This is a genomic window from Bradyrhizobium genosp. P, assembly GCF_049949265.1.
GTDB lineage: Bacteria > Pseudomonadota > Alphaproteobacteria > Rhizobiales > Xanthobacteraceae > Bradyrhizobium.
The window spans coordinates 1,296,548-1,354,218 of sequence record NZ_CP188195.1; the positions used below are offsets into that span (position 1 = coordinate 1,296,548).

The 57,671-nt window shown below is 59.7% G+C and carries 47 protein-coding genes, 1 tRNA gene and 3 pseudogenes (2 of these 51 running past the window's edge); 28 read left to right on the plus strand and 23 right to left on the minus strand.

Features of this window, described 5'->3' with window-relative positions; translation table 11 throughout:
* Positions 1-81 carry the 3' end of an ABC transporter permease gene (locus tag ACP2YO_RS06245; RefSeq protein ID WP_426440052.1) on the plus strand. 834 nt of this gene lie to the left of the window's left edge, so the window shows 81 of its 915 coding nt (coding positions 835-915); the start codon falls outside the window, past its left edge; its stop codon occupies positions 79-81.
* Positions 81-896: an ABC transporter permease gene (locus tag ACP2YO_RS06250; RefSeq protein WP_426440054.1), complete on the plus strand. Its 816-nt coding sequence runs from the start codon at positions 81-83 to the stop codon at positions 894-896. The genes ACP2YO_RS06245 and ACP2YO_RS06250 overlap by 1 nt, the downstream gene beginning before the upstream one ends.
* Positions 897-900: 4 nt before the next feature.
* On the opposite strand, the gene ACP2YO_RS06255 is transcribed toward ACP2YO_RS06250, so the two are convergent.
* The 4 genes from ACP2YO_RS06255 to ACP2YO_RS06270 all read right to left on the minus strand — a co-directional run bounded on the left by ACP2YO_RS06255 (position 901) and on the right by ACP2YO_RS06270 (position 6,319).
* A complete protein-coding gene (locus tag ACP2YO_RS06255; RefSeq protein ID WP_426440056.1) occupies positions 901-1,752 on the minus strand; it encodes a carbohydrate ABC transporter permease in 852 nt (283 codons plus the stop codon).
* Positions 1,749-2,618, minus strand: a complete 870-nt coding sequence (locus ACP2YO_RS06260) for a carbohydrate ABC transporter permease (protein ID WP_426440058.1) — start codon at positions 2,616-2,618, stop codon at positions 1,749-1,751. The genes ACP2YO_RS06255 and ACP2YO_RS06260 overlap by 4 nt, the downstream gene beginning before the upstream one ends.
* 196 nt (positions 2,619-2,814) lie before the next feature.
* The gene (locus ACP2YO_RS06265) at positions 2,815-4,200 is read right to left on the minus strand and encodes an ABC transporter substrate-binding protein (RefSeq protein WP_426440060.1); all 1,386 of its coding nucleotides are present in this window, start codon (positions 4,198-4,200) and stop codon (positions 2,815-2,817) included.
* A 160-nt stretch (positions 4,201-4,360) separates the two neighbouring features.
* Positions 4,361-6,319 carry an AsmA family protein gene (locus ACP2YO_RS06270; RefSeq protein ID WP_426440062.1) on the minus strand — a complete coding sequence of 653 codons (1,959 nt, stop codon included), beginning with the start codon at positions 6,317-6,319 and terminating at the stop codon, positions 4,361-4,363.
* A gap of 242 nt (positions 6,320-6,561) precedes the next feature.
* Between ACP2YO_RS06270 and ACP2YO_RS06275 the strand changes: the two genes are divergently transcribed.
* Genes ACP2YO_RS06275 through ACP2YO_RS06285 form a run of 3 tightly spaced genes read left to right on the plus strand, consistent with a single transcriptional unit; the run spans position 6,562 to position 8,590 of the window.
* Positions 6,562-7,269: a CoA transferase subunit A gene (locus ACP2YO_RS06275; RefSeq protein ID WP_426440064.1), complete on the plus strand. Its 708-nt coding sequence runs from the start codon at positions 6,562-6,564 to the stop codon at positions 7,267-7,269.
* A 24-nt stretch (positions 7,270-7,293) separates the two neighbouring features.
* Complete coding sequence (locus tag ACP2YO_RS06280; protein WP_426440066.1) at positions 7,294-7,944, plus strand: 3-oxoacid CoA-transferase subunit B; 651 nt, start codon at positions 7,294-7,296, stop codon at positions 7,942-7,944.
* 1 nt (position 7,945) lies between these two features.
* The gene (locus ACP2YO_RS06285) at positions 7,946-8,590 is read left to right on the plus strand and encodes a GNAT family N-acetyltransferase (RefSeq protein WP_426440068.1); all 645 of its coding nucleotides are present in this window, start codon (positions 7,946-7,948) and stop codon (positions 8,588-8,590) included.
* Between the two features lie 491 nt (positions 8,591-9,081).
* Here the strand turns inward: ACP2YO_RS06285 and ACP2YO_RS06290 are convergent, their stop codons facing one another.
* On the minus strand, positions 9,082-10,056 hold the full coding sequence (locus ACP2YO_RS06290) for a threonine/serine dehydratase (protein ID WP_426440070.1): 975 nt from the start codon (positions 10,054-10,056) through the stop codon (positions 9,082-9,084).
* Between the two features lie 27 nt (positions 10,057-10,083).
* On the opposite strand from ACP2YO_RS06290, the gene ACP2YO_RS06295 reads away from it, so the two are divergent.
* Together ACP2YO_RS06295 and ACP2YO_RS06300 are read left to right on the plus strand one after the other, a co-directional pair.
* The gene (locus ACP2YO_RS06295; protein WP_426440072.1) at positions 10,084-10,401 is read left to right on the plus strand and encodes an ArsR/SmtB family transcription factor; all 318 of its coding nucleotides are present in this window, start codon (positions 10,084-10,086) and stop codon (positions 10,399-10,401) included.
* 84 nt (positions 10,402-10,485) lie between these two features.
* On the plus strand, positions 10,486-10,971 hold the full coding sequence (locus tag ACP2YO_RS06300; RefSeq protein WP_426440074.1) for a Crp/Fnr family transcriptional regulator: 486 nt from the start codon (positions 10,486-10,488) through the stop codon (positions 10,969-10,971).
* On the opposite strand, the gene ACP2YO_RS06305 is transcribed toward ACP2YO_RS06300, so the two are convergent.
* Together ACP2YO_RS06305 and ACP2YO_RS06310 are read right to left on the minus strand one after the other, a co-directional pair.
* Positions 10,910-11,737, minus strand: coding sequence for a metallophosphoesterase family protein (locus ACP2YO_RS06305; RefSeq protein WP_426443086.1), 828 nt, complete (start codon positions 11,735-11,737; stop codon positions 10,910-10,912). The two genes, ACP2YO_RS06300 and ACP2YO_RS06305, sit on opposite strands and share 62 nt — an antisense overlap.
* A 384-nt stretch (positions 11,738-12,121) precedes the next feature.
* Complete coding sequence (locus tag ACP2YO_RS06310; protein WP_426440076.1) at positions 12,122-15,808, minus strand: PAS domain-containing protein; 3,687 nt, start codon at positions 15,806-15,808, stop codon at positions 12,122-12,124.
* A 241-nt stretch (positions 15,809-16,049) separates the two neighbouring features.
* On the opposite strand from ACP2YO_RS06310, the gene ACP2YO_RS06315 reads away from it, so the two are divergent.
* From ACP2YO_RS06315 to ACP2YO_RS06325, 3 genes are all read left to right on the plus strand, one after another.
* Positions 16,050-16,433, plus strand: a complete 384-nt coding sequence (locus ACP2YO_RS06315) for a phasin family protein (RefSeq protein ID WP_426440078.1) — start codon at positions 16,050-16,052, stop codon at positions 16,431-16,433.
* Between the two features lie 293 nt (positions 16,434-16,726).
* The gene (locus tag ACP2YO_RS06320) at positions 16,727-17,164 is read left to right on the plus strand and encodes a phasin (protein WP_426440080.1); all 438 of its coding nucleotides are present in this window, start codon (positions 16,727-16,729) and stop codon (positions 17,162-17,164) included.
* 244 nt (positions 17,165-17,408) lie between these two features.
* Positions 17,409-17,485, plus strand: a tRNA-His gene (locus ACP2YO_RS06325).
* Positions 17,486-17,645: 160 nt separating this feature from the next.
* Here ACP2YO_RS06325 and ACP2YO_RS06330 read toward each other — a convergent pair.
* Positions 17,646-17,792: a helix-turn-helix domain-containing protein gene (locus tag ACP2YO_RS06330; protein WP_426443087.1), complete on the minus strand. Its 147-nt coding sequence runs from the start codon at positions 17,790-17,792 to the stop codon at positions 17,646-17,648.
* Between the two features lie 232 nt (positions 17,793-18,024).
* Here ACP2YO_RS06330 and ACP2YO_RS06335 point away from each other — a divergent pair, with 232 nt between their 5' ends.
* Positions 18,025-18,894 (plus strand): hypothetical protein, encoded by an 870-nt coding sequence (locus tag ACP2YO_RS06335; RefSeq protein WP_426440082.1) that lies wholly within the window; start codon positions 18,025-18,027, stop codon positions 18,892-18,894.
* 135 nt (positions 18,895-19,029) lie between these two features.
* Entirely contained in the window at positions 19,030-20,136 is a 1,107-nt protein-coding gene (locus ACP2YO_RS06340; protein WP_426440084.1) for an SPOR domain-containing protein, read from the plus strand.
* 484 nt (positions 20,137-20,620) lie between these two features.
* On the opposite strand, the gene ACP2YO_RS06345 is transcribed toward ACP2YO_RS06340, so the two are convergent.
* Both ACP2YO_RS06345 and ACP2YO_RS06350 read right to left on the minus strand, forming a co-directional pair.
* The gene (locus ACP2YO_RS06345; RefSeq protein WP_426440086.1) at positions 20,621-24,283 is read right to left on the minus strand and encodes a hypothetical protein; all 3,663 of its coding nucleotides are present in this window, start codon (positions 24,281-24,283) and stop codon (positions 20,621-20,623) included.
* Positions 24,284-24,597: 314 nt separating this feature from the next.
* A complete protein-coding gene (locus ACP2YO_RS06350) occupies positions 24,598-25,407 on the minus strand; it encodes a hypothetical protein (RefSeq protein WP_426440088.1) in 810 nt (269 codons plus the stop codon).
* Positions 25,408-25,541: 134 nt separating this feature from the next.
* Here ACP2YO_RS06350 and ACP2YO_RS06355 point away from each other — a divergent pair, with 134 nt between their 5' ends.
* The 7 genes from ACP2YO_RS06355 to ACP2YO_RS06385 are packed head-to-tail and all read left to right on the plus strand — an operon-like array spanning position 25,542 to position 31,178.
* Positions 25,542-26,762 carry a hypothetical protein gene (locus ACP2YO_RS06355; RefSeq protein ID WP_426440090.1) on the plus strand — a complete coding sequence of 407 codons (1,221 nt, stop codon included), beginning with the start codon at positions 25,542-25,544 and terminating at the stop codon, positions 26,760-26,762.
* Positions 26,763-26,780: 18 nt separating this feature from the next.
* Positions 26,781-27,752 carry a hypothetical protein gene (locus ACP2YO_RS06360; protein ID WP_426440092.1) on the plus strand — a complete coding sequence of 324 codons (972 nt, stop codon included), beginning with the start codon at positions 26,781-26,783 and terminating at the stop codon, positions 27,750-27,752.
* Between the two features lie 55 nt (positions 27,753-27,807).
* Entirely contained in the window at positions 27,808-28,152 is a 345-nt protein-coding gene (gene tnpA / locus ACP2YO_RS06365; RefSeq protein ID WP_426440094.1) for an IS66-like element accessory protein TnpA, read from the plus strand.
* On the plus strand, positions 28,149-28,496 hold the full coding sequence (tnpB, locus tag ACP2YO_RS06370; protein ID WP_082758020.1) for an IS66 family insertion sequence element accessory protein TnpB: 348 nt from the start codon (positions 28,149-28,151) through the stop codon (positions 28,494-28,496). The genes tnpA and tnpB overlap by 4 nt, the downstream gene beginning before the upstream one ends.
* A gap of 44 nt (positions 28,497-28,540) precedes the next feature.
* Positions 28,541-30,277, plus strand: coding sequence for an IS66 family transposase (gene tnpC, locus ACP2YO_RS06375; RefSeq protein WP_426440095.1), 1,737 nt, complete (start codon positions 28,541-28,543; stop codon positions 30,275-30,277).
* A 30-nt stretch (positions 30,278-30,307) separates the two neighbouring features.
* On the plus strand, positions 30,308-30,601 hold the full coding sequence (locus tag ACP2YO_RS06380) for a hypothetical protein (protein WP_426440096.1): 294 nt from the start codon (positions 30,308-30,310) through the stop codon (positions 30,599-30,601).
* Positions 30,594-31,178, plus strand: coding sequence for a hypothetical protein (locus ACP2YO_RS06385; protein WP_426440097.1), 585 nt, complete (start codon positions 30,594-30,596; stop codon positions 31,176-31,178). The genes ACP2YO_RS06380 and ACP2YO_RS06385 overlap by 8 nt, the downstream gene beginning before the upstream one ends.
* An 841-nt stretch (positions 31,179-32,019) precedes the next feature.
* Here the strand turns inward: ACP2YO_RS06385 and ACP2YO_RS06390 are convergent.
* Positions 32,020-32,487: a hypothetical protein gene (locus ACP2YO_RS06390; protein WP_426440098.1), complete on the minus strand. Its 468-nt coding sequence runs from the start codon at positions 32,485-32,487 to the stop codon at positions 32,020-32,022.
* A 309-nt stretch (positions 32,488-32,796) separates the two neighbouring features.
* Between ACP2YO_RS06390 and ACP2YO_RS06395 the strand changes: the two genes are divergently transcribed.
* Positions 32,797-36,021, plus strand: coding sequence for an adenylate/guanylate cyclase domain-containing protein (locus ACP2YO_RS06395; RefSeq protein ID WP_426440099.1), 3,225 nt, complete (start codon positions 32,797-32,799; stop codon positions 36,019-36,021).
* Between the two features lie 216 nt (positions 36,022-36,237).
* A pseudogene (locus ACP2YO_RS06400) lies at positions 36,238-36,450 on the plus strand (transposase domain-containing protein); the annotation flags it as partial.
* 116 nt (positions 36,451-36,566) lie between these two features.
* On the opposite strand, the gene ACP2YO_RS06405 reads toward ACP2YO_RS06400, so the two are convergent.
* From ACP2YO_RS06405 to istA (ACP2YO_RS06415), 3 genes are all read right to left on the minus strand, one after another.
* Positions 36,567-37,394: a PEP-CTERM sorting domain-containing protein gene (locus ACP2YO_RS06405; protein ID WP_426440100.1), complete on the minus strand. Its 828-nt coding sequence runs from the start codon at positions 37,392-37,394 to the stop codon at positions 36,567-36,569.
* A 334-nt stretch (positions 37,395-37,728) separates the two neighbouring features.
* Positions 37,729-38,592, minus strand: coding sequence for an IS21-like element helper ATPase IstB (istB, locus tag ACP2YO_RS06410; RefSeq protein WP_426435624.1), 864 nt, complete (start codon positions 38,590-38,592; stop codon positions 37,729-37,731).
* The gene (istA, locus tag ACP2YO_RS06415) at positions 38,592-40,091 is read right to left on the minus strand and encodes an IS21 family transposase (protein ID WP_426443088.1); all 1,500 of its coding nucleotides are present in this window, start codon (positions 40,089-40,091) and stop codon (positions 38,592-38,594) included. The genes istB (ACP2YO_RS06410) and istA (ACP2YO_RS06415) overlap by 1 nt, the downstream gene beginning before the upstream one ends.
* A gap of 164 nt (positions 40,092-40,255) precedes the next feature.
* Between istA (ACP2YO_RS06415) and ACP2YO_RS06420 the strand changes: the two genes are divergently transcribed.
* Positions 40,256-40,486, plus strand: a complete 231-nt coding sequence (locus ACP2YO_RS06420) for a hypothetical protein (protein WP_426440101.1) — start codon at positions 40,256-40,258, stop codon at positions 40,484-40,486.
* A 201-nt stretch (positions 40,487-40,687) separates the two neighbouring features.
* On the opposite strand, the gene ACP2YO_RS06425 is transcribed toward ACP2YO_RS06420, so the two are convergent.
* The 7 genes from ACP2YO_RS06425 to ACP2YO_RS06455 all read right to left on the minus strand — a co-directional run bounded on the left by ACP2YO_RS06425 (position 40,688) and on the right by ACP2YO_RS06455 (position 46,624).
* On the minus strand, positions 40,688-40,861 hold the full coding sequence (locus tag ACP2YO_RS06425) for a DUF3551 domain-containing protein (protein WP_426440102.1): 174 nt from the start codon (positions 40,859-40,861) through the stop codon (positions 40,688-40,690).
* Between the two features lie 23 nt (positions 40,862-40,884).
* The gene (gene istB, locus ACP2YO_RS06430) at positions 40,885-41,748 is read right to left on the minus strand and encodes an IS21-like element helper ATPase IstB (RefSeq protein ID WP_426435624.1); all 864 of its coding nucleotides are present in this window, start codon (positions 41,746-41,748) and stop codon (positions 40,885-40,887) included.
* Entirely contained in the window at positions 41,748-43,247 is a 1,500-nt protein-coding gene (gene istA, locus ACP2YO_RS06435) for an IS21 family transposase (RefSeq protein ID WP_426443088.1), read from the minus strand. Before istA (ACP2YO_RS06435) ends, istB (ACP2YO_RS06430) begins: the two co-directional genes overlap by 1 nt.
* Positions 43,248-43,577: 330 nt before the next feature.
* Complete coding sequence (locus tag ACP2YO_RS06440; protein ID WP_426440103.1) at positions 43,578-45,197, minus strand: GMC family oxidoreductase; 1,620 nt, start codon at positions 45,195-45,197, stop codon at positions 43,578-43,580.
* Positions 45,198-45,380: 183 nt separating this feature from the next.
* Positions 45,381-45,773, minus strand: a complete 393-nt coding sequence (locus ACP2YO_RS06445) for a nuclear transport factor 2 family protein (RefSeq protein ID WP_426440104.1) — start codon at positions 45,771-45,773, stop codon at positions 45,381-45,383.
* The gene (locus ACP2YO_RS06450; RefSeq protein WP_426443089.1) at positions 45,709-46,119 is read right to left on the minus strand and encodes a hypothetical protein; all 411 of its coding nucleotides are present in this window, start codon (positions 46,117-46,119) and stop codon (positions 45,709-45,711) included. The genes ACP2YO_RS06445 and ACP2YO_RS06450 overlap by 65 nt, the downstream gene beginning before the upstream one ends.
* A 136-nt stretch (positions 46,120-46,255) precedes the next feature.
* Complete coding sequence (locus ACP2YO_RS06455; protein WP_426440105.1) at positions 46,256-46,624, minus strand: VOC family protein; 369 nt, start codon at positions 46,622-46,624, stop codon at positions 46,256-46,258.
* Between the two features lie 262 nt (positions 46,625-46,886).
* On the opposite strand from ACP2YO_RS06455, the gene bfr reads away from it, so the two are divergent.
* From bfr to ACP2YO_RS06480, 5 genes and pseudogenes are all read left to right on the plus strand, one after another.
* A complete protein-coding gene (bfr, locus tag ACP2YO_RS06460) occupies positions 46,887-47,369 on the plus strand; it encodes a bacterioferritin (RefSeq protein WP_426440106.1) in 483 nt (160 codons plus the stop codon).
* Between the two features lie 195 nt (positions 47,370-47,564).
* Positions 47,565-48,598, plus strand: a pseudogene (locus tag ACP2YO_RS06465) (IS110 family transposase).
* Between the two features lie 695 nt (positions 48,599-49,293).
* Positions 49,294-50,523, plus strand: coding sequence for an ABC transporter substrate-binding protein (locus ACP2YO_RS06470; protein WP_426440107.1), 1,230 nt, complete (start codon positions 49,294-49,296; stop codon positions 50,521-50,523).
* Positions 50,524-50,633: 110 nt separating this feature from the next.
* A pseudogene (locus ACP2YO_RS06475) lies at positions 50,634-51,096 on the plus strand (IS110 family transposase); the annotation flags it as partial.
* Positions 51,097-51,417: 321 nt separating this feature from the next.
* Positions 51,418-52,821 (plus strand): adenylate/guanylate cyclase domain-containing protein, encoded by a 1,404-nt coding sequence (locus ACP2YO_RS06480; protein ID WP_426443090.1) that lies wholly within the window; start codon positions 51,418-51,420, stop codon positions 52,819-52,821.
* 236 nt (positions 52,822-53,057) lie between these two features.
* On the opposite strand, the gene ACP2YO_RS06485 is transcribed toward ACP2YO_RS06480, so the two are convergent.
* Both ACP2YO_RS06485 and ACP2YO_RS06490 read right to left on the minus strand, forming a co-directional pair.
* Positions 53,058-55,832, minus strand: a complete 2,775-nt coding sequence (locus tag ACP2YO_RS06485; RefSeq protein ID WP_426440108.1) for a UPF0182 family protein — start codon at positions 55,830-55,832, stop codon at positions 53,058-53,060.
* 233 nt (positions 55,833-56,065) lie between these two features.
* The gene (locus ACP2YO_RS06490) at positions 56,066-56,986 is read right to left on the minus strand and encodes a complex I NDUFA9 subunit family protein (protein WP_426440109.1); all 921 of its coding nucleotides are present in this window, start codon (positions 56,984-56,986) and stop codon (positions 56,066-56,068) included.
* Positions 56,987-57,554: 568 nt separating this feature from the next.
* On the opposite strand from ACP2YO_RS06490, the gene ACP2YO_RS06495 reads away from it, so the two are divergent.
* A protein-coding gene (locus ACP2YO_RS06495; RefSeq protein ID WP_426440110.1) for a tetratricopeptide repeat protein crosses the window boundary here: on the plus strand, positions 57,555-57,671 show its 5' portion. It continues 798 nt past the right edge of the window; only the first 117 of its 915 coding nucleotides appear in the window; the start codon lies at positions 57,555-57,557; its stop codon lies beyond the right edge, outside the window.

The window sequence follows — 57,671 nt, forward strand, 5'->3', positions numbered from 1 at the left end:
GTCGCGCTGCTGCTCCTGCTGGTGCCGCCGCTCGTACTTTATGACCGCTTGCAGCGGCGTCAGCTCGAAGGCGGCCGTTGATGGCCGGCACCGTCACCCGGATCACGCGCTTCAACATGACGTCGCTGACGCTCGGGTTGGCGTTCCTCTATCTGCCGATCGTGATCCTCGTGATCTATTCCTTCAACGCCTCGCGGCTGGTCACGGTGTGGGGCGGCTGGTCGCTGCGCTGGTACCACGAGTTCTTCAACGACCGCGCCATGCTGGAGGCGGCCTGGATGAGCCTGAGCGTCGGCGCGGTGTCGGCAACATCAGCCTCCCTGCTTGGCACGCTGGCGGCGGTCGGCCTCGCGCGCGGCGAGCGGTTCCGGGGACGCGCGCTGTTCTCCGGCATGCTGTATTCGCCGCTGGTGATGCCGGAGGTGATCTCCGGACTGTCGCTGCTGTTGCTGTTCGTGGCGCTGAATGCCGAGCGCGGCTTCTGGACCGTGACGATCGCCCACACCACGCTCACGATGTGCTTCGTCGCGGTCGTGGTGCAGTCGCGCCTGACCTCGCTCGACCGCAGCCTGGAGGAAGCGGCGATGGATCTCGGTTGCGATCCGGTGCGGGCGTTCCTGCTGGTGACGCTGCCGCTGATCACACCTGCGATCGTCGCCGGCTGGATGCTGGCCTTCACACTGTCGCTCGACGACGTCGTGATCGCGAGCTTCACCACCGGCCCCGGCTCGTCGACGCTGCCGATCCGGATCTATTCGGAGGTCCGTCTCGGCGTGAAGCCCGAGATCAACGCGATCTGCACGCTGGTGATCGGCCTGATCGCGGTCATCATCGTGGTGGCCTCGTTCGCCTCGAAGCTGTCGAGTTCGCGCGGCGAGAGCGCAGCACCCTTGTAGCCGTTCACGACTTCACCGCGCCGGCGGTCAAGCCGCCTACCATGTAGCGCTTGAAGACGTAATAGATCGCGGCCGGCGGCAGCGCATAGATGAAGCCGGTGGTCATCAACAGCTCCCATGGCGAGTCGTCGGCGGAGAGGAAGTTGCCGAGCGCGACGGGCAGCGTGATGTCAGTGTCGTTCGAGAGCAGCAGGAACGCGTAGAGATATTCGTTCCAGGCGAGCAGGATCGCGTAGGTGCCGATCGCGACCAGTGAGGGCATCATCAGAGGAAGATAAACCAGCCGGAACAGCTGCAACGTGGTGGCACCATCCATGGTCGCGGCCTCGTCGAGCTCGACCGGCAGCTTGTCAGAAGCCTGCTTCAGCACCCAGATCGCGTAGGGCGAGGCGATCGTCACCATCGCAAGGATCAGCGACCAGTGATTGTTGAGCAGGCCGTAAGTGCCCATCGTGCGGTACATCGGCACGGCGAGGAACGCAGCCGGGATGAAATAGGTGAACAGCGCAAGGTTCATCACGACGCGGCCGCCGGGCACCCGCAGCCGCGAGATCGAGAACGCCGCGGCGGTCGCGACGAACAGCGTCAACGCGCCGACGGCCAGCGCGATCACGGTCGAATTCCAGAACTGGATCCAGAAGTCGCGCAGGAAGTAGTGCTGCTGGTGGAACACGATCGAAAAATTATGCAGCGTCGGATGGTCCGGCCACAGCTTGCCCGAGAACGCGTCCTCCTTCGGCGAGATCGCGAACACGAACATGTGGTAGATCGGAATCATCGTCCAGATGAACACCGGGATGCCGATCAAGAGCAGCTTGGCTTCGGTGCCGACTTCGCGGAGGGTGGGCAGCTTCATCGCGACAACCGTTTCATCATGTAATAGACCAGCGGCAGCACGAACGGCATCGCGCAGACGATCGAGGCCATCGAAAGCGAGAGCTGGTCGAGCCGCAGATATCTGATGCCGAGCGTCGACAGCACATGGGTCAGGTCGGCGGGCCCGCCGCCGGTGAGCAGATAGACGCTGTTGAAATCGCCGAGCGTCCAGATCATCGAAAGCAGCGTGCAGGTGATGTACAGCGTCTGCATCGACGGCCAGGTGATGAAGCGGAATTTCTGCCACCAGCTCGCGCCGTCGACATCGGCGGCCTCGAACAGGTCGTTGGAGATGGCGAGCCGCCCGGTGATCAGGATCAGGGTCCAGAACGGCAGCGATTTCCAGATGTGCACGCCGATCGCCATCGTCAGCGCAACGGTCGGATCGTTCAGCCAGTTCGGCCCGTCGTCGCCGGTCAGCTTGAAGATGATCTGGTTGACCATGCCCCATTCCGGATTGAGCATGAAGCGCACCGACAGGATGGTCGGGATCGAAGGCACCGCCCAGGGCAGGATGAACAGCACCGAGAGCCATTTGATCCAGCTGCGCTGCTGCACGAAGAAGCCCGACAGGAACAGCGCGATCAGCATCTTGATGTTGATGCCGATGAGCAGGAAGATCAGCGTGTTGACCGCGGCGCGCGCGAAGATCGGGTCGTTATAGAGCGCCACATAGCTCGCCGGGTGGCGCGCCAGCCACAGGCCATAGCAGACGGGATAGACGACGAAGGCGAGGAACACTAGGAGATAGGGCGTCAGCAGCGCGATGCCCCAGATCTGCGGCGGCGTCAGCCGCGCCGACAAAGGCGGGCTCGGGATGTCGGATGCTGACAGTGTGATCGCCATTCGGTTACTCTTAGAACTAGATGTCGCCGCGCCTATACTGTCGTCCCCGCGAAGGCAGGGACCCATAACCACCGGTCTCTGTTGTCGCACGAAAGCCGATCACCGGCATTGTCCAAAATGACCGCCGCGGCGTATGGGTCCCTGCTTTCGCAGGGACGACGGGAACATACGTTCGCGGCGGCCGTCATCGTGTGCGTTACCCCGCAACCTGCTTGATGCGGGTGATCAGTTCGTCGACGGCCTGGTCCACCGGCACTTTCTCGCTCACCACGCGGTTCATGGCCTTGGCCCAGACGTTCTCGTTGTTCAGGATGGTGAACTTCCAGTTCTTGGTAAAGTCGAACGGCGCGGTGCCGCCGGTGAACTGGGTCCAGACCGCCTTGCGATGGTGGTCGGCCTGCCAGAACGGGCTGGCCTGGCTGGCCTTGGTCACCGGGAACCAGCGGCCGAGCGCGCCCTCGATGTAGGGCCGGACGTTGTCTTCCTCGAGCAGGAAGCTGATGAACTGCTTGGCCTCGGCCTTGTTCTTGGCCGCGGTGAAGACCAACCCGGTCTTGACGTCGGAGCGGTACTTGATCGTCGATCCGTCCGGCGCCTTCGGGAACGAGGCGGTGATGATGTCCTGCTCATAGGCCTGCTTGCCGGCGGCGCGCTGCGCGTCGGTTAGCGCAGGGTTGGTCGAATCCTCGAACCACTTCGCCGCGATCGAGATCGTGAAATTGTGAGTCATCACGATCGTCTTGTTGTGGAAGGCGACGTTGTTGTCCGGATCCTTCCAGGTCGTGGAGGAGGGCGGCGTACAGCCCTTGATGTAGGTGTCGGTGTAGTCCTTTAGCGCGTGGATCAGGCCGTCGCGCACCTTGGGATCGTCGACCAAGAGCTTGCCGTCGTCGTCGACCAGCTTGATGTGGTAGGCGTCCATGAAGGTGTAGAACGACTGGAAGGAGTCGGTGGATTCCACGCCCATCGGCTGACCGACCGCGTAGATGCGCTGGCCGGTCGCCTTGCGGATCGCCGGCTGCACCTTGTCGCACCAGAACGACCAGTAATCGTTCCAGGTGGTCGGAATGTCCTCCTGCTTGAAGCCGGCCTTTTCCAGCATGTCCTTCCATATCTGGACGTGCATGCTCTGTTGCTTCAGCGGGAAGCCGTAATAGGACCTCTTCTTGGCGACGTTGTCATAAAGCTTCGACGCTTCCAGCGTGTTCGGCACGAACCGATCCTGGATCGGCGTCATGACGTCCGAGAGGTCTTCGAGCTTGCCTTCAAATGCCCATTTGCCCTGTGCCTGCACGTCGTAGGTGTCGGAATAGGCGACATCGGGCACGGTGCCGGAGTCGAGCGCGGCGACCGTCTTCGGAATCATGTCCTGGATCGCGTATTGCGACAATTCGACCTTGATGCCGGTCTTGGCTTCGAACTTCTTGATCGTATCGAGCAGTGCGTCGTCTTCGGATTTGTAAAATCCCTTGCCCCACCAGACGGTGATCGTCTTGCCCTGGGCAAGAGCGGGGGCAGTGGCGGCGAACAGGCCGACGGCTGCGACCGCGAGTGAAAGCGCACCGATAACCTTGGATCTCACGTTGTTCTCCCTCGTCATGCCGGCTTTTTTAACCGGTTGGGTAAAACACTAGCGCATGGCTGTGACCTGATCCAGATGGGGCGTCGACGACTTGTGTAGGGGGCCTCGCGGGTGCGCGGCCGCGTGACCGCCGCACCTATGCGGAAAGCGAAGAGCTCGGTCAGTTCGATTTTGCATTCTCGGCGGCCGCCGGCGCTGATAGGGGCGCGCTGGTCGCGGCGGCGGGCGCTGCCTGCCGTGCGCCGCCGCCGGTCAAGCGCTCGATCACCGAGCGCACCGCGTCGCGCGCCTTGCTGTCCTTGAGCGAGTCCAGCAATTGCGTGGCACCGGGCGAACGCCGGATCAGGCTGTCCGGATCGGGAAAGACCAACGGATCATCCCACGGGCCCTGCACCACGAACGGCAGATCGAAAGCCTTGCCGCCGGCGGCTGTGGAGGTCAGGCTGGCGACGCCCTTGAGATCATATTCGCGTGCCGGCACCGAGGCCGTGCCGGTCAGCGTGATCTTCGCTGCGGGGCCCTCGACGCGAATGTCATCGGCGGTGGCCACGCCGTCGGAGAATTTCACCGAGACATTGAGATTGTCATAGGGCGTCGAGCCGGTGCGGAAATTGCCGCCGCCGGACAGCGGCCGCCGCTCCAGCCGCTTCAGCAGCTGTTCGACATTGAAGCCCGCGATCGCACCGTCATGGCCGATCAGCGTCGCGGTCCCGTCGAGCGATTGCGCGAGCCCGAACGGGCTCGAGCCGGACGCCGTCAGCGAGACGTTGAGGTTGCCGCGCCCGGACAGTTTTGTGATGCCGAACAATTCGCTGGCGCAGGCCTGCAGGTCGACATCGGTGAACTGGAATTGCGCCCTGACGTCGGCGACCGCGTCCGAGCGCGCCACCGCGAACGAGCCCTTGGCGATACCGCCATACATCTGCGCCTCGCCGACGCTGAGCGCGAGGGCGCCGCCGCGTAAGTTGGCGCCGAACGCGGTGCGGCCGAGCTTGGAAGGACCGACCGTCACCTTTGCCGCCGATAGCCGCATGTCGAGGTCGGTGGTCGACAGCGAGGACAGGTCGAACAACTGCCTGTTCCAGTCGCGCTGGCCGCTGGCCAGCAGGCGGAAGGTCGAGATGTAGGGTGTGAAGTCGAGGTTGCCGGCCGCAAGCGTCGCTTGCAGGGTGTGGCGGCCGTTATTGGCGTAGGTCATCACGCCTTCGGCAACGTTGCCGTCGAGCTCGACATTGACATTGGTGAGCGCGACCGAGCCGCCCACCACATTGGTGCGCGCCTTTAGCGCGAAGCGGCCGAAGCCGCCGCCACCGCCGGGCGGCTCCTGTCCCATCCAGCGCAACGCACTGCGCAGCGATGGGCTGTCCATGGTAGCGGTGCCTTCCATCATCAGGCTGGTGCGGTTGGCCACGGTTCCGTCGAATGCAACTTTCAGCGGCGCACTAGCCAGCCGCGCCTTGAGGCCGGAGCGCTCGCCCGACAGCAGCGCGACGAAATCGCTGGCGCTGATCGAGCCATCGACGCGCTCGCCGCGCCAGTCGAACTGGCCGGTTGCGGCAAATGAGCGCGAGATCGACGGCCACGCCAGCGACAGGTCGATGTCGCCGAGCTGTTCGGAGACGCGGTTGGTCGCGTCTTCGTAGTTCATTTCGCCGTCCTGGATCCGGATCTCGGAGAACGACACCTGGTTCTCGGCGCCCGGCGTCATCGTCTTGGCGATGGTTTCGACGAACGGTGTCCAGTTGCTCTCGCCATCGGCGTCGCGCACCACATGAATATGCGGGCGGAGCATCATGACGTCGGCGATCTCGAACCGCCGTAGCATCAGGGGCAGCAGGCGGAGGTTCGCGGTCAGCACATCGACCTGCAAGGCGGGGTCGGTGGTATCTGCGCCCTTGAGCCCCACATCATGAAAGGAGACATAGCTACCCGGAAACACCGAGACATCGATCGGGCCGTTGACGACGAGGTCGAGCCCGGTGACGGCGCGGATTTGCGCTTCGACGGCGCGTCGCAACGCGTCCCGGTTGAGGAACCAGGAATTGACGGCCAGGCCGATCAGCACCAGGCTGAAAAGTGCCGCGATCGGCATCCCGAGGCGCTTTATTCCTTGGGCCATCGTCAGTGACATGTCCGGGGCGGGTTGAGGTTGTCGGGTCGCGTCGAACACTGCGGGCTGTGCAAGGAAGCCCGTGCCAACCCACGTAATTTGAAGGGTTTTCTTGTCGCTTTCAAGGCCATCCTGCTGTCGCAGGCCGGCTTCCGTAGCGGCATGGGGGCTGTCATTGACGCACCGCGAAGATTTCGCCTAATAATCCTGCCTGTGTCAGCCGTTCGCGCCCTCCATCAGGTATTCGTCGCATGAACAAGGTCTATCCCGACGCCAAGTCCGCACTCGATGGTCTCCTCAAGGACGGCATCATGATCATGTCGGGCGGCTTCGGCCTCTGCGGCATCGCCGAGACGCTGTCGGACGCGATCCGCGACTCCGGCGTGAAGGGACTGACCGTTATCTCGAACAATGCGGGCGTCGACGGCATCGGCCTGAGCCGGCTTCTGGAAACGCGGCAGATCAAGAAGATGATCTCGTCCTATGTCGGCGAGAACAAGCTGTTCGCCCAGCAATACCTTGCCGGCGAGCTCGAGCTCGAATTCAACCCGCAGGGCACGCTCGCCGAGCGGATCCGCGCCGGCGGCGCCGGAATCCCGGCCTTCTACACCAAAACGGGGGTCGGTACCCTGATCGCCGAAGGCAAGGAAGTGAAGGAATTCGACGGCGAGAAATACATCATGGAGCGCGGCCTGTTCGCCGATGTCGCCATCATCCACGCCTGGAAGGGCGATACCGCCGGCAATCTGGTCTACCGCAAGACCGCGCGCAACTTTAACCCGATGATGGCGACCGCCGCGAAGTTCACCGTCGCCGAGGTCGAGCACCTCGTGCCGGCCGGTGAGATCGATCCGGACCACATCCATACGCCCGGCATTTTCGTGAAGCGCATCATCGAGGTCGGGACCGGCAACAAGCGGATCGAGTTTCGCAACACCCGCCCGCGCCCCGCAGCTTGATCCAAAAACCGTTAGGAGCCTTCCATGGCCTGGACCCGTGAACAGATGGCTGCCCGCGCCGCCAAGGAATTGCGCGACGGCTACTACGTCAATCTCGGCATCGGCATCCCGACGCTGGTCTCGAACTACATCCCTGATGGCGTCGACGTGAACCTGCAGAGCGAGAACGGCATGCTTGGCATGGGCCCGTTCCCCTATGAGGACGAGGTCGACGCCGACCTGATCAATGCCGGCAAGCAGACCGTCAGCGAATTGCCCTCGACCAGCTATTTCTCCTCGGCCGAATCGTTCGGCATGGTGCGCGGCGGTCATATCGATCTGTCGATCCTCGGCGCCATGCAGGTGGCGCAGAACGGCGACCTCGCCAACTGGATGATCCCCGGCAAGATGGTGAAGGGCATGGGCGGCGCCATGGACCTCGTTGCCGGTGTCAAGCGGGTGGTCGTGGTGATGGAGCATTCCGCCAAGGACGGGGCGAAGCTGCTCAAGAGCTGCAACCTGCCGCTGACCGGCGAGAAGGTCGTCGACATGGTCGTCACCGATCTCGCGGTCTTCACAATCGACAAGCACGGCAAGGACGGCATGGCGCTGATCGAGCTCGCCGACGGCGTCACGCTCGACGAGGTCAAGGCCAAGACCGAAGCCGAATTCCGCGTCGCACTGAAGAACACCTGAGATGGCAGCGGTGGGACGGAACACGATCCGTCCCGCACGATCCGACGACGCAGCCTTCATCGCCCGCATCATCCTGGCGGCGCAGCGCGGTCCAATGCCGCGCGGCTGGTTCGACATCGCGCTCGGTCTGGGTGAGCCGGAATGCCTTGCCTTCATCGCGCGGCTCGCCGTTGCGAGTAATAGGTCATGGTACCATGTCGCCCATTTCCTGATCGCCGAGGTCGACGGCGTGCCGGCTGCGGCGTTGTGCGCAATGCCTGCATCCGGAACGGTAGTTGCTGCGCGATCCGCGATCGAGGAGGTGGCGGCAGGGACCGGCATCGATGTCGCGGGCATCGTCCAGCGCGGCGCCTATGCCCGCAATTGCTGGGTCCAGGGCGGCGATGCCGACTGGATGATCGAGTATGTTGCGACTGATGCGGTGTATCGCGGCGGCGGATTGGTGCAGGCCTTGATCGGACAAGCACTCGCTGCCGGCAACGCCGCGGGCTACAAGCAGGCGTCGATCTCGTTCCTGATCGGCAACGAGCCGGCGGAACGATGCTACGCCAAAGCGGGCTTTGCGTTCGCCGAAGAAAAACGCGATGCCGCGTTCGAAGCGCTGATCGGGGCGCCGGGCTTCCGGAGATTTGCGCGGGCGATGTGATGCGCTGATGCCGCATTCACAACCGTCGTCCCGGCGAAGGCCGGGACCCATACTCCGCAGCGGGCGTTGCGAGCGGGACTCGTCGTTCCAGTGTCGCGCAACAATCAGCATTTGTGGTTATGGGTCTCGGCCTGCGCCGGGACGACACTGAATTTGTTGCGCGATCCAACACCAAACTCCGTCATTGCGAGGAGCGATAGCGACGAAGCAATCCATCGTTCCGGAGATGCGAAGTGATGGATTGCTTCGCGGAGCCTGTCATCGGGCGCGCATTCGCGCGACCCGTTGGTTCGCAATGACGGTGTTTGGCATTTGCGCAAAAGTCCGCCATCTCGCGACATGAATTGCCCGAGCTTTGCATTTCGTTTGCCCTCTCTTTGGACAGGGGGCGCAGGGAAAGCCGGGTGCCGATTGCACCCACGGGCCCGGTGCAACAAAAAGCACCGGGGTACGGGCAAATCAGAGGTAAGGGCGCCCCTCTCATTCCGGCCTCAGCGGGCGAAGTCCACTGCCGTGGTGTTGCCGCCGCTGATCACGACGGCGATGCGTTCATTGGCCGCGGGCTTGTACGCGCCCGACAGCAGTGCCGAAAATGCCGCGGCGCCGCCCGGCTCGGCGACGACGCGCAGCGCGCGCCACAGCGTCTGCTGCGCGTCGGCAATCGCGTCGTCGGACACCAGCACGGTGCCGCGCGCATATTTCGCGACGATCGGATAGACGTGCTCGCCGACCCGCCGCGGCGCCAGCGAATCCGCCGCCAGGCCGCCTGCCTCGGCATCGACGGGATGGCCTGCTGCAAGCGCGCGCGTCAGCGTCGGCGCTGCCGATGGTTCGACGCCGATCACCTTGATGCGGCCGCCATACCAGGCGGCGATGCCGGCGATCAGGCCGCCGCCGCCGACCGCCACCAGCACCGTGTCGATGTCGGGTGCCTGTTGTTCGAGTTCGAGGCCGAGCGTGCCCTGACCCATGATGGTTTCATGCTGGTCGAACGCGTGCACCGGCATCGCGCCGCTCTGCTGCGCCCAGACCTCGCTGGCGGCCAACGCATCGGCGTAACGCTCGCCCTCGATGACAAGGTCGGCGCCATAGTCGCGGATCCGCTGCACCTTGGCCGGTGATGAAACGCTGGGGACGTAGATCCGCGCCGGCTTGCCGAGCTTCATCGCGGCATAGGCGGTGGCCGCGCCATGATTGCCGCCCGACGCCGCGACGACACCGGCCTTCGGCACGTCGCGCGCCAGCAAATTGGCGAAGGCGCCGCGGGTCTTGAACGCGCCGGCATGCTGCAGCAGTTCGAGCTTGAGCGTCAGCGATTTCGCAAGAAAGCCGAACTCGGTGCCGTCGAGCGCGACGACCGGTGTTCGCCGGATGTGGGGCCGGATCAGCGCTTCGCACCGTTCGATGTCCTGCGGTGTCACCTCGGTCACGGTCGGTCTCCTTGCGGACAGGGGAATGATTGACATAAGTTAGTTATTTAGCTAATTAGCAATATGACTTCATCCCAGGCCGATGTCGAGTCCGTGTTGCGCGCGCTTGCGAGCGATCGCCGGCTGTTGATCCTGGAATGGCTGAAACGACCGAAGGCGCATTTCCGCCCGCAGGTCGACGGTGACCTCGTTAAAGACGGGGTTTGTGGCGTGCTGATTGCCGAGAAGCTCGGCGTCAGCCAACCGACTGTGAGCGAGCATCTGAAGATCCTGACGCAGGCCGGGCTGGTCAGCACCAAGCGCGTCAAGCAGTGGACCTTCTACAAGCGTGACGAGGCGCAGATCGGGCGGATGAAGACGGCGATCATCGAGAAGATCTGATCCCGACATGCGGGCGCGCTCGGCACATTGCCGCCTTTTCCGGATCATGCTTTAGTCTCGCCGGACGCGGAGGGTAAGGATGTCATGCGCGCGATCCTGGATCACTGCACCGGAGCGGTTAAGCGGAGCCTGCCCGCGGGGACGGACTTCATTCACGAGGGCGGCAAGACCGGTCATCTGTTCGTGCTGATCGAGGGCAAGGTCGAGGTCGTGAAGGGCGACAGCCTCGTTGCCGTGATCGACGAGCCCGGCGCGGTGTTCGGCGAGATGTCGGTTCTGCTCGACCTGCCGCATAGCGCGAAGGTGCGCGCGGCCTCCGACACGCTGTTATACGAGTTCGACGATGCCGCCTCGTTCCTGCGCGAGCGACCCGCGGTTACGCTGCTGATCGCGCAATTGCTGGCGCAGCGGCTTCACGTGGCGACTAGCTATCTGGCCGACCTGACGCAGCAATATGCCGGCCACGGTAGCCATCTCGAGATGATCGGCGAACTCCTGGAGCACATGATCAACCTGCCATCGTCGCAGGTCGCGCCAGGATCGGATCGGGAATCCGACCCACGGATGTGAGCCACGCCGGCGGATCGATCACCGCCGCGGCCGGCCGGCGTAGCGGCGCGTTGAGATCGATGGTTTGCGCGTCGCCGGCCGCGAGCCAGAATGCCTTGCCGTCGTCGAGGTCGAGCACGATGAAGACCGGCGGCCAGCCGGGCTGCAGGCCGGCGTTGAACACCCAGGTGGGACCGAGCCGGTCGTACCACGAGCCGTCGGGGATGAACGGCGCCTGGTGGACATGGCCCGAGATCACCATCGATGGATGGTAGCGTATGATCCACTGCACGAGCTCGGTGTCGCCGAAGAAACGCCGGCCGCCCCAGCTCGTCGGCGAATTCGCCGGCGGCGCGTGATAGGCCCAGATCCAGCGCTTCGGCCGCATCGCGGCGGCGGCGCGCAACTGGGCGTCGATCCGCGCCTTGACCTGCGGGCCGTCCCACCACGGGCAGACCGAAAACAGCGTGTCGCCGATCGTCAGATTGTCGCCGTCGCAGGCGATGCCGAACTCCCTGATGCCGCCGACCCAGCGCGCGATCTTTTCGCCCTCCGCGTTGCGGGTGTCGAGATCATGATTGCCCGAGCAGAAGATCACGCGGGTGAGGCCGGCGAGCCGCGCCAAATATTTTCTCACCACCACGATCTGGGCGCGGAGATCGACCGCCGAGCCGATGTTGAGCGCATCGCCGGCGAAGATCACCAGATCAAACTGCGGCGCCGCCGCCAGCAGCCAGTCGAACTGCCGCAGCGAATAATGCAGATCTGCGACGACGAGGCAGCGCATGATCGGTGAAGTCCAGATGATCGGACCGAGAGGGTGGTCCGGCGACATGAAGACGCAGATTGGAGGAATATGCCGTGCGCAAGCGAAGATGACCAGACGACGGCGTACGCATCGTGCGCCAATCACGTGAGGTGAGCACGCTCATCAGGCTCCCTCCCCCCTTGCGGGGGAGGGTTGGGGAGAGGGGTGGCCCCGGGCGCGATGTTTGACGTGGGTCTCGCTATCGCAATTTCGATCGCGGGTTGTTCGAAAGTAAATGGAGAGAGCGCGCCGTGTGGTACCCCTCTCCCTAACCCTCCCCCGCAAGGGGGAGGGAACCCTTTCGCCGGTGCTTCCCTTACACGAGAGCGGAAGCGGAGAGGCATCCGTTGCCTGCGTCGATGATCACACCCGCGCGGCGGCGTGGGAAAACACCACTTCGATCAGCGTGCCGGTGCGGCCGCCGGTGCGGATCTGGAATTTGGCGCGGTTGGCTTCGACCAGCGCCTTGGTCAGTGACAGGCTGACGCCGCCGGCGCCGGCGTGGTCGGACGGCGCGGGGGCGCGGAATGGCTCCAGCGCGGCGGCGACCTCGTTGTCGTTGAGGCTCTGCCCGGTGTCGCGCACCCGCAGCATCACCTCGCCGAAATCGGACAGCGCGGTCGAGACGATCACCTGGCCGCCCGCATTGGCGAGGTGGATCGAGCTACCGATCAGGTTCAGCGTGATCTGGCGCAGCGCGCGGGCGTCGGCGACGACAGGCGGCAGCGTGTGCGCGAGCGAGGTGCGGATGATGATGCGCTCGCGGTTGGCCTGTGGCTGCATCACCGCGACGCAGCTCTCCACCATCTCGTTGAGGTTCTGGCTGGTGAAGGCGAGATCGAGCTTGCCGGTCTCGATCCGGGAGAGATCGAGCAAATCGTTGACGATGGCGATCACGCGCTCGCCGGAGGCGCGGATGTCCTTCATGTATTCGACGTAGCGCTCGTTGCCGAGCGCACCGAAGCGCTCGCCGATCATCACCTCGGCAAAGCCGATGATGGCGTTCAGCGGCGTGCGCAGCTCGTGGCTGATCCGCGCCAGCATGTCGGATTTGCCGGTCGCGGCGCGCTCGGTCAGCCGCCGCGCCTCGCGCAATTCGCTCTCGCTCGCCTTCACCTGCGAAAGGTCGCGGAACACCGCGAAGAAGTTCGGACCGTCGGCGCGGGTGCGGCCCATCGTCACCGACAGCGGAATCAGCCCGCCCTGGCGGACGCGCCCGAGCGTCTCGCGGCCGTGGTCGAGCAGGCTCGCAACGCCGGCCGATTTCACGCTGGCGAGATAGTCGAAGATGCCGTGCCGGCTTTCCGGCGCGAACAAATCGGCGAGATTGTGCGCGATGAACTCTGCGCCGTCATAGCCGAACAGCGCCTCGGCGCTGCGGTTGCAGGAATGGATGTTGCCTTCGGCATCGAACATGATGATGCCTTCGGCTGCGGTGTCGAGGATCGCGCCGAGTTCCTCGGCGTCGGCGTGGCCGGCCTGTGGCGGCCCGGGCACTGGTGCTGCGGCGGGCTCGATCGGTGCTTCCGGCGCCGACAGCGCCGCCGCGATCGCGGTGTCCTCGTCATGCGTGCGCGAAAAGATCAGCGCCAGCGCGGAGTCGTTGTCCCATGAAATGGTGTGCAGCCGCGCCTCGGCAGACACCGATTTTTCCGAGGCGTCCGCGGCCTGGTTTGCGGAGATCGTCACCGGCGTGCCGGTGCCGGACGCGCTGCTCGCTTGCGAGACGCCGGGTTCGACAAACAGCGCATCGAGCCCGCCGGCATCTTCCAGCGCGTGCAAACCGTCATAACCCATGCGCGCGAGGAAGGCATGGTTGGCATAGAGCAGGCGGTCGAGCCGGTAGATCAGGACGCCGACCGGCAGCAGATCGAGCAGCGCCTTGTCGCGCCTGGATTCACCGCGCGGCGCTGGCTCCGGCTGCGCCATCCAGCCGGACTTCGGCGTGTCGGCAGGCTCCTCGCGCGGCGGCTCGGTTGCGGCGGGCTCCTCGATCGGCGGCTGCGTGTCGCTTTCCCCCGTCGTCTCGCTTTCCTTCGCCGCCATGAGTCCCGCCTCGCTCTCCAGCCGTGCCGACAATTGGCGGGCGAGTTCGTTGAAGGCGTTGTTCTCGACCGGCGTCAGCGATGGCGGCCGCGTATCACCGCCCGGGCGGAACGGGACCACATTCTGTGGCGTTTCGTCGCGCGTCTCTTCGCGAATTCCTTCGCGGGTTTCTTCGCGCGTATCTCCATGCCTATCTTGGGGCGTTTCCACGGCTTGATCCAGGTCGGGGTGTGAAGTCTCGGATGCTATCGGCTCAACGAAGTCCTCGATCGGTGATGCGGCACTGGTGGCGGGCGGCTCCGCGACCGGCGGAGGAGTGTCGGCTGGCGGCTCGGCGACGAGCGGCTCATCTGCGACCAGCGCGGCGGGTGCGACATCCGCCGACAGCGGCTGCGGCACCGGCGGGCCGCCAAAGAACTCATAGCGGCGCAATGCGGCGAGTCGCGCAAGCCCGTCGAGGTCGCGGCACACACCAAAGCCGCGATAGCCGGCGAAATTCCTGTCGCGGTCGAACACCGGCAGCCCGGCCAGTTCGACCGGCAAGCGGCCGCCGCCGTCGACCGGCCAGTTCAGCGTGATGCCGCTCCAGGTGTCGTGGGTGGCGAATGCCCTCAGCACACGGCCCTCGGGGTCGAGCCCGAATGCATCGGATATCTCGCTCCACAGACGGCCAAAGCCGGCCGCGGTGCGGGTGCCGATCAGGCGGGTGAATTCGTCGGAGCCGAGCGAAAAGCGGCCCTCATGGTCCATCTGCCACATGAACCGCAGCGGATGCCGCCGCGTGTTCGGCAACGGCTCGTCGAGCCAGGACGGCGCGTGCGCGGATGGCCCATTCGCCACCGCGTAGGGCGAAGGAGAAGCGTCGGCCGGCACCGCTGATGTCGCCGCGACCGGTGCGTCGGCCTCGTCCTCGGCGTCGGGCCAGGCCTCGAGCGCAGATTCTTCGGCTTCCTCTTCGGACGTCACCTCCATCAGCGCCTCGGTCAGCAAGTCCTCGACAATGGGCGCTTCGGGATGCGCGATGCCGGCATGCGCCGGTACGGTCTCGGCGCGCTCCGGTTCGGCGTGGGCCTGTTCCGTTGTTGCGGGTGCAGGCGCAGTGTCAACATGAGGCTCGCTGACGATCGACTCGGCCGCGGCGGATTGTTGCGCGGCCGTTTCCTGTGGTGTGTCCAGCGCATCGAACAGCGTGAAGCCGGCGGGCTGCGTCTCGGCCGGCGCCGGCGCTTCGTCATTCACAACCGGTTGCGCGGGCTCCACGATGTGCTGGGGCGGCGTCGGCTGCGGCGCCGCCGCCTCCTGCACAATTGCCTCGGGCGCGATTGGCGGCACCGGTTCCTGCTGTGTGGCCAGCGGCGTCGGCTTGATCAGCGCAACCAACGCGGTATCGGCGCCACGGCCGATCCGCTGCAGCACGACGCGGCCGATCCCGATGCTGGCCGCCGCGCGGCCCAGCTTCAGTGCATCGCCGCGCGCCGCATCGAGGCCAGCCTCGGAAAGATCGTAAAGGCCGAGCAGCGGCCGCGCCGCATCATTGGCGCCGATCAGCATGCCGTCGCCGCTGAAGGCTGCGACCGGCCGGTCCAGTCCCTGCACCAGACGTTGCAGCCGCTCGGCCAGCGGCATGATGCGGCCGTTGGCGGTGACCGCCGCCACCAGGACGCCGTGGCTGCCGTCGGGCAGATCGAGCCGCGCGCAGCCGCAGGTCGCAAGCAGACCTGGCGCCGCACCAAATCCGCGGAGTCGCTCCAGCCGCACGGCGCCGTTGGCGCCAAGGCTGCGGCCGAGCTGGGCGACCTGGCGGCGATGCGGATCGGCCGGACCGAACGCGCGCTTCGCCAGATCGGTGCCATTGACCGCACCGAATACCTGCGCACCGACCGGATTGGCCCACAGGATCCGCGCGCCGTCGGCCGACCACAGCCATGTCGGCCGCGGGCTCGCCGCGTGCTCCGCTAGCCTGGGATCGCCGAGCGCCTGGATCTGGAATTCCGTAACATTCATGCCGCAGGACTTGACCGCATTGATTGGGCTTTCTCACCTGCGATGGGCGCAGATACCGGCGGCCAAAGGATGACAGCCTTAACGCATCGTTAGTATCGCAAGCGCGCGGCGGCAGGTCCACGGCTGCTCGCGGCAAAGCCGGGATAACGTTAACTTCGCCGAACCGCTGAACGATCCGCGGCGCTCGGGCGTTGTCGGGGCAAACGGTCGGACCAGGCCGAAGCAGCCAGGGAGCCTAATCATGAGCGACAACGGACGTGACCATTTCGAGATTCCCAAGGACATGCGATCGATGGCCGAAGCAAGCTTCGACCAGGCCCGCAAGACGTTCGAGCAGTTCGTCACCAACGCGCATGCGACGGCCGGAAGGCTCGAGGAGCGCAACGCCAGCGTGCGCGCCGGCGCCAAGGATATTTCGAGCAAGGCGTTCGCCTATGCCGAAAAGAACGTGCAGAGCTCACTGGACTACGCCCAGTCGCTGCTCAAGGCCAAGGATCTGACCGAGATCATGAAGCTGCACAGCGACTATGTGCAGGGCCAGATGCGCTCGCTCGCCGAGCAGGCCAGCGAGATGGGCCAGATCGTCAGCCGTGCGGCGATGGATGCGGTCAAGCCCAAAACCTGAGATCGGTTGAGCCAAACCGAACGATCGCCGGCCCCCCGGTGCAACCCTGGGGCGGCCAACATGGAACCTGCATTCGATGCAGTCAAAAGTTGCGGCATTGCAGCGAATTCACGTTGCGTTGCACAAAGTTGACATGATATGGGTGTTTTATTGGCGATGCCCGACGAGGGCATTCCCGTGAACCAAGGCAGCGTGATCCATTTCGACGGCACCGGTTTCCAGGCTCCGGGGCGCTCGCAATGGTCACATCGAGTCACCCGTTTCGTGTCACCGTTGCGAAGGATTACACGTCAATGACCAACCCGTCCGATCCGTTTTCCGCCTCGATCATCCCATTCGAGGTTCCCGAGCAGATGCGCGCATTCGCCGAGAAGGGCGTCTCGCAGGCCCGCGACAGCTACGCCAAGTTCAAGGATGCTGCCGAGACCCACAACTCGACCGTTGAGGCCGTGTTCACCACCGTGAACAAGGGTGCCACCGACTATTCAGCCAAGCTGATCGAGTTCTTCAAGGCCAACACCACGTCCTCGCTCGACTTCGCCCAGTCGCTGTTCGGCGTGAAGTCGCCGACCGAAGCGATGGAACTGTGGACCTCGCACGCCCGCAAGCAGTTCGAGACCTACACCGCCCAGGCCAAGGAACTGGCCGAACTCGGCCAGAAGGTCGCCTCTGACGCCGCCGAGCCGATCAAGGCCAGCGCCTCGAAGTATTACACGCCGCCGGCCGCCTGATCGGGCCGCACGACGCTTTGAGAAAGGCCCGGGCCGGATAGCTCGGGCCTTTTTGCTGGAAAACACGCCAAAACCAAGTGTCCAGGGCTGTGGTTCTGATCTGGCTAGAGTCCCAGTCCCGGGTTATCCATCGGGGCGAAATGCGGTCGGAAAGCCTGCGTTCCGGCCTTGCCAAAGGGCGGCGTTGCACCTAGTTTCCGCCCGAAATCGCCGCCCCCCTTTCGACGGGGCCGCGTGCCAGGATGCAGTTGTAGCTCAGTTGGTTAGAGCGCCTGTCTGTGGAACAGGAGGTCGGTGGTTCGAGCCCACCCAACTGTACCAACAAAATCAAATACTTAATGACATGCCGCTCACTGAATCCCTAGGATCACTAGCGGTTGGGGTAGCAAGCAGATAGCAATACGACGATTTCGGGTGTTCGGCAGACCCATCACGCAGATATCTTGGCCGCGCCGGCTGGTTGGCAGAGTTTGGCCGCGACTTATCTCCGAAGAATTCGGATCAGCTTGCACGGATCGAAACCGATCGCGGCGGCAACATCCATGAACTCCAGGACATCGAGGCGGCGATCACCGCCCTCGTACTTGGCCACGTAGGACGGCGGCTTCCCAAGCCGATTCGCAACCACAGTCTGGGTAAGACCCGCAGCCCTGCGCTGAGCCTTGAGCTGCTCGCATAGCTTTTTGTGGCGGTCACTGTAGATGGACTTTGGCAATTCCGAAGGCCCGGGCGATTGGGCCTTCGATCAACATCAGGCTGGAGTATTCTCCCAAAATAGGAGAATTTATAGACTAGGAAACCCAGCAGCCACCTTGCCGTCCCCTCCAGTTGAGGAAAATCGGACCTTCTGAGAGGCAGCCATGCGTACCCTATCGGAAAAATCGCAGGGATACCGGGCGGAAATTGTCACCGCCATCGCGGTTATTGTTGGGGCCGTCATCTTTACAATCCCAAAGCAAATAAGTGCTCAAGAGGGAAAGAACGGCTCTTCCACCCAACACACGCTGGAGGACGTGACCGTTGAATCCCAAACTTGGGTCATGGGCGAGCATGCCGTCGTCGACCTAGTAGTTGTAAACAATGGTTCGCTTGCTGCCCGGGACCTCAGAGCATCTTGCGCCTTCTTTAGCGCCGCAGAAAAAGAGGTCGCGTCGAGCTTCAGACAGCTGTCCGGCATGATAGGGCCAGGCCGACGGGAATTCCGAAACGTTGATTTTGGTCCCGCGAATTCAGAAGCCGCGACGATCTCGTGTTCGATTTCATCATTCGAGCAGGTTGGAAGAGGCGAAACAAATTCTGTGTCCGAGACGCGACAGAGCGGCTCATCCAATGCCACCCAACGCGCACCTTCGCGGCAAGAGAAGGAAATAGCCGATATCATTTATCACGAATTACGCCGAGAACATTTTTCTCAGCTACTTGATATGCAGATTCATTTCAAAACGCCAGATCCTCCTGATGCACTCCACAATGATCGCCCAGCCGACGCTGTTACTTTGAATTGGAGAGCCACCGGCCGCTCAATCGATCTAACTATTCGTAACGATAACGAATACGAGGTGAAGAATGTCGTCGTCGGGTGCATTCTTCCGAACGGCGGTCCAGACAAAATGCGGACGATCGTCGAACCGCTAGGTCCTCATCAGGAACGCCAGTTGTCTGGCGTGGATTTCGGCGTCAATTCGGATCGTCAATTCTATTGCTTGGTTCTCACGGCTGCAAAAGGTTGATGCGAATAGCAAACAGGCGAGGGACAAATACCTTTGCCTTCACCGATAGGCCGCCGCGCGCCTAATTTTGCACCCTAAAAGTGGGGTGATCTTTTGATCTTTTACCTAACGAGAATTTCCAATTTGGTGCACCCGATGGGGCCGTTCATTCAAATCGTTTGCAAGAACTGGATGTTCAGTGGAAGGGCGACAGCGTCGCCAATATTCGCTGCGCTCCTTTTGTTACTCATCAACACTGCGGCCGCGGAATCTCCTTTGTTGAATGTCGAAGTCGGCCGGTTCGTCTATCTCAAAGGCAAAGTCGTCCAATCACTACAGTCAGGAGCGGATTTTTGGTTTCGGGTTGATATTACGCCAACCGACTACGGCTCCTGGAAGGACACCATCATCGTAAGGTATCACGCCGTCTCCCCCCTACAGCTGCAGTATCCCATTCAAGAAAGTGCAGTAGTCGAATTCCAAGGATGGCATCGCGGCAAAACGAGCTATCAAACTGCTCTCGGCGCGACGCTCGAATTGCCACTCGTTGACGCGTGTCTGCTATGGGATTCAGATGATGCTTTAAGATTTGCTCCGCCTCCTGGCTGCCCTAATCCGCAACAAACGGCACCTGCCGTCCCAACTGTACGACCCTCGACGAATAAGCCCTCGACGCAGGAAGCGCCGGCCGCTGGTTTTTTTGTTCAGATCTCGTCGGGATTTACCGAAAGAGATGCCCAAGCCGCATTTGAGTTTTTGCAGAGACGTTACTCATCAGTCTTGGGCTCAGGCACACCTGTCATCAAACGCGATGATACCGCGGCGTTGTACCGGGCTTACATCGGACCGTTTCAGAATTCGGACGAGGCAGCTAAGTATTGTGAAAGGTTTAAGAGTGTTGGCGGTGGCATTTGCGTTCAGACGCGCTTCGATGAGGAGCCCGCAGCGCGCAGTGTGCCTGCGTCAAACGTCCGGCCAACATTGCGGCCCCAAGGTGGCCGTGGGACGCTAAACCTTTTTGGAACGAAGGTGAGATCAGATGGCGCCGTGGTCGGAGCAATAAACAATCGGCGTGGTACCCCTGTCCGTCGAGTTCGGATCGCTTGCAACTTCGCCAAATGGGAAGGCGGCCGCCCCAAAGAATTTATTGTAGACCAAGTCATCCCGCCCGAGGGTTTTGCGCAATTTGTGTCTGGGCCTCTCGGCATCGGGCCGCTCGAACCGGAGCCGATTTCTTGCGGCGTTGCCGGATACGACAACTAACGACTGAAATAGGCACAACTTTATTCGCGCGGAAAATGGCGGGCGGAAGGACCGAGCAAAGCATGGAACTGATTGGCATTTGGGTTATCTTCGCGATCGTAGTTGCGGTCGCTGCCGCGGGTCGTGGCCGAAATCCCTTCGGATGGTTCATTCTCGCTTGCGTGATCTCTCCGCTGCTGGCGGTCATCTTGCTTGCGCTAACGCCGTCGAGACGCGAGGTCGGTGGTCCATCGTGGATGGAGCGTCACGAGGGCAAGGCGAGAAAGTGCCCCTTCTGCGCTGAGTATATCATGCGCGAGGCAATCGTCTGCAAGCACTGCGGACGCGATGTTGCCGCCAAGAGCGACGGATCGGCGGCATAGTTAGACGCGCTTGACTGATTTGGGTGCGCATTTGTCCGAACACTGCTCGGGCCGTTCGCCAAATGGCTGCTCGCCCATAGCATATTTCGAACTGGGGCAGGTACGCTTGCCGTGTCGGTTGTTCAGCTTAGCGTTCGACGGAACAGCGCGAACTTCGTATCCGCAATGATCTCACGAACCTCACTGGCTGGTGTGATGTCATCGATTTGAAGCAAAGCTAGTTCGTGGCGAGTACCTGCTGAAACTAAAATGTCGGCAGTCAATTTTAGCGCCCTTAGTGTCCTCCGTTGTTGCAGCCATTCAAGTGCAACAGTAAGCCCGCGTCGGGCAGATTCTCCCCTTCGTTCGAAACGCTCGAGCCATAGGTCACCGTGTGAATGAGTCTCATCTGCCTTAGCATCCAACTGTACATATAGATCTTCTTTGTCGAGGGCCTCACGTCTACGATCTTCAGCACTTAACAAATTGTCTAGATTTTCGCGGCGCCATTTGAAATGGCCAAGTCGGTTACAACCATCCCAAAAGCTCTTAATCGAGCTGGGTTCTAGTAAACCCAAATACGGAATCAGGCTATTGAGACGGTGCTCGTCGGCTTTTAGATCGTCATGCCCGTGCAGTCGATAGTGATGATCTGTGAATTGAAGCAGTTTCGCGGGTCGCGGGTGTTCTTTTAAACTTTGAGCAGCAAGCTCCCGGGTGGATGGCGTTGCCACGAATAAGGCGGTCTGGATGAATTGATAACTGAGCCGGAGATGAGACCAATTCTTCCTCAAAAGGCGCTCAGCGTCCGAAGACGGTAGGATTTGCAATAGTTCGGATATTATCCAGTCGGTTGGGTATTCGCGTCCTGAGTGGCAGGCCTCATGATCCCGGCGACTTTCTAGTTCGCTTTCCAACAGATTCGTAAGCCCTGGCAACCAAATGTTTCGAGCAAACTGCCACCAATATCCTCGGTTTTCAGCGCTCTCCAGCATCCTCTTGAATGGCTCAAAGCTTTCAGAATCCTTAAGCAACAGACGGACGCGCAGCGCATCTGGGTAAAGCGGGCTGTCGGTATCGACATCACGCACTATGTGCAGAGAGTCTCGCTCGGCGCTTCCGCTCCATAGCAAAAAGGCACGGCGTCTTTCGGCAGCGGAGCCATCTCCATTTGACCAAATTTGCCGAAGTCGCTCTAACGACTTTTCACTCAAGTGCCGCCCCGGATTATGCTCATAAATGTCCCAATCCCTGCAGAAAATCGAGAATCCAAACTCCCACTTAACGCCAGCTGTCTTGACCATGTACTCCATAACGTCGGGATGATCGACGCCATGAAGCATGTAAGTAATTGGCCAGGCCAAATCCTCGAACGCAGTGCGCTCCAAGAAATAGGAAATGACTGGGTCGGGCAGGCCTTGTCTCGAAATTCCATTGCGTGCTGAAAAAGCAGCTACAGTATTCTTCGACGTCGAAGAGTTATCATCGGGCAGGCTAGCCCAGGCGCTGCAGATGGAATCGAGCAGGGGTTTGGCATTGGCTTCGCCGCATCGAGCGGCCGCCCAGATAAATGCGCCCAGCTCATACTTCTCGAACGTCTGCCATGCGGCTGAAACCGCATCCAACAAACGATTAGCCCCGATAAAGCCCGCCAAATGCAACGCCCCAATGCGGATTTTACCAGACTTCTCGGCGCGCAAAAGGTTCTCGACGGCGGCTACGATTTGTTGGCCGTGGCGCGACACGACGTGTTCGATGAGATGGTCTCGCCACGGAAAAGTTGTGCCGGGCCCAAACGAATGGCATATTACTGCACCGGCGATTGCATCCCCATTACGAAATCTAGCTTCCAAAATAGGCCACCCGCTCCCGTTGAGGCTTTGGGAAAATTCTGCAACGAGTGGAGAGTCGATTGTTGCAAGTGTCGAAGCGATCGCCCAGGTCAAATGTTGGGAGTTGGCAGAATGAGCGCTCAAATCGTTGAGCCATGTTCTTATGTTAGATACGACTAAATTTGCGTTCGCCGACGAGCCGCGCTGACTGTTCAAGAGCCTGAAGGCAAATACTAACGCAAGTGGATTCGCCTCACGTGCGCGAGTGACCCAGATAGAGCTGATTTCTCGCATTGACGCTAGGGCGGCCCCAAGTAACTCAGCGTAGAATGGATCTGACAAAGTTGCATTTGGCAATGAGTTAGTTTCCATCAGACGCGCTATCGCGTCTGCGAGAAGATAATCTCTCACTCTATCGTGACGAAAGGTTAGGGCGTCATCATCGCCCAAAGGTAGGCGCCAGACCATCGTGCGATTTGAAGCAAGGATACCTAGCGCCCGTAGCGAATGCGCGTCATCATGGAACCATCTGAGCAAGTCGGACCATTTCGGGACCAAAACACGGCAGCAAAGCATCTTACATGAGAGTTTGAAGAGACCGTCTCGAAAATCGGAAGGGCCCAGCCCTTCTGTATTTGCCGAGGCCCTACTCAGGCCACGGGTTACAAATTCGCCAATCACTGCTGCTACGCTGGATGGTTCGCCTGGATCGCGCAAAGCGATCATCAATGGATCTAGACCAAGCGAAATTGCTATGTCCCTGGCCTGAATCGAGGTAAGATTTGCACCTTCGTTACCAGCCCGGCGCAACACAGCCGCGGTCCCTTCTTCAGTCGTAAAAGGGCCGCTGACGAGAGAGCGGTTCAGCACTAGTTTTCGAGCTTGCTCGGATAGCCGGTCTAAAGCCTGCGGCCGGAGCGGACAGAGTATCCGCCACGGTTGCTTCAAAGATTGCGCGGAAGCTTCTGAAGAACGCTCCAGGCGGCACCATCCGACGAGCCGTTCGATCAAAGCAGATGGGCGATTTGCAGCGTTTATATCCTCTATGGCCAACAAGAGTGGAAACTCGGGTGTAGCAATCGCCAAAGCGGCTGCCCCAGAACCATCAACGAGACTCGGCGCAAGTTTGCGTAACGCAAGTTCGATTGTCCCGTCGATTGTCACCGAGTTTTCTAAGTCTTCGGGTGATATTACCAGACCGTATCCACCTCGCTGGACGTGGTTCTGTAGAAGCGCGCGAACGGCAGAGCTTTTTCCCTGTCCAGACTCCGCCACCAAAAACAAAGTATCCGCTGCTGCTCTGACTGCCTCTGACAATTCGGCATCCAGCTTGCGGACGACGCGATTCCAACTATTTTCAAAGCCTGTTTGCGCGTCTAAGCTTCTCGACGATAGCTCATTCAGCAGCCACCTCGATAAGCGAGTGGGCTGAACTCCTAAACTTCGACGCAACCACTGCCCTTCAGCAGTGTTGTCGAGATGATTCGCAATAAGGGACTGGTCCCATATATCTACCCCCAAATTGTGCGCGGCAGCTTCGGCCTGCACCTCGGTATAGAGGTCCGGTGGTACCCTCCGATTCGTTGTAAGAACGAGGGTAACTTTTGCTTTCGGTAACTTGTCGCGCCTGGTCGCCGCCCATCTTGCGGTCTTTGGGAGATCGCCCCCATCAATTGCCAACCATTTTTCTCGAAGGCGTTTTTGTGCGGTCGTCGTATGATGGAAACAAATCAAATGTGGAGGCGATGAGTGCGGGACCAACATCAATCCGTCTACCGGAGATGCGATTGGCTTACCTTGGGCATTGGTGCCCGTTTCGATCAGGTGACGATAAGACGGCTCAGCTTGCCTTAGGACAGCAGCAGCCAAGGACTCAAATCTGCCCTCGTCTGTAATTTCCGCTAACCGAACCCGTGTCGAACTGGAATCGCTTTCCATGGCTTCAAGTATAGCTGAAAACGGCGGAAATCTCATCCAGCCCACTTTTCCCAGGCTAATCCTTTATTAAGAGTTGTTGCCACGGCTTCCGGACACCGTCGGAATCCTTCCTCCACGCTTAGCGGTTCGACTTACTTTCGGGGAGATCGGGACAGAGCCGAGTCGCTTGCGATCCTGTTCCGTAGTCGACTTCAACGGTTGCACCATCCATAGTGCACGCAACGGCCCTTTGTAGCCTCCTCATCGTGTCCGGCCATTTTAGTTCCTCGGCGATGGAGGAAATGAGAAGGAAGGTGCTTCCTTACGAAGGAGCCGCGGGGCTCCACATCCGCACTCGCCAAACTAAACTGCTACCGAAGCTTGCGCCTGGCTTCGAGTTTCGGTGATTGGTTCAGAACTGGTAGATCGCGAACGAGCAGCCAAAAGCTTGCCGCACCACAATCGATCGGCTGACTCTGTAAGGCTGACGGGAAGACCTTGGCGGAGTGGAGATCGAACGATGATTGCCAACTACTTTGTACGAGGAGGCGATGAGGGTCGACCGCAATATTCTCGTCACCTATGAATCCGAGATAGATTAGGGCTATCGGGATACCCATAGACGCAAGCTTCCACGCGTACGCGATGCGGTTGGAAAGTTGGTAGTTGTTGTTGCAGCTGAGATGGATCCCGGGCGCATTGATTTGCAGGCTGGCGTTAGCTGCAGCAATGGCCCTCACAATGCGCTCGTGATTTTCGTCTGACCGTTGCTGCTCATCAAGTTGCTCACGCTTCGGGGACGACTTCCCGGCCGCGCTTAACTCGGTCGCGTGCGCCTTCGCCTCGATCAGTACCAGACTCGTGCACTTCTGCGCATCAAGTGCTGAGACTGCCAGGTCCCACGTTGGCAACTTCGCGCCGACTTTGTGCTTGAGCCACCAGTCTTTCAGTTCTGCTTGCTGCTCTGGCGACAAGAATGGCTCGTTGCGTCCGACCAGCTCGGTTTCACGCGGATCACGCCGACCTTTGGGTTGACGAGCAGGGTGCTCACTTACGGTGAAGCCGATCGGGGCCACCATGGCGAGAAGCTGGGGTATAAACTCTCGCGACTCGAGCCAATCTAGAACATGCATCCGGCTGCCAGCATCGAAATCACTCGGCATCGGACGCAAGTTTGACATGTGGATAATCTTCCAATGTTGGAAGTGCCTGAACGAAGGCCGCCCATTGAGCTTCCTTTTCGTCTGAGGCTTTTCGTTTCGTCACACTCTATTATGCACATACCCCGATTCGCCCGCGCAAGTGGTATTTCAAAATGGTCCGCTCAGACGACATCGCCAATATGGCTATCTACTTTGATAATCACCGGGTTTTTACGGTGATGGATGCGCAGCAGAAGGAGGCTGGCAACTTTATCCAGCAGATCAACGCGGATGAATTTCTCAACATGCCGATCGATGACCTAATTGATCAGGTTGTCGAGAAATACCGCTTCGATGTGCCTGTTCTGCTCAGGGACGAAGCTCATTTGGAAGAGCCGCGGGAGGTCCGCCTGACCGTCAACGACTACGGCCGAACGATCCATCCCATGGGCACCGTTCTCACGCTAGTCGTTCCCTTTACCGGGGACCCTGGCATGTTTTGGGTTCAGCCGTCTCAATTCAATTCGGCGCCGCCCCGCGGCAATCTGAGCAATAACAGGCTGGTTCTGAAGGTTCAGGGTACAAACCTAAATCAGGAGCAGGTGAGCAAGGGTTTGATGCAGACGCTTGACGAGTTTGCCATGTATCTCGGATGGCTTCGAAAAGACGCTCAGACACTTGACGAAACGCTGCGGCGTAACGCAAAGGACGCCATAGCTGCGAGAAGAGAGCGGCTTCTCAAGGACCGAAACCTCGTTGCCAACCTTCCATTTAAAATCCGGGCCCGCTCAGACAGCCCCAAGACCTACGTCGCCCCCGTGACGCGTAAGAACGTCATCCAGCGGACCCCCATATCGGCGCCGTTCAGGCCGGAGCCTGCGATGGATAGCGCGATCTACGAAGAGATTTTGGAAATCATGCACAACATGACTCTGGTCATGGAGCGCAGCCCAACTTCGTTCAAGAAGATGGGCGAAGAGGACATTCGCCAACAGTTTTTGGTCCAGTTGAATGGTCGCTTCGAAGGCACGGCAACGGGAGAAACCTTCAATTTCGAGGGCAAAACCGATATTCTTGTTCGCGTGGAAGGTAAGAACATTTTCATCGCCGAATGCAAGTTCTGGGGTGGTCAAAAGGCATACCTGGAGACGATCGACCAGCTTCTCGGCTATCTGAGCTGGCGTGACACCAAGACCTGCGTGGCCATCTTCAATAGAAATAAGGATTTTTCGAACGTTCTAAAATCCATCAGGGAAGCGACCGAATTGCACCATAACAAGAAGAGGGGCCCTGATATCTTGGGTGAGACGCGTTTCCGCTACACTTTCTCGAATCCAAAAGACACGAACCGCGAGTTGATCCTGACCGTCATGGCTTTCGACATTCCGCAGTGACCACGTTGGGGGCATCCAATGTCTGAATGGATACCGATGTTCACTCTACAGAACGTCTCGGTTCAAGAAGCACTCGAGGTCGACGGTGTTGCCGTCGTTTCACCGCACGATAACAGGTTGGCTGTTCTCGCCAACGACCACGAGAAGTTTGCCACTTACCTCAACGGCTTCACGACCGAATTTGGCCAACAGATTGCGCCCAGTGTCATTCTGGTCCGTAGGGACAAGTTCGATCTCTATCGACCGGCCGAGGCGATGGCTGGATTTAGGGACGCGATTGCGATGTCGGTAATACCCTATTCATGGGCGCACGTCCTGCGCTTCGAGAACAATCACAACATCAAATATGCCAACTGGTTTTCGTTCTATCCCTGGCTCGTCGACAATAAGTACGAAGGCCTCGTCATGAGCAGCATGGCCCAAATGGGTTGGCATGAAGTAAAGGCGCTGCAGGGTCAAACCTCTCCCGGCATTTCATACATGCACCTCGAACCGAAAATGGTCGATCGACCCATCTTGGAAGCTTTGCTTACTCGTTGGGTCGAGCGTTTCAGCACTCAGGCGCCCTCAAAGGAAAACACCTCGCTGTTTCGCTCACTCAATATGGCGATGTCGGCGGCAGCGCTTCCTGGCAACGTCGAGGTGACCATCTATGATCTTGGCCGCTCGATTGCACTTTGGGTCAGCGCCTTTGAGATCTTGACTGAGGATGGCACATGCGACGATGTCTATAAGCTGCTGGAAAGTACGAATTGGAATCTGTCAGACAACACCGACCCGATTTACGAACCGCACAAGTTCAAGCCCGGCCAGCCTAAGAGGACGCTGCCGATCTGGCTCTATGGTGCGATGAACCACGCCCGGAACGATTTTATCCATGGAAACCCGATTGACCCGAAGCGGCTCATCGTGGCACCCGGCAAACGTCCCCTGCACCTCTACACAGCGCTCTTGTACCGTACGCCTACGATGAAGACCGCCTTGTTCTGAGAGGTGGATTGAGCACTCATAAGCACGTGTTTAAGAGCGAGCTTAAGAGCGGTTGATGGGTCAGATTTCGGTGCTGACGGGGCCGGAACGGCGGCGGCGTTGGAGCGAGGATGAACGGTGCCGGATCGTTGCGGAGGCCTTTGCGCCGGGATCGTGTGTGGCGCAGGTTGCGCGGGATCACGATATTTCGACGGGTCTGATTTACACTTGGCGTCGCCGGCTTCGCCAGGACCTTGCTGACCAGGGCTTTGTGGAAGCTTCGATGGAAGCGGAGCCGATCAAGGAAGCGGCGCCGTCCGGTGAAGTGATCGTGGTGGAATTGACGGGGAGCGGACGGATCAGGATTTGCGGGTCGGCGCCGCCCTTGCTGGTGTCGGCGGTGTTGAAGGCGCTGCGATGATTCCGATCCCCTCTGGCGTGCGGGTATGGCTGGCGACGGGCCATACCGATATGCGGCGCGGCTTTCCGAGCTTGGCTTTGCAGGTGCAGGAAGTCTTGAAGCATGACCCACTGGGGGGTCATTTGTTTTGCTTCAGGGGGCGCCGTTCAGACCTGATAAAAATCATTTGGCACGATTCTCAGGGAGCGTGCCTGTTTACAAAAAGACTCGAAAGAGGAAGATTCATTTGGCCTTCGGCTGCTGGTGAAGCCGTAACGATCTCTCCGGCACAACTTTCTTACCTGCTGTCTGGGATCGACTGGCGGAATCCTCAAGAAACTTTGCGTCCAACGCGGGTTGGATAGCATTCTGCGATTGAACCTCCCGGGAAATCTGATTCACTGGCTTCATGAGTTTGAAGCCGGATGATCTTCCTTCGGATCTTGCCAGCGCCCAGGCGGCGCTATTGATCGAACGTGAGGCGTTGCGGGCTGAACGCGAAGCGCGGCTGCGGGTCGAGGTCGAACGCGATGCGGCCGCGGCGAAGGTCACCCAGATACAAGCCGAAGCCATCAATTGGCAAGCCGAAGCGGCCAATGCGCGGGCGGAGCTGTCGGACAACGAGGCGCTGATCGCGCATCTCGAGTTGCGGATCGAGAAGCTCAAACGCGAACTGTACGGGCAGCGCTCCGAGCGCACGGCACGGCTGCTCGAGCAGCTGGAGTTGGAGCTCGAAGAACTCGTCACCACGGCGAGCGAGGATGAGCTTGCCGCACAGGCCGCGGCGGCGAAGACGCAGAACGTCCGCCCCTTCATGCGCAAGCGGCCGGTGCGCAAGCCATGGCCGGATGATATCGAACGCGAGCGCGTCGTCATTGAGGCTCCAACGGCCTGCGCCTGCTGCGGTGGATCGCGGCTGGCGAAGATCGGTGAGGATGTGACCAAGACGCTGGAGGAGATCCCGCGTCGCTTCAAGGTCATCGAGACGGTGCGCGAGAAGTTCACCTGCCGCGATTGCGAGAAGATCACCCAGCCGCCGGCGCCGTTCCATGCCACGCCGCGCGGCTTCATCGGCCCGCAGTTGCTGGCGACGATCCTGTTCGACAAGTTCGGCATGCATATCCCGCTCAACCGCCAGAGTGCGCGCTTCAAGTGCGAGAGGATCGACTTGCCGCTGTCGACGCTGGCCGATCAGGTCGGCCACGGGACTTTCGCCGTGATGCCGCTCTTCCACCTGATCGAGCGCCATGTGCTCGCTGCCGAGCGCCTTCATGGCGACGACACCACCATCCGCATCCTGGCCAAAAGCAAGTGCACGACCGGTCGGATCTGGACTTATGTGCGGGATGACCGGCCCTTTGCCGGGCCTGCGCCGCCGGCGGCGGTCTATTACGCCTCGAGCGACCGGCGAGGTGAGCACCCGCAGAAGCATCTGGCCGCCTTCGCCGGCATCCTGCAAGCCGATTGCTACAATGGTTTTGAGCCGTTGTTCGACCCGCGCAAGAAGGTGCTGCCGATCACACCGGCGTTTTGCCTGGCCCATGCGCGGCGGGGCTTCTTCGAGCTGGCCGACATCGAGAAAAATGCTCGGGAAGGTAACAAGGGCAAACCGGTCTCTCCGATCGCGCTGGAGGCGGTCAGACGCCTCGATGCGTTGTTCGAGATCGAGCGCGCCATTAACGGCTGCGGCGCCGACGAGCGGCGCACCGTGCGCCAGGAAAAGAGCAAGCCGCTTCTCGAGGACATGCACGCCTGGTTGCTGCGTGAGCGCGAAACCCTGTCGCGCTCTGCCGAGGTCCTGAAACCGATGAATTACATGCTCAGGCGCTGGGACGACTTCGCCCGCTTCCTCGACGATGGCAGGATCTGCTTGACCAACAATTGCGCTGAGCGCGCATTGAGAGGCATCGCCTTGGGAAGGCGCAACTGGACCTTCGCTGGCAGCCGGCGGGGTGCTGACCGTGCCGCCATCATGCTGACGATGATCACGACCTGTCGCCTCAACGACGTCGATCCCAAGGCCTGGCTCGCCGACGTCCTCGCCCGTATCGCAGATCTTCCCGCATCGCGTCTGCACGAACTGCTGCCCTGGGAATGGAAGCTCCTGCGCCAAGCCGGCAAGCCTGCCGATCAGCAGGCCGCCTGACCTTCGCGCAACGCCATCATAGAGCTCGCCATGCCCGCGCGCATGCGTCAATCAGGCGGTCTTCGTCGTATGCGTACCTTGTACCGCATGGCCCTCACCTCATTTCTCGGCCTGAAGCCACCGCCAACGGTTAAGAAAGAGGGCGAAACCGACTACGACGCCCACTGGCGGCACATGCACGAGTTCGGCTGGTATCAGAGCAATATCGAGGCTGCCATCGCAACCGTGATGTTCACCCAAGAGGAATACCGCGCCATGCGGCAGGGAAAGGTCGATTCGGCGCGCGCTAGAAGCCGCCACAAACCGGTAGAAACCAATGACTGAGAAATGGCCGACCTACGAGGTTGCGAGCGAGGATGTCGTCCACGCGCTTGGCGTCATGAACATCAATTACCTGAGGTTCGAGACGACGCACGTTTATATGCTGTCAGCGGTTTCCAATATCTCGACAAACCAGGCCGCGGTCTTTTGCGCCCGGATCAATCCAACCGAGCGCGCCACCATTCTCGATCGCTCGTTTCAGATGCGCGAATGGCCGGAAGAAGCCAAAATTGCCGTCGAGGCCTACATCAAGGGAATGCGCGCGCTCACGGAAAACCGCAACACGTTAATTCACGGCAACGTCGTTGATCTGGCCGTCGGTAAGGCAAGAGAACCTGCGATAATCAGCATGGGCCGCGACGGCCGCACCACAGTGTTCAAATCCTCCCTACCGGCTATTCGGCAGGTTGCTGACGATCTCTATACTTATTCACACTTCGGCAGCAATCTATCTTCCTACGTAGCCACGGAGTTTTCGCCGATTGCGCGTGAAGCTGGAATGTTGGCTTTGAGCAAATGTCCCACTTCTCCATCAATACCCAAGCCGATAAAACCTCCTCAGTCGAAGGTCACTGTCTAGGAAGCGGGCAGAACAGTTCGAAGCCGCACGGGAGTGTCCCGCTCGGTTTTCGGTTCGCCAGTCTCAGGCCGACATCGCGGTCGGAAGCGTGAATTACTGCTCGGTCATCTTGAGGACCCGAACCTGAGATCCGGGCCACGATGTCGGACGAGAGGCGGCCGTCCGCGCCAATCGTACTCATGCTCGCAATGCTGGCCGACAGAGCAGGAAGTCAACTCTGATTCTAGATATCAACTCTTAGATTTCGTCGAGGCCTTTTTTTTTGACCTCGAACCCTTTCTGCTGCCCGCCTGATTTCGTCCAGTATAGTGTGCCCTATTGCGCCTAGTAACACGGCGAAGCCTTTCTGCTAGCGGTCCTGTAAGTGCAGGACAAAACAGCAAGCAATTCACCCACGTCACCCCGGAGTCGTCCTCTTCAGCCCAACTCACAAAATTATAGCCGCTATTCTGATGGGCAACGTGGAATCTCATGGGCATCGCCGGACTGGCCGTCAGAGCGTTATGCATTGCCGTCATGATGCTCGTATGTGTTGTGGGATCGGCTTGGTAAAGTGCGGTAAGAAACTTTTGGAAGCGCACATGTAAGGTCGGCCAGTGTTTGTCGCCAGTCGTCGGCAAATCCATGTTGGGTGTATCTGCTATCTGCGCGAGCGTGCTTCCACCGGTCGGATTGAATAAGCTGCCATAGGAAGTCCCGTTGGCCTGGACGTTGAGGGGACCAAAGGCGTCGCCCAGGACATCCCGTATATGTTTAGTCCCTCCGGAAAAAAATGCTGCACCCATTACTTTTCTCCACTGGATATGAAACAGATTTAACGGCTGCCTTTATCTCAATCAGATCAACGAAGCGCACCCATATAAATTTTAAAGCGCTCCGACGGCAACGGATGATCGTCACGCCCCCGAGACAATTGCTCGCGCTTATATTCTTCGTCGGCATGTTTCATCATGCTCAACTCAAATGCCAGAACTTGCTTGGCTCCTAGAAAGATTTGTCGTTTTGCCTCCTCTTGGTCGTTAGCCCAGACAGCTTTAATGCCGGCATGAGCTGCCCAAAAGTCCGCCTGTCGCTCGGTAGTCATCCAGGTGTAGGTGCCGTCCCGCGGTGGCCCGCCAAAGTGGTGGCCAGTTTCGTGCGCAAACAGTAAGGCGATAGCTTCTAGACCGATCGCTCGATGTCGCAATAAGCCTCCGTACAATCTGACATGTCGCTGACAAATCTGCCGCCAAGCTACTCCGTTGAACGCATCGACTTCCCAAGCGACGTCGTAAGCAACATCCAGAAAAGTGCTCTGAAAGCGCCTCATGACGGCTGTGACTTTCCGTCGCCACCGTTCGTCATCCCGACTTCGCAACAGACGTCTAGGAACGTCCAATGGAGGCTCGAACATACCTTCCCCCAAGTTGCAAATACGACCGAGACCCGCCTTAATACCACAACCATTGTGCGAATGGAAAATTAGTTAGCGTTGCAGATTCGGCGGCCGCTGATGATCTAAAGCCAACAGGCAAGGGCGGTAATCTTGGTCGTGTTGCTGGGCGGCATGGAATTAATCCGCAAACAGGTTTATAATGCCAGGCAGAAATTGCACTCGGTTGTCATTTGAGGGGCTGTGATGCAATGTTTGCGTTGCGGTGCTCAGAATAAAGGCACCAACGAGTATTGCGAGGGATGCGGGGCCGCTCTCGGAATTGAGTGCAGCGCCTGTCACCACCTCAACGGTCGCTCGGCACGGTTTTGCGGGCAATGCAGTGCCCGTCTGAAAACGGCCGCTCCGCAAGCACCCAGCTCGCCTTGGCAGCATGTCTTGGCCTCGTTGAACGCCAAAGGTGGCGAGCGCAAGCGACTGACCATCCTATTTGCGGACATTCGTAATTCAACCAGCCTTATCGATAGTTTGGGTGATCCCGAACTGGGCATGCGTCGCCTCCGACCCGTTCTCGACCTCATGAAAGAGGCCGTGGTCCGGTATGATGGCGTCGTCAACAAGTCGCAGGGCGACGGGGTTATGGCAATCTTCGGTGCCCCCCAACCTCACGAGGATCATGCCGTACGCGGCTGTCTGTCGGCACTTGCGATGCAGGACGGGGTAACACTCCTTGGCGATCCTGACTTGCAGATCCGAGTTGGCGTTCATACGGGCGATGTCGTAGTTCAAACGATAGACCACGGAATGTACCAGACCTATGATGCTGCCGGACTCAATGTGCACCTCGCCAATCGCCTGGAGCAATTGGCCGAGGCGGGAGCCATCCTTGTTTCGAAAGAAACCTACACCGCAGCCAAGCAGTTCGTTGAAGTCGAATCGCTCGGATCGCAAGCCGTTCGTGGGATCGCGGCATCCGTTGAGATTTTTAAGCTGAGCGGATTATTGAATGCACCTTCTAGCGGCGCCTTTCGCAGCGGAATTCGGTTAAGTCCCTTGACCGGTCGAACAGGCGAATTTGGCGCTCTTCTGCAAGAGCTTGAAAATACGATCAGGGGTGAAGGTCGTGTAGTCGGCGTCGTAGGAGAGGCTGGCATCGGCAAAAGCCGCCTTTGCTTCGAGTTTGCCGAGAATTGCCGCGGAAACGGTATTCGTGTCTTTGAGGCGCGTGTACTAGCTCACGGGCGAGCAACGCCATTTCAGCCTGTACTAGAGTTGATGCGCGATTATTTTGGCCTTCGCTCTGGACAGACTCCAGATGTTTCGCGCTGCATCATCCTTGAGCGGTTAGCCGCGCTGCCTGTCTCCGAGCAGCTACCAGCCATATTGCTAGACTTTCTAGGCCTAGCTGACCCGCAGAGACCGGCAATCAAGCTAGATCCAAAAACGAGAAAAACGCAACTCCTCGACTTTGTCAGGGCATTGCCGCACTCGCCCCGCGAACCGACTTCAGTCGTTATAATTGAAGATTTGCATTGGATCGACGCTGCGAGCGAAGAGTTCGTTGAAGCTTTAGCTGACGCAGTTCTAGGGACTACTACTTTTCTGGTCGTTAATTTCAGGCCTGGGTTCGTCGCGCCGCTGATGCAGCGATCACACTATCGACAAATCAACATGCGCCCACTGTCCTCAGCACAATCAGCAACTCTGGTGCAGGATCACCTTGGTGGTGACCCCTCGATGGCGTTGCTAAGCCGGAACATCATAGAGCGGGCACAGGGAAACCCCTTCTTTCTCGAGGAGCTTATCAATACGCTCGTGGAGCGAGGAGACTTTGTGGGCGAGAGGGGTTCATACAGTCTGAAAGGTGGAATTGATTCTATTCCTCTCCCCTCGACTGTGCAGGCCGTTATCGCCGCTCGGATCGACCGTCTCGAAGAGAACGCAAAAAAATTACTAGAGATCGCCTCCGTAATTGGTCGTGAAATATCGATGCTGATTCTTGATCGGATCACGGGTATGGAGCAGACCGAGCTATCGGAAGCGGTCCAGCATCTGAGACAAGCCGAGCTGCTTTACGATGTGCCGCCCTTCGAACAGCGGCTTCTCGCATTTCGTCATCCACTTATCCAAGAGGTTGCTTACCGATCACTCCTACATGAACGACATCAAGAGCTTCATTTAAAAGTCGCTCAGGCGATCGAGAGTGTCTTTAAGGACCGTGTGGACGAGAGAGCGTCTCTCTTGGCCTATCACTTCGAGCAAGCTGGCGAAAACCTAAGAGCGGCGCAACAGAACATGCGCTCTGCCGTTTGGATAGGCGCAAACGATCCAAGCCAGGCACTGAGAAGCTGGAAGAAGGTGCGCGAGCTGCTTTCAAGCCTGCCCGCGTCTCAGACAATAGACTACTTGAAGATGATGGCCTCTGGCCAAATCGTAAATTTCGGTTGGCGTGAGGGCATCCCAGCGCGAGAGGCGCTGCTTTACTTTGAGGAGGCCAAGCAGTTTGCCCTTACCTTGGGTGACACTAGGGCAAATGCACTTATTCACGCGGCCTATGGTCGGAACTTGGCGAACGGCGGTTCGGCAGACGAGTACGTGGAGAAGGTGGTCGAAGCGACGGCGATTGCCGATCGGGGTAATGACATTAGCGTTCAAATCGCCCTAAAAGCCGTGCTCTGTCATGCGTTGCGGACCGCAGGCAAAATGTCCGAAGCGCTTCGTATGAACATCTCGGCGATGGACCGGGCGCACGAGATTGTTAAATTTGATCGTCAAACGCTCGGCTTCGACGTTGACGTGTGGTTGGCTGTGATGCGCGGCCAAACATTGGTTATGCTTGGCCAAGGAGAGGAGGCGCGCCCGTTCCTCGATCGCATCCTCAGCCTGGACAGCACCAAGGTGGACGCACTTCATCATGTCATACCAAGTTTAGCTTATGTGGACCTTGCCTGGGCAACAGGCAACGCCGCACTCGCTCAAGAACATGCTGACCGAGCGTTTTCTATCGCAACAAGGACGAGCAACCCCTACCTGCGCGTTTACGCCCAGGCATGTCGCGGACTGTCCCACATCGTCTCTCGGAGGCTCACTTCAGCTATCGAGGACTTATCCGACGCGCTCAGGTTCGCGCGGTCGCGAAAGGCTGGCCTCGAAAACGAACCTCGTATTTTGGCAGACCTAGCAAATGCGTACAGAATGAATGGCGATAGTGTGAGGGCGTCTTCTGCTGTTGACGAGGCAATAAACGTTGCGAAAGAGCGCCACGCGCGAGTTCCTGAATGTCTAGCCCGGATCGTCCGAGGACAACTTCTGCTAGGTGCTGCCGGTGATGATGAAAAAGCCGAGGGGGCTAAGGAGCTAGAGCGGGCAAGGGCTTTAATTCGAGAGACTGGTGCTGTGCTCTTTGAGCGTTTCGTGGCCGCCGACACGGCGAACGATGGCGATCGCGAGGCGTCGGCCCGTGTAAATTAATCTCCCCGCGCACACTCCGGACGTCTCTCGCGAGTGGTGGGCTGACAGCGATCCACCGACGGTCGGTATTTTTTGCGTTAGACCCGTGATGAAAGCCTTGCGCCCACTGTGGCTTGTGCAACCGGCAAAGCCAGATGCCGGTACCATCGCTGAAACATATTGACGGTTGTTTGAGGTGAAGTCGCGAGCGCGCGTTCAGTAGAGATCACGTAGGGGGCCGGCTCCGATCGCGGGGGTGAGCGGGCAGCGGTGATGTATAGTCTCATCGTCACGGCGAAGATGAACGATATCGACCCTCAGGCCTGGGAGCTCGCCGACGTGCTCGCCCGCATCGCCGATCTTCCCGCGTCGCGTCTGCACGAACTGCTGCCCTGGGAATGGAAGCTCCTGCGCCAAGCCGACAAGCCCGCCGATCAGCAGGCTGCCTGACCTTCACGCAACGCCATCATAGAGCTCGCCATGCCCGCGCGCATGCGTCAATCAGGCGGTCTTCGTCGTACTTCGTCGTATGCGTACGGTCTGTCTGTCAGCGGATGCAGCTAAGATCAGGTGAAGCGAAACCTGCTGCTGCTCTTGCGCCGATAAGCCATGAAGCCGAGGCCGAGGAAACCGAGGATCATCATGGCCCAAGTGGAGGGCTCGGGGACGGCAGGCGTGTTGATGATACCTGGACTAAAGATCAAGGTATCGCCATCGGGATCGAAACCAGCAGCGAACGAAAAATACGGGTCCATAGTTGCACTGCTGGTCTGGAAGATATTAAGACTGCTGATCGAGTCAGCGACGGCAGAGGCTTCTATGTTGACGGTGATGGGCACGTTCGTTGGTAGTAGTTCGGTCATATTGATGGACAGCCCGCTGCACGTGTCGGCATGACAAAACATGTTGATGCCGGTCGTGTCGAAGTGGATCCATGTTCCATAAGCCGTGTCGGTTTCGCCAGGAATTGACCCACCTGTGAAGTTTACGCTGCCCAGAGCAGCCACGGTAAGCGAATCCTGAGTGTGGTTGGTGCTTAAAATTTCCATCTGATACGTCAATTGCGTTACTGACGAGACGATGCTGCCCGAACCGGATGGAGAGGCCGTTGCCATCGCATCGATACTGCAGCAAAGCGAGTAACCCCCCGTCGCCGTCCCCCCATTTCCTGAAAGTTGATAGTTGTCTTGGTTTGGCCCGTTCGAGTTTGGAGTAATCGTGCCTTGATCCCCACTAATACACTGCCCAAAGCTGCAAGTTTGTAGGTTGAACGTTGCCGAAGGAAGCGAGAGTGGATTTACGGTGTCTGCAACGGCCGGTGGAGATGCACAGATCGAAAGCCCGAAAGCTCCAAGCGCAAGTCCAATTCCCAAAGCAAGCGATTTTATATTCATTTAAGCCTCCGCTTAAAAAATCCGACTTTAAAACTAAAACGTCTCAAGGAAACTGGAACTCGTCAAACACTCAGTTTGATCATATTGCCCATTATTTTAGCTGCTCGTCATCGCCTCGCTACGCGGGCGACTAACCCGCGGTATATTCGATTAAAGTGCGCGTCCTTCCCTTCTGAGGTTCGTCGCAGCAGATCGCGGATTGACCAAAAGGCAGGTAGTCATTTTACGCCGTTCGATAGATCGCAATGCCGAGCGCCGCGATTCGCATCCAAAGAGGGTTGTGCTTTTGCGGGCAAAGTCTTCGTCCTAGAAAAATCTCTAATGGTGGCCAGTGTCAATCGGCGTTGGACTGGGACCCCCGATCGGCGTCCAAAGGGGACCCCTTTGATCGGCGAGTCTTGATGGTAGCGCTCGCGGCGTCGGAGCTGGCCGGGGTTGCGGAGACGGCGCGAGCGCGGGTTGTTTGATCGTCGTCGCGGCTTTTAAAGCGCCAGCTGTCGTTACCGGTCTCGACGATGTCGCAGTGATGAGTCAAACGATCGAGCAGCGCGGTTGTCATCTTGGCGTCGCCGAACACGCTCGGCCACTCGCCGAATGCCAGATTGGTGGTGACGAGGACGGAGGCGCGCTCATAAAGGCGGCTGACGAGGTGGAAGAGAAGCTGACCGCCGGACTGGGCAAAGGGCAAATATCCGAGCTCGTCCAGGACAATGAAGTCCATGCGGGTTAGGTGCTCGGCAAGCCGGCCCTGTCGCCCGTTGCGGGTCTCGGTCTCAAGGCGGTTGACGAGGTCGACCACGTTATAGAAGCGGCCACGGGCGCCGGATCGGATGCAGCTTCGCGCGATAGCAATGGCCAGATGGGTCTTGCCGGTGCCCGTTCCGCCGACCAGGACGACGTTGCGTTGCTGGGCGATGAAGCCGCCGCCGGCGAGATCATTGACAAGCGTCTGGTTGATCGGCGTGCCGTCGAACTGGAAGTCTGCGATGTCCTTGGCAAGCGGCAACTTGGCGATGGTGAGCTGGTATTTGATCGAGCGGGCCTGCTTCTCGTTGATCTCGGCGGAGAGCAGATCGCCGACGATGCGCTGGGGTTCGTGCTGGCGTTTGACGGCGGTCGCCATGATCTCGTCGAAGGCGGCCTTCATACCGTAGAGCTTAAGCTCGCCCATGAGATCGAAGATTTGGGTTCGTTCCATCAGTTTGTCCTCCGGAGGTTGTCGTAGCGGGCACAATCGGCGATCGGCGCATAGCGAAGCGTCAAGGCGGCCGGCGTCATGATGTTGGCCGGTGGGGCAGGTTCACGTTGACGAGCCAGGATGTTGAGCACGACATCAGCGGAATGAACGCCATGAGCGACCGCCTCGGCGCAGGCGGCTTCCACCGCGGGCAATCCGTCTGTCAGCACCGCATTGAGGATATCGACCATCTGTCGATTGCCATCATCGGCACCGGCGAGCTTGCGCCGTACACGCTCAATCGCTGCGGGCAGCACCCAGTCCTTGAAGGGAGCGCCATTACGCAAGGCACCGGGCTTGCGCACCAGCACGGGCACATAGTGCCAGGGGTCGTAGACCGTTTCGCCGCGACCGAATGATCGCGGATGTTCGGCAACGACCCGGCCGTCCTGGCGGATCACGATGCGGTCAGCATAGGCCTGGACCTCAATGGGCCGCCCGACCGCGCTTGCCGCAACCGAGTACTTGTTGTTGTCGAAGCGCACCAGACAGGTCTTGGAGACCGAGGCCGGGACGGCATGGAAGCCATCGAACCGACCTGCATACGGCACGAGATTGGGTCGCTCGGCCTCGAAGATCTCCCAGACAGTCCGGTCGGCGAACTCTGGATGCCGATGAGCCTTGGCGTAGGCGATACATTTATCGAGCAGCCAGGCGTTCAGCTCATCCAATGTCTTGAAGCGCAGCCGCGGGGTGAAGAAGCGTTCGCGGACCAACCCGACCTGGTTCTCGACCTGTCCCTTCTCCCAGCCCGACGCTGGCGTGCAGGCAACCGGATCGACCAGATAATGGCTGCACATCTGCAGGAAGCGCCGATTGTAGAGGCGGCCTTTGCCGACAAAGATCGTCTCCACCGCCGTCTTCATGTTGTCGTAGATGCCGCGCCGGCAAGTCCCCTTGAACAGTGCGAACGCCCGGTTGTGGGCGTCAAACACCATCTCCTGCGTCTCGCGCGGATAGGCCCGAACAAACAGCATCCGACTGTGGCAAAGCCGGACATGCGCCGCCTTCACCACCACCGTGGTCCCGCTCAACAGGACGACTTCGTGGCTCCAGTCAAACTGGTAGGCTTCGCCGGGCGCAAAGCTCAACGGCACATAAGCTGAGGTCGTCGAGGCGCCACGCTCTCGGCTCCACCGCCGCGCATAGCGACGAACCGCGTCGTAGCCGCCGGCATATCCGAGGCCGCGAAGCTCTTCGAACAAGCGGATCAGCGTCAGCCGTTCGCGCGTCGTCTTGCTCTCGTTCGCCGCCAGCAACCGGTCAAGCTCGGCACTCCACGGGCCCATCTTCGGAAGCGGCTGCGTCTCTCGCTCGTACCGGAACTCCGTCGCCTCCGAACGGATGACCTTGCGGACCACCTTGCGCGATACGCCAAGCTCCCGGCAGATCGCCTTGATGGGCTGACCATGAACAAAATAGGCGCGACGGATCTTCGCAATCGTCTCCACCACCAGCATCCCAACCTCGGCTTCCATGACTTGATGGAAGCCACTGTGGACCCTTGTCCCGGGGTCCCGATTGGATGCCGATTACCCCGAATACGGGGTCCTTATTCCATGCCGAAACACACGGTGCCCCAATGGTGCAGGGTAATGCCGCGATTGGAGCAATGTGGAAAGGGATGGCAGAACACGTCACCGATCCGAAAGTCACGACCGTGAACGTTAAGCCGCTCGGCTCCTCTGCGGCGCGGGAAATCGGGACCTTCAGTCTGAAAACAAAGGGGCCGACGCCGCAGGAAGTGACGGGCAAGTATGTCGTTGTTTGGGAGAAAGTAGGCAGTGACTGGAAGCTCGCGGCCCGACATCTGGAACGACGGGAAATAATCACGCGCGTTTCGGCTCGCCTTTGACGCCACGATAGAATGCGAATGAGCGCTGTACGTCTCGAACGATGAGGGTGTTCGTCACCACAAAACTGAGGCCGGCGTTCTGATCCGATTGGGATATGGACCTCGCCGCAATTTGCTTCGGCTAGAATGCGCATCAGAACTTCCTTCGGCTGTAACTGACCGGGCGCAAGGCGCCGCTTCGAAAAAGGGATTGGCAGCGCATCACGCATCGCGCCCGGACGCTGCCGCCAGGCATTGAGCGTAAGTGTCAAAGCCGCAATTGCCCGCGCTGTAGTCGCAGCCCTTGATGCAGAATGGGTAGTCCCGCGGTATGGCCGCGTCGAGCGCGCCGGCAGCGGCGATCGTCAACGAGGCAACCAAGATGATCCTCAGCATTGCTCCCTCACATCGCTCGCTTGTCAATCGGCGTTGGACTGGGACCCCCGATCGGCGTCCAAAGGGGACCCCTTTGATCGGCGAGTCTTGATGGTAGCGCTCGCGGCGTCGGAGCTGGCCGGGGTTGCGGAGACGGCGCGAGCGCGGGTTGTTTGATCGTCGTCGCGGCTTTTAAAGCGCCAGCTGTCGTTACCGGTCTCGACGATGTCGCAGTGATGAGTCAAACGATCGAGCAGCGCGGTTGTCATCTTGGCGTCGCCGAACACGCTCGGCCACTCGCCGAATGCCAGATTGGTGGTGACGAGGACGGAGGCGCGCTCATAAAGGCGGCTGACGAGGTGGAAGAGAAGCTGACCGCCGGACTGGGCAAAGGGCAAATATCCGAGCTCGTCCAGGACAATGAAGTCCATGCGGGTTAGGTGCTCGGCAAGCCGGCCCTGTCGCCCGTTGCGGGTCTCGGTCTCAAGGCGGTTGACGAGGTCGACCACGTTATAGAAGCGGCCACGGGCGCCGGATCGGATGCAGCTTCGCGCGATAGCAATGGCCAGATGGGTCTTGCCGGTGCCCGTTCCGCCGACCAGGACGACGTTGCGTTGCTGGGCGATGAAGCCGCCGCCGGCGAGATCATTGACAAGCGTCTGGTTGATCGGCGTGCCGTCGAACTGGAAGTCTGCGATGTCCTTGGCAAGCGGCAACTTGGCGATGGTGAGCTGGTATTTGATCGAGCGGGCCTGCTTCTCGTTGATCTCGGCGGAGAGCAGATCGCCGACGATGCGCTGGGGTTCGTGCTGGCGTTTGACGGCGGTCGCCATGATCTCGTCGAAGGCGGCCTTCATACCGTAGAGCTTAAGCTCGCCCATGAGATCGAAGATTTGGGTTCGTTCCATCAGTTTGTCCTCCGGAGGTTGTCGTAGCGGGCACAATCGGCGATCGGCGCATAGCGAAGCGTCAAGGCGGCCGGCGTCATGATGTTGGCCGGTGGGGCAGGTTCACGTTGACGAGCCAGGATGTTGAGCACGACATCAGCGGAATGAACGCCATGAGCGACCGCCTCGGCGCAGGCGGCTTCCACCGCGGGCAATCCGTCTGTCAGCACCGCATTGAGGATATCGACCATCTGTCGATTGCCATCATCGGCACCGGCGAGCTTGCGCCGTACACGCTCAATCGCTGCGGGCAGCACCCAGTCCTTGAAGGGAGCGCCATTACGCAAGGCACCGGGCTTGCGCACCAGCACGGGCACATAGTGCCAGGGGTCGTAGACCGTTTCGCCGCGACCGAATGATCGCGGATGTTCGGCAACGACCCGGCCGTCCTGGCGGATCACGATGCGGTCAGCATAGGCCTGGACCTCAATGGGCCGCCCGACCGCGCTTGCCGCAACCGAGTACTTGTTGTTGTCGAAGCGCACCAGACAGGTCTTGGAGACCGAGGCCGGGACGGCATGGAAGCCATCGAACCGACCTGCATACGGCACGAGATTGGGTCGCTCGGCCTCGAAGATCTCCCAGACAGTCCGGTCGGCGAACTCTGGATGCCGATGAGCCTTGGCGTAGGCGATACATTTATCGAGCAGCCAGGCGTTCAGCTCATCCAATGTCTTGAAGCGCAGCCGCGGGGTGAAGAAGCGTTCGCGGACCAACCCGACCTGGTTCTCGACCTGTCCCTTCTCCCAGCCCGACGCTGGCGTGCAGGCAACCGGATCGACCAGATAATGGCTGCACATCTGCAGGAAGCGCCGATTGTAGAGGCGGCCTTTGCCGACAAAGATCGTCTCCACCGCCGTCTTCATGTTGTCGTAGATGCCGCGCCGGCAAGTCCCCTTGAACAGTGCGAACGCCCGGTTGTGGGCGTCAAACACCATCTCCTGCGTCTCGCGCGGATAGGCCCGAACAAACAGCATCCGACTGTGGCAAAGCCGGACATGCGCCGCCTTCACCACCACCGTGGTCCCGCTCAACAGGACGACTTCGTGGCTCCAGTCAAACTGGTAGGCTTCGCCGGGCGCAAAGCTCAACGGCACATAAGCTGAGGTCGTCGAGGCGCCACGCTCTCGGCTCCACCGCCGCGCATAGCGACGAACCGCGTCGTAGCCGCCGGCATATCCGAGGCCGCGAAGCTCTTCGAACAAGCGGATCAGCGTCAGCCGTTCGCGCGTCGTCTTGCTCTCGTTCGCCGCCAGCAACCGGTCAAGCTCGGCACTCCACGGGCCCATCTTCGGAAGCGGCTGCGTCTCTCGCTCGTACCGGAACTCCGTCGCCTCCGAACGGATGACCTTGCGGACCACCTTGCGCGATACGCCAAGCTCCCGGCAGATCGCCTTGATGGGCTGACCATGAACAAAATAGGCGCGACGGATCTTCGCAATCGTCTCCACCACCAGCATCCCAACCTCGGCTTCCATGACTTGATGGAAGCCACTGTGGACCCTTGTCCCGGGGTCCCGATTGGATGCCGATTACCCCGAATACGGGGTCCTTATTCCATGCCGAAACACAGTTTCGAATATCTTGATTTCTGCACCTAGACGAAAGCAGCGCGAGGTCCGTTCCGGGTCAACAGCGTCGTTTGGGAGGTCGGCCAGTCACTTCCGGTCTACCCCGATAAGCGGACCGTCTCAGTGGCCGCCCGCACTTCGCATTCGGGCCAATAGCGGACGTGCCACTGTCCCTTCTCTGAGACGGGAAGGAAAGCTTCCCAATGCTTCCCGCTCGATTCAGTGTCCCAAAGCTCTTGCGATAATATCCGACCCTTTCTCGGCGACCATGATCGTCGCGGGATGGATGTTCGAGGACGGTATGGCCGGCATCACGGAAGCGTCCACGACCCGCAGGCCGTCGATGCCGCGTACGCGCAAGGCGCTATCTACCACCGCGTTGTTGTCCTCTCCCATTCGGCAGGTGCCGCAGGGATGAAACACGGTTGAGCCAACCTTGCGGACATAGTCTTCGATCTGCTCGTCGCTTTTCACCTCAGATCCCGGCCGCAATGGCGCGCTGATGAGCGAACGGAACGGATCGGTGGCCGCGATCTGGCTGGCGATGCGAAAACCCGCCGTCATGATCCTGATATCGTCGGGGTGGGTCAGGTAGTTGGCCACAATCCGTGGCGGCATCCGGGCATCTCTATCGCGTAACGTGATCTCGCCGCGGCTCTTGGGTCGGCAAACGCAAAAGACGAAGCTGAAGCCGGGCCAACGATGCAAGCCATGCACGAGGCCGTTGGACGAGAAATTGTGCACCATGAACTGGAGATCGGGCGTTTGCTGAGATGGGTTCGATTTGGCAAACAGAATGGCCTCGGTCGCACCGACGGCCATTTGTCCGGAACCGTCGATTAGCCATTGCAACACCATTTTTGTCGACTTGAGCGGCGACATCACGGCTTCGTTGAGTGTGTCGGGTGAGCGGGTTTTGAACGCGAAGTTCGACAGATAATGATCCTGCAAATTCTTGCCGACGCCGGTGAGATCGAGTTTGACGTCCATCCCCTCAGCAGCAAGTTCGGCGGCGGGTCCGACGCCGGAAGCAAGCAACAGCACCGGCGAGTTGACCGCGCCGCCGGACAAGATCAGTTCACGCCGCGCACCGATACGCTGGATCGTTCCGTCGTTACGTTCGACTTCGACACCGATCGCGCGGCGGCCTTCGAACAGAATCCGGCGCACATGGGTTTTGGTCATCAGTTCGAGATTGCGCCGGTGGAGGTTCGGCTTGAGGTAACCGGCGGCGGTCGAACGGCGCCAGCCATTGTGGATGTTGAGCGGCGCGAAACCGATCCCGTCGAGGCGCTCGCCGTTAAAATCCGGGTTACGTTGGTATTGCAGACGCTCGCAGGCTTCGATGAATGCTCTCGTGACCGTGCATGGCCGCTTGCTCTGTGTGATCGTCATCGGGCCGCCGGTGCCGCGCCACTCGTCGGGGCCGTCGACGCAATGCTCCATCCGCTTGAAGTACGGCAGCACGTCCCCGTAACCCCAGCCCGTTGCGCCAAGCCGTTGCCATTCGTCGTAATCGACGGGCGCCCCGCGCAGGAACACCAGTCCGTTGATGGAGCCTGAGCCGCCCAGGACCTTGCCGCGAGGCCAGATGATGCTGCGGCCACCGAGGCCGGGCTCCGGCTCGGTCGCGTAGCCCCAGTTTATCCGGGGATCAGGGACGACCTTGCCGAAACCGACCGGTAGATGGATCCAGAGATTGCGGTCGCGTCCGCCGGCCTCGATGACGCAAAGCGTAATGTTTGGGTTCTCGGTAAGACGCGCCGACACCACGCATCCCGCGGACCCCGCGCCAACCACAACAATGTCGAATTCGGTATCAAATTCAAATTTATCCATGACTGCTGCTCGTCACGATTGCTTTGATAAGGAAGAAAATTGGCTTTAGCCAAGGACGCGCGCTGTCACGGCACGTCTACCGATCTTCGGCCTTCTTCATCGACGATTATTGAAATCAAGGTCAGAGAATATCTTATCCGTCTTTCAACACGGACATATTATCCAAAAGCTGAGCTCTGCCCGTCACTCGACGTGAAATGTGGAAACAAAAATTTGCCACCGATCATCCGGTCGAATGAGGTTATAAGACTGCCGCCATTTCCGAACAACGCTGCCGTCCGGTCGCGTATTTTGCCACTCCAATGTGGCAAGCACACTCCGGCCTCCGATGGGCTGCACCGTCAGGTCAAGGAAGCGAGCGCCACTGGCGCCCTCGCGTTCGTAACGATCGGACACCTCCTGAAAAAACGCGACCAACTCCTCGCGGGACTGAAAACAATGAGTCGACCTGTCCCCTCGCATCGAAACGCTTGGCACAGAATAGAACATCGAGATTGCAGCGCCGTCCCTTTCAGCGAACGTGCGATTGTAATCGTCGAAGAATTTGCTGATCTCGTCTACCAAGGCCTGCGGCATGGGACCTCCAACTACGGAAAGGCGACATCGGACCGATGATAGCTCGAATGCAAACCCCGGCCAAATGCCATTTGTGAGCCGCCAATGTCCGCTTCGGGTGTGCGCCGTGAAAAGGCGGCGCTTTCCAGTGGGTGCAAGTCCCACCCGGCAACCGCTCCAGCCGGAAGCAACCGGAGCAGGCAAGTTTGTTAGCGAGTGCGATGGCCGCGACCTTGGTGGGGCGCCGGGCCAACAATCGAGTGAGCCAGGGCCGGTGATCGGTGCCATGGATCTTGGCATAGCGGATCACGGCGAGCGCGCCAGCCGTGAACAGGCTGCGTAAATAGAGATCCCCTTGTTTGCTGATACTGCCAAGCTTGTCCTTGCCTCCGCTCGGGAGACCGCGCCATAGCCGGAGCCGAAGCTGACGTCAGGGCGATGGGCGTCTGTCGGAACAATATCCTCTCGCAGCGACTGTTGGAATGGCAGGCCACTCCGATCCGCTATTGGACGGAAACCGGAAGCAAAGGTCGAGCGAAACTGAGTTCGTGACCGTCGGGGTCAGCTAGGTGGAAGAAGCGCTCACCCCATTCGGCATCGCGGGGCACAGTCGCCGGCTGGTAACCCGCCGCGAGCGCGCGTTCGTAAAGTGCGTCAACATCGCTGACGTAGAAGATGACTCGACCCCACCAGGACCAGCGTCGTTCGGCAGATTGGTCGATGAGATTGAGGTAGCTCGTACCTGCTCGAAAGCTAGTGAACGACGACCATTCGCCGCCGTGCAGGACCTCAAATCCCAGCGCTCGGTAAAATCGGACAGCTCGTGGCATTTCATGGGTGCACAGAGTGACCGCGCTGATCCCCTCGATCATGGCCAAAACTCCCCTGTTAGGTCTCCCTACGGCTGTTGAAGTCGCGCGCAGAGATTAACCTCCACGTCATGTGTGTCGAACGGTGAGCCAGTCAATGCCGAGCGCCCCTTCCTTGCATCGCCGCTCACGGCGAGCGGTAAATGCCCCAAACTGCTCGAACCGAAAGCGCTGACGCTCTAAACTCTCCATCGTGTCGGCCAAATAAGTCCAGGCGCTCACACAACCAATCGATCCCAGTGGCACCTGCGAAAAGGAGCGGAGCATGAAGGGCGATAAAAACGTTATCGAATACCTCAACAAGGCGCTGCGCCACGAGCTCACCGCGGTGAACCAGTACTGGCTGCACTACCGCCTGCTCGACAATTGGGGCTACGAGGTGCTGGCCAAGACGTGGCGCAAGGAATCGATTGAAGAGATGCAACATGCCGACGAGCTCATCGAGCGCATCATCTTTCTCGATGGATCTCCCAATATGCAGACGCTGGAATCCCTTCATATCGGGAAGACCGTGAAAGCCGTGCTCGACAGCGACTTGCAGGCCGAATTGTCGGCGCGCTCCCTCTACGCCGAAGCCGCGACCCATTGCCATCAGGTCAAGGACTACGTGACACGCGATCTGTTTGAGCAACTCATGCACGATGAGGAAGAGCATATCGATTTTCTGGAAACCCAGATCGACCTCGTCGCGCGGATCGGCCTTGAGCTATATGCCCAGCGCCATATCGGAGAGCTCGACAAGGACTAAAGCGCCAACGACTGCTTTTGACCCAAATGCGAAGTGCCGACCGCATGGGTGGATCTCCGAGTTCGGGGGTAAACCAGGCCTATGTCGGACGTGGCAAAATCAACGCGATTGATGTGGTGGACGACGCCCGCTCCCGGCATCGAATGTGCCAAAGGGTGATCGTTGAACAACGAATCACCGGAGGGAGTCATCCACATGCAAGTTAGCACCATCGGCGTTGATCTCGCCAAGAATGTATTCCAAGTGCACGGAGTGGATAGTACGGGTAAGGTCGCCATCACCCGCCAATTGCGGCGCAAGCAGGTCATCGACTTCTTTAGCAAGATTCCTCGTTGCCTGGTCGGCATGGAAGCCTGCGGTACCGCTCATCATTGGGCGCGTGAAGTTTCCAAACTCGGTCACACCGTGCGTCTGATGCCGCCGAGCTCCGTGAAGGGCTATGTCAAACGGTCGAAAAACGATGCTGCCGACGCAGCCGCGATCTGTGAGGCCGTGACACGCCCGTCGATGCGGTTCGTGCCGATCAAGTCGACCGATCAGCAAGCCTTACTGATGTTGCATCGAACGCGGGATCTTTTGATCCGTCAGCGCACGCAGCTGATCAATGCGCTCCGAGCTCACCTTACCGAGTTCGGCCTCGTTGCAGAGAAGGGACGCGAAGGCCTCGCGCAGCTGGGCGCTATCATCGCGGACGAAATGAATCGCGAAGCTCTTGCATCTGCGATGAAACAGGCGCTGCAGGCCATTATCGATCAACTCGCTGCTCTGGAATTGCAGATCGGGACGCTGGACCGCGCCATTCACGCCCATCATCGTGCCAACGATATGAGCTGCCGCCTCGAGACTGTGCCCGGGATAGGCGTGATCGGGGCTACGGCCATCGCTTCCACTGTCACAGACCCGAGTAACTTCAAGTCCGGTCGGGATTTTGCAGCATGGATCGGGCTCGTGCCGCGGCAGCACTCGACGGGGGGCAAGCAGCGGCTCGGCGGCGCATCTCCAAGCAGGGAGATCGCTATCTTCGACGGTTGCTCGTCATCGGTGCAACGGCCGTTGTTCGGCACGCCCGCCAGCATCCGCAAAAGCATCCCTGGATCATGAGGCTGCTGACCAAGAAGCCGGCCAAGCTCGTCGCCGTTGCCGTTGCCAACAAGATGGCGCGCATCGCTTGGGCGATCATGGCCAAAGGGGGACGCTATCGAGCGCCGGAGCTCGCTGCAGCCACCTGAAGAGGCTTGCCAACGGGAGCGTGAGGCGACGGCGGAGCAAAACAATCGAATTGCGAGGGTGATGATGGCGTGATGCGAAACGGTCGAGCCGTCGATTGGGACAACCCGCTTCTGGGTCATGCGCGTCAAAGCCCGTGCGATTGATTGGGACCCGATCCGCGGACTACATCAGGGCCAGCGGTCAATGGTGCCGCGCAAACAGGCCGGACACATGACTTGCACCCGACCGCAAGCCGAACGTCAGATTCTTCTTGCAATGCGGGCGTCGTCCACACATGACCCTAAGGAGACATCGAGCCTGATCGCCTCCGAGGCCGGTTGGGTGCATCAAATTCATCAATGCTGGGATCACCTACGCGACTGGATGCAAATGCTCCCGCGTTGCCGAGAACTCTGGATAACGTCTCGGCTGGCACGATTGCAGACAGCGCTCGTGTATTCAACCGCATTGCTGGGTGAAAGGTCTTTGTCCGTGAAGACGAACCGACGATTTGCGACGCCATGGCAAAAATAGGATCATCGCGATGACGATTAGAAGCACACAGTCGGCTCGCTATTGCCGTCCACAGCCAAAAATCCGTTAGCATCTGCACCGGTTCGGGTATAGTTTTTGGAAGCCCCAATATCTAGCAAGCCGAAGCCCAAAATCTAGCAAGCCAAAGGATGATACGCTCACAAGATCAGGGAGGTCTATCATGCCAGCTGTTCGTGATCGACTACAGGTGCTGTCGGCAACCATTATTGTGTTGGCAGCAATAAGCACCGGCGCAATTGCCCAGAAGAAATACGATGCTGGTGCGACAGATACTGAAATCAAAATCGGCAACATCATGCCTTATAGCGGCCCAGCCTCTGCTTACGGCGTCATGGGAAAAACAGAGGCCGCATACTTTAGGAAGATCAACGCCGAGGGCGGGATCAATGGCCGTAAGATTAATTTCATCTCATACGACGACGCCTACAGCCCGCCAAAGGCTGTTGAGCAAGCCCGCAAACTCGTCGAAAGCGATGAAGTCCTGTTAATTTTCCATCCCCTCGGTACGCCCTCTAACTCGGCGATTCAGAAGTATATGAACGAGAAGAAGGTGCCTCAGCTGTTTGTTGCAACCGGTGCGACGAAGTGGAACGATCCGAAACAGTTTCCTTGGACAATGGGCTGGCAACCCAATTACCAGAGCGAAGGTCGCATTTACGCTAAGTATATTTTGAAGGAAAGGCCGACCGGCAAGATCGGTATCCTTTATCAGAACGACGACTATGGAAAAGATTACGTTAAAGGCATTCGGGACGGTCTAGGCGCTAAGGCAGCTTCGATGATTGTCGGAGAAGAAAGCTATGAAACCACTACACCTACCATTGACTCGCACGTAGTGGCACTCAAGGCGGAGGGTGCAAATATTTTCATTAGCATCACGACGCCGAAATTCGCGGCGCAGTCAATCAAGAAAGTAGCTGAGCTTGGGTGGAAACCGCTGTTCATTCTCAACAGCGTTGGCACATCTACCGGGACCGTCATGAGGCCAGCAGGTTTTGAAAACGGACAAAATATAATATCGGCAACTTATCAGAAAGATCCCACAGACCCGCAGTGGAAAGATGACGCAGGTATCAAGAACTTTGACGCTTTCCTTACGAAATATTTCCCGGAGGGCAATCGTGAGGACCTCTTTATAATGACTGGCTACAATGTTGCTCAAACGATGGTTTATGTTCTCACAAAGTGCGGCGACGATCCTACCCGCGCGAATATCATGAAGCAGGCAGCGAGCATCAAGAGTCTGCAGCTCGAAGGGCTCTTGCCCGGAGTCACGATCAACACCAGCGCAACTGACTTCGCTCCGATCAAGCAATTTCAGCTCAGGAAATTCAGGGGCGAGCGTTGGGAATTGTTCGGCGATGTCATCAGTAGCGAGGTCGGCGAATAGGGCATGAGGTGATCGTCCGCTTGTGATGCTGTGGACGGCTCCTCCACCGGCACGAGAGTGCCAAGTAGTGGGTGCCTTTTTGAAGCTCCTACGATTCGGAGGAGCAGCCAATGCAATCAATTTCGACGAACGGTCTGGATATCGCGAAGTCGGTCTTCCAAGTGCACGGCGTTGATGCAGCCGGCCAGGTGGTCCTACGCCGTCAGTTGAGGCGCCGGCACATCCTGGCGTTTTTCCAGAAGCTGCCGCCCTGCCTGGTGGGGATCGAGGCTTGCGCGTCATCGCACCATTGGTCCCGCGAACTGCAGGCGTTGGGGCATACGGTGCGATTGATGCCTCCGGCCTATGTGAAGCCCTATGTCAAGCGGCACAAGAACGACAGCACCGACGCGGAGGCAATTTGCGAGGCGGTCACCAGACCCAACATGCGGTTCGTGCCGACCAAGACGGTCGAGCAACAGAGCTGTCTGATGCTTCACCGGGCGCGCCACCTCTTCATCCGTCAGCAGACAGCAGTGATCAACTCAATCCGCGCCTATCTCGCCGAGTTCGGGATTGTCGCCCCTGTCGGGCGCAGGGGTGTCGAGCAGCTGCTGGAAGTCGTCGCCGATACAGCCGACCACCGGCTCCCCCGAGGTGGCCCGCGCATGTCTTGCTGCTCTCGGCAGTCAATTGCGCGCGCTGAAGGCTCAAATCCTGGAGTTCGACAGACGCATCAACGCCTGGCATCGATCAAGCGCGACGAGCAAACGGCTGGACGCGATCCCCCGTGTTGGGCCGGCGTTGGCCACAGCTTTGGTGGCCAGCATTGCGGATCCCACGGCTTTTCGATCGGGACGAGACTTCTCGGCCTGGGTTCGGCTCGTGCCGAAGCATAACTCGAGGAGACCGCCCGTGACCAGCCTTGTCGAGCGCCTCGACTTGCCCGCCGCGTTGCTGCGCGCGCGCAGTCGGCGCGACACCGAAACTGACACCGTTCAGTTTGCGCAGGCCGCGCTCGCGGCGGCTAAGCAGGCGGGCCTGGAGCTGGCGGTGCGGGCGCGCTATGTCGCGCTCGCCGTAATCGCCTGCCTGTTGCCGATTATCAACCCGGCATGGGAGCAGCTATATTATGTGGCGCTGCTGGGCCTGTTCGCGCTGATCGGCTGGGCTCAGGCCAGAGTTGGGCGGGTTGGCGTGTCGCGGCCGGAGCTTGCGCTGCTGTTCTGCGACCTCGCGCTGATGACGTTCGTCCTCGTGGGGCCGAATCCCCTGGGCTCCGGGCACTGGCCGGCGGCGATGCAACTCCATTTCGGCAACTTCATCTATTTTTTCGTGCTCCTGTCGGGCGCGACGCTGGCCTATTCCTGGCGCACGGCCATCGCGGTCGGAACGTGGACCTCCGCCCTCTGGATCATCGGCGTTGCCTGGGTGTGGTGGCAGCCCGATCGCGATCCCGCGCTGACCGCCCGCATCGCAGCGGCGATCGGCAGCGATCCCAGGCTGTTGCAATTGCTCTCGCCCAACTCGATCGTGTTCGGCGAGCGAATTCAGGAGATCGTCGTGTTTATGATCGTCGCGGTGACGCTCGCCGTGGCGGTACGCCGCAGCAATGATCTCCTGATCCGCCATGCCGCGGTGGAGCGCGAACGCGGCAATCTCGCGCGCTACTTCTCGCCGAACGTGGTCGAGGAATTGTCACGGCATGACGAGCCACTGAAGCAGGTGCGCACGCAAAACGTCGCGGTGCTGTTCGTCGACATCGTCGGCTTCACGGCCTTTGCCGACGCGCGCACGCCGGACGAGGTCGTGCGCACCTTGCGTGAATTCCACGCGCTGATGGAGCAGGAGGTTTTCCGTCACAGCGGCACGCTGGACAAATATCTCGGCGACGGGCTGATGGCGACCTTCGGCACGCCGTTCGTCGGAAAGGCTGACGCCATCAACGCGCTACGCTGTGCGCAGGCGATGATGGAGGCGGCGGATCGATGGAACAACCAGCGCAAAACGGCCGGCGAGGTTCCGATCCGCGTCAGCTTTGGCTTGCATTATGGGCCAGTCGTGCTCGGCGACATCGGGATGACCCGTCTCGAATTTGCGGTGATCGGTTCGACCGTGAACGCGGCAAGCCGGCTCGAAGCCTTGACCCGCGCGCTCGACTGCGCGCTGGTGGCGAGCGACGATCTCGTCAGGCAGGCCAGGACCGAACTCGACAGTGCAGAAGCGGTGTTTCGTCCCCTGATGGCCCAGGCTCCGCAGACCATGCGCGGGTTAGAGCAACCGATCGCGATCTGGACGCAGGCACGCGCGGAGGAGTGATAGATCGCGGTGATCGCAACGGGCTTGGCGCGTTCGGAGCCTCGTCGTATGAAGCCAGCCTGCTCTCCCAAAGCGTCGTCCGACGGGAGTAACTCCGAAGGCAAAGGTCACAGGTTCGAATCGTGTCGGGTGCGCCAAGCTGCCATTGGTCCTTACGCGCACCGCCGACGTCTCATCCCAAGGACGTCCATTAATCGCCATAGATGCGATCGTCCACTGATGCGTGCGCCCGCCATTCATCGCGCTGGAGACTTGGTGCCGTTCGATTCCCGGCTTAGCTTCTCCAAGACACCGCGCATTGCTTCGATCTGCGAGCCGAAGCCGGCCCAATCCCCTGATTTCAGGCGCTCCATAGCCTGATTGTAGCGATCGAGCGCCTCCTGCGCAGCGCTTGTGTGTGGCATCTCCATCGCGGCGCCGGGTACAGCCGGCGCGGTGCCGGTGGCTGCGAATAGAGCCGACAAAGCTTCCGGCAGCGTTTCCTTCATCACGATCTTTTCGCCATAGGCTGCGATCACCCGCTTGAGCTCTGGCAGGTGTCCATACTCCGCACGCAAATACAGCGGCGTGACATAGAGAATCGAGTTCTCGATCGGAATCACGAGTAGGTTCGTGCCGCGGATCACTCGCGAACCCATCTGATTCCACAGCGTGATCTGTTGCGAAATCTCGGTGTTCTGATTGATCCGTGCTTCGATCTGGAACGGACCGTAGACGAGCTTGTCTTTGGGAAATTCGTAGACGATGAGCTTACCGTAGTCGGGCGCGTCACACCGCGCGGCGAGCCACGCGATCATATTGTCGCGGCGGCTCGGCACCATCGGAACCATGAGAAAGAATTCGGCATGCGGCTCGCCCGGCAGCCGCATGATGATATAGTAGGGTGACATCATTTCGATGCCGTCGCTGCCCGGCTGGCGCGGAAATTGCCACAGATCTTCGCGATTGTAGAAAACCTCGGCCTTTTTCATGTGGTAGGTTTGATAGATTCGCGCTTGAATCAGGAACAGCTCCTCCGGATAGCGTATGTGCTTCTTCAGGTCCGCAGACATCGCCGCAAAGGGCTTGAACAGGCTCGGGAAGACGCGCCGATAGGTCGCCGCAATCGGATCGCTGGGGTCGACCAAATAGAACACGACGGTTCCGTTATAGGCGTCGATAAGGATCTTCACGGAATTGCGGATGTAGTTGAGATCGCGACCCTGCGCGGGCTCGGCTGAGGGAAAATATGAGCTAGTTGTATAAGCGTCCTGGATCCAGAACAGCCGCCCCTCGCTGATGACCAGATAGGGATCGTGATCCAGTCCCAGAAACGGAGCGATCGTGCGCACCCGTTCCTGGATATTGCGACGGATCATGATGCGGCTGTCGCGCGTGACGTAATCAGTGAGCAGGAGGTTCACGTCGCTGAAGTATTGGGCGAACAGCATTCTCTTCAAAATTCCGCCGATCGGAATGCCGCCGGTGCCTTCATAAAACGCGTAGACGTTGTCTTGCCCTTTCGGATAGTCGAAGTCCGGAACCGTGCCCTTGACGATGACGTACGTGTTGCTCTCTTCGCCATAGTAGACGCGCGGTTCGCGGATCTCGGGGCCTCCGTCCGCAAAGGGGGGAATGTCGCGCAAATAGAAGTATGGCAGTCCCTCGGTGCTCTTGCGCGTCACCGGGCTCATAACCGCGCCATTGCCATGGGTGAACAGCACATGGCGGTTGACCCAGGTCTGGGCGTTGGGCGGCAGCAGGGAAGGCTGTAGCTCGCGGGCCGAGAGCATCACGCTCTGATAGGAGCCGTCGAGCCAGTAGCGATCGACGTCAACGTCATGAAATCTGTAGTAGGTGCGGATCTCCTGGAGCTGCGCGTATGTATCGTACAAAGGCAGCCAGTCCCACAGCCGAATATTGTCGATCGTCGCCTTGTTGGCCTCCAGCGTGCTGATTGTCAGGGTCTGTTCGGCAGCGAACGGTTTGGCGACGATTCGATCGAGATCGTAGGCCTGCTGGGTCAGCGCGATGTTGCGTTCGATGTAAGGCTTCTCCAACTGCAACTCGCTTGGCTTGACGAAAAATTGGCGAAAAACCGCCGGGATGACGCCGGACAGCACGACGGAGCTGAGAGCGACGAGCAGGATCGCGGCAGCGGGGACACGGTAACTTCGCATTTGCAAATTGGCCCACGCTGCCAGCGCGGCGACGATGGAAGCAACGATCAGGAACCACAGGACGGGAAGCTGCACGTGGATATCCGTGTAGCTTGCGCCGACGACCACCCCATTGTCGCCGTAGAGCAGGAGATAGCGATCGAGCCCGTAGGACCCGGCCTTCACCGCGAAGAAGAGACCAAGCAGCGCCGAGCCGTGGGCGATCGCTGTCTCCGACATCGAGCGATGATGGGCGCCGTATTCGATATCGCCATGGAGCCAGTAGATTGCTCCCGCGAACAACGCGCTCAGGATGAGCGTGAGCATCATCCAGTTCTTGATCTCGATATAGGCGGGCAACGAGAAGAGGTAGAAGCCGATGTCCTTGCCGTAGAGCGGATCATTCGAGCCATAAGGCACGCAATAGAGATACCGCAGCAGGGTTGGCCAATCGCCGGCTTCTCCCGCGGCTACAAACGCAGCGAGCAAGGCCGCGCTGCCGGCGATTATATAGGGCCACGGCAGCCGATCGCGGAGAAGCACGAACGGATCGGGCGGCGGCTGCCATCCGGTGGCCGTGGGACGCGGTATCGACGGCCGTCGCGCAAGACGCCGCGCGAGCGATCCGTTCAGCCAAAGCACAATGCCGGTTGCGGTGAACACGCCGACAAACATCGCGGCTTCGGCGGCAAGCGTGGTCCAGAACACCTGCACATAGCCGACCGAGGAAAACCAGAGCCAGTCGACCAGGACTTCTCCGGCGACCCGGACCAGCCACAGGAAAACGATGAGGACGACGGCAGCAATGATCCACCGCGCCGGGACACTTCGCCCCGGGCCCTTCCGTGCGGGTCCGGCAATCTGGGCCGTCATGATCCGATCATAGCAGAAACGGACCGCGCCGCCGCTTTATTCGTTGTCGCCCAGCCGCGCTCACGAATCCGGATTTATAGGTACGCGTCCAAGGTCAGCTAATCCCGAACTACCTGCAGCTGCCGATGGCGCACAGCCATATTGCCGCCGTCGAACGGCGGATACGCCATCGCGTCCTGTAACAGTAGCGCGCGAACCCGCCATCTGAAGCGGATTTAACGGATGAGCCCTCTTCATCGGCACTTTGACAGCACCTCTTGGAGTGTTGCCTCAAACGAGTGCGGCGAAATCCCAAGTTCAACAAAGCCAGGCATCTCCGGCGACGACACGGTATCGATCTGCATCAGCTCCACCTGATTACGCGTGAGAAGCGGGTCCGGGAGTATTTCGGAGGCCCATGCCAGTGCGTACCAAACTGAGAACGGAATTGGGATCAGGATGGGCGAGAGGCCAGCTTGGCGCGCGACGACTCCGACAAATTCCTCGTAAGAGTAGACGCCCAAACCGCCGCACTCGAAGATCGTCGGTTGCGTCTCGGCTCGCTGGATGATCCGAACAGTCGCCTCCGCCACATCTTCCACATAGGCCGGTTGCAGTTTCATCCGGCCACGGCCGAACATCGGGTAGATTGGGAGCCGGCGGAGAAGCTTGAGGATGGTCGTGACGAACGCAGCGCCAGGTCCGAACATTACGGCCGGTCGGATGATATGTGCGTCAGCGAAAGCAGCCCCGACCACCAATTCACCTTCGCCGCGCGCTCGGATGTACCGCGATTGAGACGTGGCATCGGCGCCGATGCCTGAAATATGAACGAGCCTTTTGACTCGGGCCCGGTGCGCCTGGGCTGCTACCCGTTGGGCAGACTCCACATGAACAGAATGAAACGTCTCCCGTCGGTGCTCGACGTAAAGGCTGACCGTGTTTACGGCGGCATAAGCGCCGGCGAGTGCATCAGCGACAGACCGTTCGTCGTGAATATCGGCCTGGACCAATCGAAGTTGCGGATCATGAGGGCCAGACCGACTGCGCCCGCGATCTGGATGTCTTGACGCGATCCGGACAGGAAACTCGCGATCGCGCAGATGCTGAACGATGCGGCGACCGAGAAAACCAGTTCCGCCGAATACGGTGACGGTGCGATCGTTCGTTGCCATCCTTTGATCTTTGCTCGAGTGGGCGGTTGCAGCACAGTAACGGACATCAGCAGCCGCAACCAACAATCAGTCTGGTGATACATGAGTTTCGGGTCATCAGCTCAGGCTGAGGACTTCGACCTACTCGCGAGAATGGATGTCCGATATATGCTTGGCAGCCGCATCAACCAGGCATCGTGGGAGGTCCGTTCCGGGTCAAAATCGGAGCTCGTGACCGCCTCACGGCATGCCCGCTTTACCCCCAACATCCGACATTGCGGTGGAAGGGTTTGACGCCCGTGCGTGTTAGTGGGATGCCGAGCCGACCACCAATGTTCGAACCGAACGAACCGTGACGGGGCTTAAATGTCCCACCTTGCTGGCGTCACGCTACTTGAACGCTGGCACTGCTCACCGTCATGCGCAGGGAGAGCGTTCTATCTTTTCATCTTTCTGAAGGCGGCGGGACTGCGGGTATCCGAGCGGCGCGAGGTATTCTGGGTGCATACATTCTTATGCAAAACCTCAAAATAGTCGCAGCAATTGAGCGTTACACTGCGCGCTCGATGCGGGCATGAGGGCTAAGCAAATGACGCGGCAACTGCTTACGATGCTGGCGGCATCGCTCCTTCTGGTCTCTTTGGCCGTAGCCGATACAGTGATGGCTAACGATTTCGATCCAGATGCGTATCTAGCGGATAGAGGC

Coding starts and splice junctions, on each gene's coding strand:
- ACP2YO_RS06445 (WP_426440104.1), bottom strand. CDS start 45,773: ATGCCGCAGGCCTTGGTAGACGAGATCAGCAAATTCTTCGACGATTAC.
- istA (WP_426443088.1), bottom strand. CDS start 43,247: ATGCTGGTGGTGGAGACGATTGCGAAGATCCGTCGCGCCTATTTTGTT.
- ACP2YO_RS06290 (WP_426440070.1), bottom strand. CDS start 10,056: ATGTCAATCATTCCCCTGTCCGCAAGGAGACCGACCGTGACCGAGGTG.
- ACP2YO_RS06270 (WP_426440062.1), bottom strand. CDS start 6,319: ATGGCCCAAGGAATAAAGCGCCTCGGGATGCCGATCGCGGCACTTTTC.
- ACP2YO_RS06355 (WP_426440090.1), top strand. CDS start 25,542: ATGGTCCGCTCAGACGACATCGCCAATATGGCTATCTACTTTGATAAT.
- tnpA (WP_426440094.1), top strand. CDS start 27,808: ATGGGTCAGATTTCGGTGCTGACGGGGCCGGAACGGCGGCGGCGTTGG.
- istB (WP_426435624.1), bottom strand. CDS start 41,748: ATGGAACGAACCCAAATCTTCGATCTCATGGGCGAGCTTAAGCTCTAC.
- ACP2YO_RS06305 (WP_426443086.1), bottom strand. CDS start 11,737: ATGCGCTGCCTCGTCGTCGCAGATCTGCATTATTCGCTGCGGCAGTTC.
- ACP2YO_RS06345 (WP_426440086.1), bottom strand. CDS start 24,283: ATGAGATTTCCGCCGTTTTCAGCTATACTTGAAGCCATGGAAAGCGAT.
- ACP2YO_RS06380 (WP_426440096.1), top strand. CDS start 30,308: ATGCCCGCGCGCATGCGTCAATCAGGCGGTCTTCGTCGTATGCGTACC.
- ACP2YO_RS06420 (WP_426440101.1), top strand. CDS start 40,256: ATGGCAGAACACGTCACCGATCCGAAAGTCACGACCGTGAACGTTAAG.
- tnpB (WP_082758020.1), top strand. CDS start 28,149: ATGATTCCGATCCCCTCTGGCGTGCGGGTATGGCTGGCGACGGGCCAT.
- ACP2YO_RS06280 (WP_426440066.1), top strand. CDS start 7,294: ATGGCCTGGACCCGTGAACAGATGGCTGCCCGCGCCGCCAAGGAATTG.
- istA (WP_426443088.1), bottom strand. CDS start 40,091: ATGCTGGTGGTGGAGACGATTGCGAAGATCCGTCGCGCCTATTTTGTT.
- ACP2YO_RS06390 (WP_426440098.1), bottom strand. CDS start 32,487: ATGAGGCGCTTTCAGAGCACTTTTCTGGATGTTGCTTACGACGTCGCT.
- ACP2YO_RS06300 (WP_426440074.1), top strand. CDS start 10,486: ATGCGCGCGATCCTGGATCACTGCACCGGAGCGGTTAAGCGGAGCCTG.
- ACP2YO_RS06360 (WP_426440092.1), top strand. CDS start 26,781: ATGTCTGAATGGATACCGATGTTCACTCTACAGAACGTCTCGGTTCAA.
- ACP2YO_RS06310 (WP_426440076.1), bottom strand. CDS start 15,808: ATGAATGTTACGGAATTCCAGATCCAGGCGCTCGGCGATCCCAGGCTA.
- bfr (WP_426440106.1), top strand. CDS start 46,887: ATGAAGGGCGATAAAAACGTTATCGAATACCTCAACAAGGCGCTGCGC.
- ACP2YO_RS06295 (WP_426440072.1), top strand. CDS start 10,084: ATGACTTCATCCCAGGCCGATGTCGAGTCCGTGTTGCGCGCGCTTGCG.
- ACP2YO_RS06320 (WP_426440080.1), top strand. CDS start 16,727: ATGACCAACCCGTCCGATCCGTTTTCCGCCTCGATCATCCCATTCGAG.
- ACP2YO_RS06440 (WP_426440103.1), bottom strand. CDS start 45,197: ATGGATAAATTTGAATTTGATACCGAATTCGACATTGTTGTGGTTGGC.
- ACP2YO_RS06395 (WP_426440099.1), top strand. CDS start 32,797: ATGCAATGTTTGCGTTGCGGTGCTCAGAATAAAGGCACCAACGAGTAT.
- ACP2YO_RS06425 (WP_426440102.1), bottom strand. CDS start 40,861: ATGCTGAGGATCATCTTGGTTGCCTCGTTGACGATCGCCGCTGCCGGC.
- ACP2YO_RS06315 (WP_426440078.1), top strand. CDS start 16,050: ATGAGCGACAACGGACGTGACCATTTCGAGATTCCCAAGGACATGCGA.
- ACP2YO_RS06275 (WP_426440064.1), top strand. CDS start 6,562: ATGAACAAGGTCTATCCCGACGCCAAGTCCGCACTCGATGGTCTCCTC.
- ACP2YO_RS06335 (WP_426440082.1), top strand. CDS start 18,025: ATGCGTACCCTATCGGAAAAATCGCAGGGATACCGGGCGGAAATTGTC.
- tnpC (WP_426440095.1), top strand. CDS start 28,541: ATGAGTTTGAAGCCGGATGATCTTCCTTCGGATCTTGCCAGCGCCCAG.
- ACP2YO_RS06470 (WP_426440107.1), top strand. CDS start 49,294: ATGCCAGCTGTTCGTGATCGACTACAGGTGCTGTCGGCAACCATTATT.
- ACP2YO_RS06485 (WP_426440108.1), bottom strand. CDS start 55,832: ATGACGGCCCAGATTGCCGGACCCGCACGGAAGGGCCCGGGGCGAAGT.
- ACP2YO_RS06350 (WP_426440088.1), bottom strand. CDS start 25,407: ATGTCAAACTTGCGTCCGATGCCGAGTGATTTCGATGCTGGCAGCCGG.
- istB (WP_426435624.1), bottom strand. CDS start 38,592: ATGGAACGAACCCAAATCTTCGATCTCATGGGCGAGCTTAAGCTCTAC.
- ACP2YO_RS06260 (WP_426440058.1), bottom strand. CDS start 2,618: ATGGCGATCACACTGTCAGCATCCGACATCCCGAGCCCGCCTTTGTCG.
- ACP2YO_RS06405 (WP_426440100.1), bottom strand. CDS start 37,394: ATGAATATAAAATCGCTTGCTTTGGGAATTGGACTTGCGCTTGGAGCT.
- ACP2YO_RS06490 (WP_426440109.1), bottom strand. CDS start 56,986: ATGGCAACGAACGATCGCACCGTCACCGTATTCGGCGGAACTGGTTTT.
- ACP2YO_RS06385 (WP_426440097.1), top strand. CDS start 30,594: ATGACTGAGAAATGGCCGACCTACGAGGTTGCGAGCGAGGATGTCGTC.
- ACP2YO_RS06250 (WP_426440054.1), top strand. CDS start 81: ATGGCCGGCACCGTCACCCGGATCACGCGCTTCAACATGACGTCGCTG.
- ACP2YO_RS06455 (WP_426440105.1), bottom strand. CDS start 46,624: ATGATCGAGGGGATCAGCGCGGTCACTCTGTGCACCCATGAAATGCCA.
- ACP2YO_RS06255 (WP_426440056.1), bottom strand. CDS start 1,752: ATGAAGCTGCCCACCCTCCGCGAAGTCGGCACCGAAGCCAAGCTGCTC.
- ACP2YO_RS06285 (WP_426440068.1), top strand. CDS start 7,946: ATGGCAGCGGTGGGACGGAACACGATCCGTCCCGCACGATCCGACGAC.
- ACP2YO_RS06340 (WP_426440084.1), top strand. CDS start 19,030: ATGGGGCCGTTCATTCAAATCGTTTGCAAGAACTGGATGTTCAGTGGA.